At 70.9% G+C, this 57529-nt stretch carries 53 protein-coding genes and 1 tRNA gene (1 of these 54 cut by a window edge); 34 read left to right on the top strand and 20 right to left on the bottom strand.

Translation table 11 applies throughout. The features are described 5' to 3' along the window. The 12 genes from E7Z54_RS17090 to E7Z54_RS17035 all read left to right on the top strand — a co-directional run. Nucleotides 1-61, top strand: partial view of a histidinol-phosphate transaminase gene (locus tag E7Z54_RS17090; RefSeq protein ID WP_136435737.1) — the 3' end only. The gene continues 1079 nt to the left of window position 1, outside the view; 61 of the gene's 1140 nt are visible here — the last part of the coding sequence; the start codon falls outside the window, past its left edge; the stop codon is at nt 59-61. Next, complete coding sequence (hisB, locus tag E7Z54_RS17085; protein WP_136435735.1) at nt 58-675, top strand: imidazoleglycerol-phosphate dehydratase HisB; 618 nt, start codon at nt 58-60, stop codon at nt 673-675. Before E7Z54_RS17090 ends, hisB begins: the two co-directional genes overlap by 4 nt. A 3-nt stretch (nt 676-678) precedes the next feature. Continuing rightward, nucleotides 679-1335: an imidazole glycerol phosphate synthase subunit HisH gene (hisH, locus tag E7Z54_RS17080; RefSeq protein ID WP_136435733.1), complete on the top strand. Its 657-nt coding sequence runs from the start codon at nt 679-681 to the stop codon at nt 1333-1335. Nucleotides 1336-1357: 22 nt separating this feature from the next. Further along, entirely contained in the window at nt 1358-2095 is a 738-nt protein-coding gene (gene priA / locus E7Z54_RS17075; protein ID WP_136435731.1) for a bifunctional 1-(5-phosphoribosyl)-5-((5-phosphoribosylamino)methylideneamino)imidazole-4-carboxamide isomerase/phosphoribosylanthranilate isomerase PriA, read from the top strand. Beyond that, a complete protein-coding gene (gene hisF, locus E7Z54_RS17070) occupies nt 2092-2862 on the top strand; it encodes an imidazole glycerol phosphate synthase subunit HisF (protein ID WP_136435729.1) in 771 nt (256 codons plus the stop codon). Before priA ends, hisF begins: the two co-directional genes overlap by 4 nt. Beyond that, the gene (locus tag E7Z54_RS17065) at nt 2859-3191 is read left to right on the top strand and encodes a hypothetical protein (protein WP_136435727.1); all 333 of its coding nucleotides are present in this window, start codon (nt 2859-2861) and stop codon (nt 3189-3191) included. Before hisF ends, E7Z54_RS17065 begins: the two co-directional genes overlap by 4 nt. Before the next feature lie 192 nt (nt 3192-3383). After that, nucleotides 3384-5195, top strand: a complete 1812-nt coding sequence (locus E7Z54_RS17060) for an ABC transporter ATP-binding protein (protein WP_240769747.1) — start codon at nt 3384-3386, stop codon at nt 5193-5195. Next, nucleotides 5192-7012, top strand: coding sequence for an ABC transporter ATP-binding protein (locus E7Z54_RS17055; protein ID WP_136435726.1), 1821 nt, complete (start codon nt 5192-5194; stop codon nt 7010-7012). Before E7Z54_RS17060 ends, E7Z54_RS17055 begins: the two co-directional genes overlap by 4 nt. Nucleotides 7013-7019: 7 nt before the next feature. Next, nucleotides 7020-7364 (top strand): phosphoribosyl-AMP cyclohydrolase, encoded by a 345-nt coding sequence (gene hisI, locus E7Z54_RS17050; protein WP_136435724.1) that lies wholly within the window; start codon nt 7020-7022, stop codon nt 7362-7364. Further along, a complete protein-coding gene (locus tag E7Z54_RS17045; RefSeq protein ID WP_136435722.1) occupies nt 7357-7974 on the top strand; it encodes a Trp biosynthesis-associated membrane protein in 618 nt (205 codons plus the stop codon). The genes hisI and E7Z54_RS17045 overlap by 8 nt, the downstream gene beginning before the upstream one ends. Nucleotides 7975-8059: 85 nt before the next feature. After that, on the top strand, nt 8060-8260 hold the full coding sequence (locus tag E7Z54_RS17040; protein ID WP_136435720.1) for an HGxxPAAW family protein: 201 nt from the start codon (nt 8060-8062) through the stop codon (nt 8258-8260). Nucleotides 8261-8264: 4 nt separating this feature from the next. Further along, nucleotides 8265-8702: a DUF2752 domain-containing protein gene (locus E7Z54_RS17035; RefSeq protein WP_206056333.1), complete on the top strand. Its 438-nt coding sequence runs from the start codon at nt 8265-8267 to the stop codon at nt 8700-8702. Nucleotides 8703-8735: 33 nt separating this feature from the next. Here the strand turns inward: E7Z54_RS17035 and E7Z54_RS17030 are convergent, their stop codons facing one another. Beyond that, a complete protein-coding gene (locus E7Z54_RS17030) occupies nt 8736-9149 on the bottom strand; it encodes a DUF4190 domain-containing protein (RefSeq protein WP_136435718.1) in 414 nt (137 codons plus the stop codon). Nucleotides 9150-9286: 137 nt separating this feature from the next. Here E7Z54_RS17030 and trpC point away from each other — a divergent pair, with 137 nt between their 5' ends. The 8 genes from trpC to pyk all read left to right on the top strand — a co-directional run bounded on the left by trpC (nt 9287) and on the right by pyk (nt 21520). After that, the gene (gene trpC / locus E7Z54_RS17025) at nt 9287-10108 is read left to right on the top strand and encodes an indole-3-glycerol phosphate synthase TrpC (protein WP_136435716.1); all 822 of its coding nucleotides are present in this window, start codon (nt 9287-9289) and stop codon (nt 10106-10108) included. Then, entirely contained in the window at nt 10105-11346 is a 1242-nt protein-coding gene (gene trpB / locus E7Z54_RS17020) for a tryptophan synthase subunit beta (protein ID WP_136435714.1), read from the top strand. Before trpC ends, trpB begins: the two co-directional genes overlap by 4 nt. Beyond that, on the top strand, nt 11343-12167 hold the full coding sequence (gene trpA, locus E7Z54_RS17015; RefSeq protein WP_136435712.1) for a tryptophan synthase subunit alpha: 825 nt from the start codon (nt 11343-11345) through the stop codon (nt 12165-12167). The genes trpB and trpA overlap by 4 nt, the downstream gene beginning before the upstream one ends. Next, the gene (locus tag E7Z54_RS17010; protein ID WP_136435710.1) at nt 12160-12765 is read left to right on the top strand and encodes an SCO family protein; all 606 of its coding nucleotides are present in this window, start codon (nt 12160-12162) and stop codon (nt 12763-12765) included. The genes trpA and E7Z54_RS17010 overlap by 8 nt, the downstream gene beginning before the upstream one ends. Before the next feature lie 9 nt (nt 12766-12774). Then, nucleotides 12775-13782 (top strand): prolipoprotein diacylglyceryl transferase, encoded by a 1008-nt coding sequence (gene lgt, locus E7Z54_RS17005; protein ID WP_240769746.1) that lies wholly within the window; start codon nt 12775-12777, stop codon nt 13780-13782. 138 nt (nt 13783-13920) lie between these two features. After that, the gene (gene gltB, locus E7Z54_RS17000) at nt 13921-18495 is read left to right on the top strand and encodes a glutamate synthase large subunit (protein WP_136435708.1); all 4575 of its coding nucleotides are present in this window, start codon (nt 13921-13923) and stop codon (nt 18493-18495) included. Continuing rightward, nucleotides 18488-19957, top strand: coding sequence for a glutamate synthase subunit beta (locus tag E7Z54_RS16995; protein WP_136435706.1), 1470 nt, complete (start codon nt 18488-18490; stop codon nt 19955-19957). Before gltB ends, E7Z54_RS16995 begins: the two co-directional genes overlap by 8 nt. Before the next feature lie 90 nt (nt 19958-20047). Beyond that, nucleotides 20048-21520: a pyruvate kinase gene (pyk, locus tag E7Z54_RS16990; protein ID WP_136435704.1), complete on the top strand. Its 1473-nt coding sequence runs from the start codon at nt 20048-20050 to the stop codon at nt 21518-21520. A gap of 72 nt (nt 21521-21592) precedes the next feature. On the opposite strand, the gene E7Z54_RS16985 is transcribed toward pyk, so the two are convergent. Further along, nucleotides 21593-21665 (bottom strand) — tRNA-Leu (locus tag E7Z54_RS16985). A gap of 111 nt (nt 21666-21776) precedes the next feature. On the opposite strand from E7Z54_RS16985, the gene E7Z54_RS16980 reads away from it, so the two are divergent. Then, nucleotides 21777-22394 carry an ANTAR domain-containing response regulator gene (locus E7Z54_RS16980; RefSeq protein WP_276606240.1) on the top strand — a complete coding sequence of 206 codons (618 nt, stop codon included), beginning with the start codon at nt 21777-21779 and terminating at the stop codon, nt 22392-22394. A 189-nt stretch (nt 22395-22583) separates the two neighbouring features. Beyond that, entirely contained in the window at nt 22584-23873 is a 1290-nt protein-coding gene (locus E7Z54_RS16975) for an ABC transporter substrate-binding protein (RefSeq protein ID WP_136435702.1), read from the top strand. An 86-nt stretch (nt 23874-23959) separates the two neighbouring features. Here E7Z54_RS16975 and E7Z54_RS16970 read toward each other — a convergent pair whose 3' ends face one another. From E7Z54_RS16970 to E7Z54_RS16955, 4 genes are read right to left on the bottom strand one after another with little or no spacing between them, the layout of a single operon-like run. After that, nucleotides 23960-24736 carry an ABC transporter ATP-binding protein gene (locus E7Z54_RS16970; protein WP_136435700.1) on the bottom strand — a complete coding sequence of 259 codons (777 nt, stop codon included), beginning with the start codon at nt 24734-24736 and terminating at the stop codon, nt 23960-23962. Continuing rightward, entirely contained in the window at nt 24729-25727 is a 999-nt protein-coding gene (locus tag E7Z54_RS16965) for an ABC transporter ATP-binding protein (RefSeq protein ID WP_168798391.1), read from the bottom strand. Before E7Z54_RS16965 ends, E7Z54_RS16970 begins: the two co-directional genes overlap by 8 nt. Continuing rightward, the gene (locus E7Z54_RS16960) at nt 25717-26715 is read right to left on the bottom strand and encodes a branched-chain amino acid ABC transporter permease (RefSeq protein WP_136435698.1); all 999 of its coding nucleotides are present in this window, start codon (nt 26713-26715) and stop codon (nt 25717-25719) included. The genes E7Z54_RS16965 and E7Z54_RS16960 overlap by 11 nt, the downstream gene beginning before the upstream one ends. Nucleotides 26716-26727: 12 nt before the next feature. After that, nucleotides 26728-28098, bottom strand: a complete 1371-nt coding sequence (locus tag E7Z54_RS16955) for an ABC transporter permease subunit (protein WP_136435696.1) — start codon at nt 28096-28098, stop codon at nt 26728-26730. 304 nt (nt 28099-28402) lie between these two features. On the opposite strand from E7Z54_RS16955, the gene E7Z54_RS16950 reads away from it, so the two are divergent. After that, nucleotides 28403-29008: a GNAT family N-acetyltransferase gene (locus E7Z54_RS16950; RefSeq protein ID WP_136435695.1), complete on the top strand. Its 606-nt coding sequence runs from the start codon at nt 28403-28405 to the stop codon at nt 29006-29008. A gap of 8 nt (nt 29009-29016) precedes the next feature. Here the strand turns inward: E7Z54_RS16950 and E7Z54_RS16945 are convergent, their stop codons facing one another. Further along, nucleotides 29017-29442: a hotdog fold thioesterase gene (locus E7Z54_RS16945; protein WP_136435693.1), complete on the bottom strand. Its 426-nt coding sequence runs from the start codon at nt 29440-29442 to the stop codon at nt 29017-29019. Nucleotides 29443-29506: 64 nt separating this feature from the next. On the opposite strand from E7Z54_RS16945, the gene polA reads away from it, so the two are divergent. Further along, nucleotides 29507-32191 (top strand): DNA polymerase I, encoded by a 2685-nt coding sequence (gene polA, locus E7Z54_RS16940; protein ID WP_136435691.1) that lies wholly within the window; start codon nt 29507-29509, stop codon nt 32189-32191. Between the two features lie 17 nt (nt 32192-32208). Here polA and E7Z54_RS16935 read toward each other — a convergent pair whose 3' ends face one another. Together E7Z54_RS16935 and E7Z54_RS16930 are read right to left on the bottom strand one after the other, a co-directional pair. Next, nucleotides 32209-33462 carry a lipopolysaccharide biosynthesis protein gene (locus tag E7Z54_RS16935; protein ID WP_240769745.1) on the bottom strand — a complete coding sequence of 418 codons (1254 nt, stop codon included), beginning with the start codon at nt 33460-33462 and terminating at the stop codon, nt 32209-32211. Between the two features lie 149 nt (nt 33463-33611). After that, nucleotides 33612-34427: a class I SAM-dependent methyltransferase gene (locus E7Z54_RS16930; RefSeq protein ID WP_240769744.1), complete on the bottom strand. Its 816-nt coding sequence runs from the start codon at nt 34425-34427 to the stop codon at nt 33612-33614. 140 nt (nt 34428-34567) lie between these two features. Here E7Z54_RS16930 and rpsA point away from each other — a divergent pair, with 140 nt between their 5' ends. Further along, the gene (gene rpsA, locus E7Z54_RS16925; RefSeq protein ID WP_136435687.1) at nt 34568-36055 is read left to right on the top strand and encodes a 30S ribosomal protein S1; all 1488 of its coding nucleotides are present in this window, start codon (nt 34568-34570) and stop codon (nt 36053-36055) included. A 59-nt stretch (nt 36056-36114) separates the two neighbouring features. Here rpsA and E7Z54_RS23400 read toward each other — a convergent pair whose 3' ends face one another. Then, entirely contained in the window at nt 36115-36267 is a 153-nt protein-coding gene (locus tag E7Z54_RS23400) for a hypothetical protein (RefSeq protein WP_168798390.1), read from the bottom strand. A 93-nt stretch (nt 36268-36360) separates the two neighbouring features. Here E7Z54_RS23400 and E7Z54_RS16920 point away from each other — a divergent pair, with 93 nt between their 5' ends. After that, the gene (locus tag E7Z54_RS16920; RefSeq protein WP_136435686.1) at nt 36361-37308 is read left to right on the top strand and encodes a helix-turn-helix domain-containing protein; all 948 of its coding nucleotides are present in this window, start codon (nt 36361-36363) and stop codon (nt 37306-37308) included. Between the two features lie 53 nt (nt 37309-37361). Next, entirely contained in the window at nt 37362-37766 is a 405-nt protein-coding gene (locus E7Z54_RS16915) for a MarR family winged helix-turn-helix transcriptional regulator (protein ID WP_136435684.1), read from the top strand. Nucleotides 37767-37772: 6 nt separating this feature from the next. Here the strand turns inward: E7Z54_RS16915 and E7Z54_RS16910 are convergent, their stop codons facing one another. Further along, entirely contained in the window at nt 37773-39035 is a 1263-nt protein-coding gene (locus tag E7Z54_RS16910) for a class I adenylate-forming enzyme family protein (protein WP_240769743.1), read from the bottom strand. Between the two features lie 59 nt (nt 39036-39094). On the opposite strand from E7Z54_RS16910, the gene coaE reads away from it, so the two are divergent. After that, on the top strand, nt 39095-39691 hold the full coding sequence (gene coaE, locus E7Z54_RS16905; RefSeq protein ID WP_136435681.1) for a dephospho-CoA kinase: 597 nt from the start codon (nt 39095-39097) through the stop codon (nt 39689-39691). 25 nt (nt 39692-39716) lie between these two features. On the opposite strand, the gene E7Z54_RS16900 is transcribed toward coaE, so the two are convergent. The 3 genes from E7Z54_RS16900 to E7Z54_RS16890 form a co-directional block, all read right to left on the bottom strand. Further along, nucleotides 39717-40682, bottom strand: coding sequence for a sigma-70 family RNA polymerase sigma factor (locus tag E7Z54_RS16900; RefSeq protein ID WP_136435679.1), 966 nt, complete (start codon nt 40680-40682; stop codon nt 39717-39719). Nucleotides 40683-40871: 189 nt separating this feature from the next. Continuing rightward, nucleotides 40872-43019: a S9 family peptidase gene (locus tag E7Z54_RS16895; protein WP_136435677.1), complete on the bottom strand. Its 2148-nt coding sequence runs from the start codon at nt 43017-43019 to the stop codon at nt 40872-40874. An 89-nt stretch (nt 43020-43108) separates the two neighbouring features. Next, entirely contained in the window at nt 43109-44470 is a 1362-nt protein-coding gene (locus E7Z54_RS16890; protein WP_136435676.1) for a DNA polymerase IV, read from the bottom strand. Between the two features lie 133 nt (nt 44471-44603). Here E7Z54_RS16890 and E7Z54_RS16885 point away from each other — a divergent pair, with 133 nt between their 5' ends. Together E7Z54_RS16885 and E7Z54_RS16880 are read left to right on the top strand one after the other, a co-directional pair. Beyond that, nucleotides 44604-45635, top strand: a complete 1032-nt coding sequence (locus E7Z54_RS16885) for a DUF4192 domain-containing protein (protein WP_168798389.1) — start codon at nt 44604-44606, stop codon at nt 45633-45635. Between the two features lie 44 nt (nt 45636-45679). Continuing rightward, nucleotides 45680-47140 carry a glutamate-cysteine ligase family protein gene (locus E7Z54_RS16880; protein WP_136435672.1) on the top strand — a complete coding sequence of 487 codons (1461 nt, stop codon included), beginning with the start codon at nt 45680-45682 and terminating at the stop codon, nt 47138-47140. Between the two features lie 16 nt (nt 47141-47156). Here the strand turns inward: E7Z54_RS16880 and E7Z54_RS16875 are convergent, their stop codons facing one another. After that, nucleotides 47157-47597, bottom strand: a complete 441-nt coding sequence (locus E7Z54_RS16875; protein WP_168798388.1) for a hypothetical protein — start codon at nt 47595-47597, stop codon at nt 47157-47159. 72 nt (nt 47598-47669) lie between these two features. Between E7Z54_RS16875 and E7Z54_RS16870 the strand changes: the two genes are divergently transcribed. Together E7Z54_RS16870 and E7Z54_RS16865 are read left to right on the top strand one after the other, a co-directional pair. After that, nucleotides 47670-48731 (top strand): GNAT family N-acetyltransferase, encoded by a 1062-nt coding sequence (locus tag E7Z54_RS16870; protein WP_240769742.1) that lies wholly within the window; start codon nt 47670-47672, stop codon nt 48729-48731. Continuing rightward, complete coding sequence (locus E7Z54_RS16865) at nt 48728-49561, top strand: sulfurtransferase (protein WP_136435669.1); 834 nt, start codon at nt 48728-48730, stop codon at nt 49559-49561. The genes E7Z54_RS16870 and E7Z54_RS16865 overlap by 4 nt, the downstream gene beginning before the upstream one ends. Here E7Z54_RS16865 and E7Z54_RS16860 read toward each other — a convergent pair. The 3 genes from E7Z54_RS16860 to E7Z54_RS16850 all read right to left on the bottom strand — a co-directional run bounded on the left by E7Z54_RS16860 (nt 49542) and on the right by E7Z54_RS16850 (nt 53099). After that, nucleotides 49542-51581: an SDR family oxidoreductase gene (locus tag E7Z54_RS16860; protein ID WP_136435667.1), complete on the bottom strand. Its 2040-nt coding sequence runs from the start codon at nt 51579-51581 to the stop codon at nt 49542-49544. The genes E7Z54_RS16865 and E7Z54_RS16860 overlap by 20 nt on opposite strands. A gap of 57 nt (nt 51582-51638) precedes the next feature. Beyond that, complete coding sequence (sepH, locus tag E7Z54_RS16855; RefSeq protein ID WP_136435666.1) at nt 51639-52562, bottom strand: septation protein SepH; 924 nt, start codon at nt 52560-52562, stop codon at nt 51639-51641. Between the two features lie 150 nt (nt 52563-52712). Next, entirely contained in the window at nt 52713-53099 is a 387-nt protein-coding gene (locus E7Z54_RS16850) for a YchJ family protein (protein WP_136435664.1), read from the bottom strand. Nucleotides 53100-53133: 34 nt separating this feature from the next. Between E7Z54_RS16850 and E7Z54_RS16845 the strand changes: the two genes are divergently transcribed. Then, the gene (locus tag E7Z54_RS16845; RefSeq protein WP_136435662.1) at nt 53134-53934 is read left to right on the top strand and encodes an SDR family oxidoreductase; all 801 of its coding nucleotides are present in this window, start codon (nt 53134-53136) and stop codon (nt 53932-53934) included. On the opposite strand, the gene E7Z54_RS16840 is transcribed toward E7Z54_RS16845, so the two are convergent. Next, entirely contained in the window at nt 53931-55235 is a 1305-nt protein-coding gene (locus tag E7Z54_RS16840; RefSeq protein ID WP_206056331.1) for a D-arabinono-1,4-lactone oxidase, read from the bottom strand. The genes E7Z54_RS16845 and E7Z54_RS16840 overlap by 4 nt on opposite strands. Continuing rightward, the gene (locus E7Z54_RS16835; protein ID WP_136435658.1) at nt 55219-56466 is read right to left on the bottom strand and encodes an MFS transporter; all 1248 of its coding nucleotides are present in this window, start codon (nt 56464-56466) and stop codon (nt 55219-55221) included. Before E7Z54_RS16835 ends, E7Z54_RS16840 begins: the two co-directional genes overlap by 17 nt. Nucleotides 56467-56498: 32 nt before the next feature. Here E7Z54_RS16835 and E7Z54_RS16830 point away from each other — a divergent pair. Beyond that, a partial coding sequence (locus E7Z54_RS16830; RefSeq protein WP_136435657.1) for a ferrochelatase occupies nt 56499-57529 on the top strand: 1031 nt, incomplete at its 3' end.

The raw sequence follows: 57529 nt of genomic DNA, 5'->3' as shown, positions 1-57529 counted from the left end.
GATGGCGGCCTTCCGCACCGCCCTGAACGAAGTCACAGCAGTGAACGGAGAACGAGCATGACCGGTGCACCCCGCACTGCCCGCCTCGAGCGGCAGACGAGTGAGTCGAAGGTCGTCGTCGAGGTGAACCTCGACGGCTCCGGACGCCACGACATCTCGACCGGCGTCGGCTTCTACGACCACATGCTCACCGCCTTCGCCCGCCATGCGCTGCTGGACCTCACCGTCCAGACCGAGGGCGACACCCACATCGACGCCCACCACACCGTCGAGGACACCGCGATCGTGCTCGGCCAGGCGCTGCGGGAGGCACTCGGCGACAAGATCGGCATCCGTCGCTTCGGTGACGCCACGGTCCCGCTCGACGAGGCGCTGGTGCAGGCCGTCGTCGACGTGTCGGGCCGGCCGTACTGCGTGCACACCGGCGAGCCGGAGGGCCAGCAGTACGTCGCCCTCGGCGGCTCCGGGGTGTCCTACCTCGGCTCACTGACGAAGCACGTCTTCGAGACGATCGCGTTCCATGCCCACATCGCGCTCCACGTGCGGGTCCTGGCCGGCCGCGAGCCGCACCACATCGTGGAGACCCAGTTCAAGGCGTTCGCGCGCGCGTTCCGCGACGCCGTGGCGCTCGATCCGCGGGAGACAGGTATCCCGTCCACGAAGGGCGCGCTCTAGGCGATGGTCGAGAACAAGCCTGCCGTGGTCGTCCTCGACTACGGCTCCGGAAACCTGCGCTCCGCGGTGCGGGCGATGGAGCGTGCCGGGGCGGAGGTGACCCTGACCAGCGACCCGGACGACGCGATGGCGGCCGACGGCCTCCTCGTGCCCGGCGTCGGTGCCTTCGAGGCCTGCATGCGCGGTCTCCGGGCGATCCGTGGCGAGCGGATCATCGCGCGCCGGCTGTCCGGCGGCCGCCCGGTCCTCGGCATCTGCGTCGGCATGCAGATCCTCTTCGAGCGTGGCATCGAGCACGGGGTCGAGACCGAGGGCTGCGGCGAGTGGCCGGGTCGCGTGGAGCGGCTGCAGGCGCCGATCGTCCCGCACATGGGTTGGAACACCGTGGAGCCGCCCGCCGGCACCCGCCTGTTCGCGGGGATCGAGGAGGAGCGGTTCTACTTCGTGCACTCCTACGGAGTCCGCGACTGGGTCCTGGAGACGAACGACCGCACGCCGGACTCCCACCGGCCCTTGGTGACGTGGGCCGAGCACGGCGGCGACCGGTTCGTCGCCGCGGTCGAGAACGGCCCGCTGTGGGCCACCCAGTTCCACCCTGAGAAGTCGGGCGACGCCGGTGCGCAGCTGCTGCGCAACTGGGTGAGCTCGCTGGTCCAGTAGTCCGAGCCGGGAAGAGAGTGTTGTGAGCGAGTACCTCGAGCTGCTGCCTGCGGTCGACATCAAGGGCGGGCAGGCCGTCCAGCTCGTCCAGGGCGTCGACGGGTCGGAGAAGCGCTTCGGTGACCCGATCGAGGCGGCACTGCGCTGGCAGGAGGCCGGCGCGGAGTGGATCCACCTGGTCGACCTCGACGCGGCGTTCGGCCACGGCAACAACCGCGAGCTGCAGGCTGAGATCGTCGGCCGTCTCGACATCCAGGTGGAGATGAGCGGCGGCATCCGTGACGACGAGTCGCTGGAGGCCGCGATGGCGACGGGCTGCCGGCGGGTCAACATCGGGACCGCGGCGCTCGAGCAGCCGGAGTGGTGCGCCAGGGCGATCGCGACCTACGGCGACCGCGTGGCCGTCGGCCTCGACGTCCGGGACCGCACCCTGGCCGCGCGCGGCTGGACGCAGGAGGGCGGCGACCTCTACGAGACCCTGGCGCGGCTCGACTCCGAGGGCTGCGCCCGGTACGTCGTCACCGACGTCAACAAGGACGGCATGTTGCAGGGCCCGAACCTCCAGCTCCTGATGGACGTCTGCGCGGCCACCGACCGCCCGGTCGTCGCGTCCGGTGGCGTGACCACCCTCGACGACATCCGTGCCCTGATGAAGCTCGTCCCCACCGGTGTCGAGGGCGCCATCGCCGGCACGGCGCTCTACACCGGCCAGTTCACCCTCGAGGACGCGCTGGCGCTGACCAAGGGCACCTTCCGGTGACCCTCGCCGTCCGGGTGATCCCGTGCCTCGACGTGGACGCGGGGCGGGTGGTCAAGGGCGTCAACTTCCAGGAGCTCCGCGATGCCGGTGACCCGGTCGAGCTGGCGCGACTGTACGACGCCGAGGGGGCCGACGAGCTGACGTTCCTCGACATCTCCGCCTCCCACGAGGGCCGCGCGACGACGATGGAGATCGTCTCCGCGACGGCCGAGCAGGTCTTCATCCCACTCACCGTCGGTGGGGGCGTGTCCTCCGTCGAGGATGTCGACCGCCTGCTGCGGGCAGGCGCCGACAAGGTCGCGATCAACACCGCGGCCATCCAGCGCCCGGAGCTGATCGCCGAGATCGCCGGCCGGTTCGGCAACCAGGTGCTCGTGCTCTCGGTCGACGCGCGCCGCGCGCGCCAGGTCGTGCGCACCGACTCCGGGTTCGAGGTGACGACGCACGGGGGCCGGAAGTCCGCGGGGATGGACGCGATCGAGTGGGCCGTCCGGGCCGCCGAGCTGGGGGCGGGGGAGATCCTGCTCAACGCGATGGATGCCGACGGCACCACCGACGGCTTCGACCTGGAGCTGATCCGCGCCGTGCGTGCCGAGGTGAGCATCCCGGTGATCGCATCCGGTGGCGCGGGCGCCCTCGAGCACTTCCCGCCTGCGGTCGAGGCCGGCGCCGACGCCGTACTGGCGGCGACGGTGTTCCACTTCGGGACCCTGCGCATCGGGGACGTGAAGCGCACGCTGGGCGAGGCAGGAGTGCCGGTCCGGTGAGCGGCGAGTACGACGTCTACGAGCCCCCGGCGGCCGCGCAACCCGGAACGGGCGGCTCGTGGCAGGTGCTGGTGGAGTACTCCAACCGGGGCGAGGCCAAGCCGCCGACGATCGTGACCGTCCTGCCGCCGCTCTTCGGCAGCCGCGACGAGGCGCTCCGTGCCGCGGAGGAGGCAGCCTTCCGCTATCAGCCGCCGGACCCGATGGCCCCCCAGGGCCGCGACGTCTTCGACGACGGCCCCGACGGGTTCCTCACGATCGTCCAGGGCGCGATGAGCACGTTCCACTTCAGCACCAGGATCGTGCGGCACCGGGGCAGCGCTCCGTAGTCGGCCGACGAGGCAGCTGCCGAGAAGTGGCGGGGTGTGTCGGTGCGGCGACATGCTCGGTGCAGACGGGGAGCTGCGCCGTCGGTCGCTGACCGCGCCTGCTCGAAGGAATACGGCGTCACGCCCCCACCGTTACGACTGTTTGCGCCGGTGGCGACGGCATCATGGGGGACGACGAGAGGGCAGCAGCGGGTGGCGAAGCAGAACGTGGACGGCACGGCGAGAGGTACGACGTCCGCCGGGTTCGCCGTCCTGTGGGTCGCGATCAAGCGCGAGCCGTGGATCTTCGCCCTCTCCACCATCGGCAGCGTCCTCTTCGGAGCGCTCACCGTCGCCGACGCGTGGGTCCTCGGCTGGTCCACCGACCACGTCGTGCTGCCGGCGTTCCGTGACGGCGAGATCGGCGCCGGCCTGCTCTGGGCGGTCCTCGCGCTCTTCCTGGGGGTGGCCATCCTCCGTGCGGTCGGGATCGTGGCCCGCCGCCTGGGAGCCGGCGTCATGCAGTACCGCATGCAGGCCCACAGCCGCCGCGCCGTGACCCGGCAGTACCTGCGGCTCCCGCTCGCGTGGCACCAGAAGCACCCGACGGGCGAGCTGCTCTCCAACGCCAACTCCGACGTCGAGGCGGCGTGGGGTCCGATCGCACCACTGCCCATGGCGGTCGGAACGGTCGCCATGATGGTGATCGCGGTGATCCAGATGCTGCTGGTCGATCTGGTGCTCGCGGTGGTCGGACTGCTCGTGTTCCCACTCGTCATCGGCACCAACGTCGTCTACCAGCGACTCGCGCAGGGGTGGGCCACCCGCGCCCAGCAGCTCCGTGCCGAGCTGAGCGAGATCGCCCACGAGTCCTTCGACGGCGCCCTCGTGGTCAAGACCCTGGGTCGCGAGCCCGAGGAGACCGAGCGGTTCCGGGCCAAGGCGGCCGAGCTCCGCGAGGCCAACATCAGGGTGGGCCGGATCCGCGCCGCCTTCGACCCGACCCTTGCCGCGCTGCCCAACCTGGCGGTGCTCGTGGTCCTGGTCATCGGCGTGCACCGCGTCGTCAGTGGCGCCACCGTGGCTGGAGACGTGGTCACGGTCGCCTACCTGCTCACCGTCGTCTCGTTCCCGATCCGGTCGATCGGCTGGCTGCTCGGCGAGTTCCCGCGCAGCGTGGTGGGCTATCAACGGGTCGCTGCAGTGCTGCGCGCCAAGGGCTCCATGGAGTACGGCGACCAGTCGGCGCCGCCGGCCACCGACCGTGGTGGACGGCTGGACGTCAGCCATGCCGCGTTCGGCTACACCTCCGGCCGCCCGATCCTGCGTGACGTCACCTTCACCGTCGAGCCGGGCAGGACCGTCGCTGTGGTCGGTGCCACGGCCTCCGGCAAGAGCACCCTGACCACCCTGCTCGCCCGTCTGGTCGACCTCGAGGACGGTGCGATCCTCGTCGACGGCACCGACGTCCGCGACTTGCGCAGGGGCGGCCTCGCCGAGGTGCTCTCCCTCGTCCCGCAGAGCGCCTTCCTCTTCGACGACACCGTGCGTGGCAACGTCACCCTGGGCGCGGACGTCCCCGACGAGGACGTCTGGGCCGCCCTCCGGACCGCGCAGGCCGACGGCTTCGTGGCCGCGCTCCCGGACGGCCTCGACACCCGGCTGGGGGAGCGGGGCACGTCGCTCTCCGGCGGCCAGCGGCAGCGGATCTCGCTCGCCCGGGCGCTGGTCCGCCGGCCGCGGCTGCTCGTGCTCGACGACGCCACCTCGGCGGTCGACCCGGAGGTCGAGGCCCGGATCCTCGCGGGGCTCGGTGGCACGGACACGACGCTGGTCGTGGTGGCCTACCGCAAGGCCACGATCGGGCTCGCCGACGAGGTGATCTACCTCGTCGACGGCGTGATCGCCGACCGAGGGCCGCATCAGGAGCTGGTCGCCCGCAACCCCGACTACGCGCGCCTGGTCAACGCCTACGAGGCCGAGCACCCCGAGGTTGGCGCGACCGACGAGGTGGTGACCCGATGAGCACCACCCTCGACACTCCCGAGCAGACCCGGATGAGCACCGGCGAGGACATCGGCGCCTGGCGGACGATCAGGCACGGCATCCGCCACTCGCCCGAGCTGGTCGAGGGCATCGGCTGGACGCTCGTGCTCGCCGTCCTCGCCTCGGCCGGGCAGGTCGTCGTCCCGATCGCGGTCCAGCAGACGATCGACCACGGCCTCCGCGGGCCGGACGGGCCCGACCCGGCCTTCACCACGCTGATGGCGCTGCTCGCCGGTGCGGCGATCGTGGTGACCAGCTGGGCGTCGTACGCCATGGCGGCGCGGCTGTTCTCCACCGCCGAGCGCGGCCTCGCCACCCTCCGCGTCAAGGCGTTCCGGCACGTGCACGACCTACCGCTGCTCACCCAGAACACCGAGCGCCGCGGCGCCCTCGTCTCCCGGGTGACCAGCGACGTCGACCAGGTCAGCCAGTTCCTCGTCTTCGGCGGCCTGCTGTTCGTGGTGAGCATCGGCCAGATCCTGATCGCGACCATCGTGATGGTCGTCTACAGCTGGCAGCTCGCGCTCGTGGTGTGGATCTGCTTCGCACCGCTCTTCCTCAGCCTGCGGTACTTCCAGCGCAAGCTCTCCGCCGCCTACGGGACCGTACGGCGCCAGGTCGGCCACCTGCTCTCTGCGGTCTCCGAGCCGGTGGTCGGCGCGGCGGTCGTGAAGTCCTACGCGATCGAGGCGCGCACGCAGGAGCGGATCGACACGGCCGTCGAGCGCCACAAGTCGGCGAGCACCCGTGCCCAGGGGTTCACGGCCTTCTCGTTCAGCCTCGGCGGCATCTCGGCCGGGCTGGCGAACGCGGCGGTGCTGGTGGTCGGCATCTGGCTCGGTCAGGGCTACCTGTGGGGCGAGGGCATCACCGCCGGGGAGGTGCTGGCGTTCGCGTTCCTCGTCACCCTGTTCGTCGGCCCGGTCCAGATGGGCACCCAGATCCTCACCGACGCCCAGAACGCGATCGCCGGATGGCGCCGCGTGATCGGCATCCTCGACACCCCAGCAGACCTGGTCGACCCGGGCCCGGACGGGCGCACGCTGCCGAAGGGCGCGATCGACGTCCGCTTCGACGGTGTCTCGTTCTCCTATCCCGGTGGACCCGAGGTCCTCAGCGACATCGACCTGGTGATCCCGGCCGGCCAGCGCGTGGCCGTCGTCGGCGAGACCGGCTCCGGCAAGTCCACCATCGCCAAGCTGCTGACCCGGCTGATGGATCCCACCCGCGGCCGGGTGCTGCTCGACGGGATCGACCTGCGCGAGGTCTCCGAGTCGGCCCTGCGCAGCAGCGTCGTCCTCGTGCCGCAGGAGGGATTCCTCTTCGACGACACGCTCGCCGCCAACGTGCGCTACGGCCGGCTCGGCGCGACGGAGGAGGAGATCGTCGACGCGGCCGAGGCGATCGGCCTCGGCGACTGGCTCGCCGCCCTCCCGGACGGTCTGGCGACGAAGGTCGGGCAGCGCGGCGAGTCCCTCTCGGCGGGGGAGACGCAGCTCGTGGCGATGCTGCGGGCACAGCTCGCCGACCCCGACCTGCTGGTGCTCGACGAGGCGACCAGTGCGGTGGACCCGCAGCTGGAGACCAGGATCGGCCGCGCCCTCGAGCGGCTGATGAGCGGACGCACGTCGGTCACCATCGCGCACCGGCTCTCGACCGCCGAGGCCGCCGACGTCGTCGTGGTCGTCGACCGTGGCCGAATCGTCCAGCACGGCCCGCACGCCGAGCTCGTCGGGCAGCAGGGCACGTCCTACGCCAGGCTCCACGAGTCGTGGGTTGCCCAGCAGGGCCGATAATGGTCCGGTGACCAGCTCCCTCGACCCCGCCATCGCCGCCCGACTCGAGCGCAACCCCGATGGGCTGCTGCCCGCGATCGTGCAGCAGCACGACACCGGCGAGGTGCTGATGATGGCGTGGATGGACGACGAGGCGCTGCACCGGACCCTGACCAGTGGGCGCGCGACCTACTGGAGCCGCTCGCGCCGGGAGTACTGGGTCAAGGGCGAGACCTCCGGGAATCCCCAGCACGTCAAGGAGGTGCGCCTCGACTGCGACGGCGACACCCTCCTGCTCAAGGTCGACCAGGTCGGGGTCGCCTGCCACACCGGCAGCAGGACCTGCTTCGACGAGGGGCTGCTCGGTGGCTGAGGCACCCCGCGGTCGCCGCACCTTCGGACCGGTCGTGCTGCTCGGCCTCGCGGCCAGCGGGTTCGCCGCGGTGGCCGGGCACCGCGCGATGCTGCGCATCCCTGAGGATCACCTCCAGGCGATCGGTGCCTCGGCCTACGCCGGCGACGAGTTCAACCGCGTCGAGTTCCCGCTCGCCGGAGCGCTTGCCCTCGTCGCCCTCGCCTGCTGGGGTGTCCTGCTCGTCACCCGCGGCGTCGTACGGCGGGTCGTGGCGGGCCTGGCAACCTTGGCCGCGACCGGCATGCTCGTCGTGATCGTCCTCGGCGGATTCGTCCAGCACGACGATGCCGCCGCCGACCTGGGCTCCCGCCTCGGACTGGGCGGCGCGACCGTCCCGATCGAGCGCACCGGGTGGCTCTGGGTGGCTCTCGTCACCTCGGTCCTCGCCCTCGCGGCCGGCGCGGCCGCACTCCGGCTCGTCGGGTCCTGGCCGGAGATGGGGACCCGCTACGACGCCCCGACCGGGGGCGCGACCGCCGCGGCAGCATCCGAGACTGAGCCTGAGGAGCAGTCCAACCTCGACCTCTGGAGGTCGCTGGACGAGGGCACCGACCCGACCGAACGGTGATGCGAAGCAGCCGGGGAGCGAAGCGACCGACGGCAGGCCCTAGAATCGTCGCCGATCCACCCGCCTGAACGAGGAGCACACACACATGGCCGACAACCACGGCAACACCCCTGCTGCCTGGACCGCCGTCCTGGTCGCACTGGTCGGCTTCGTCGTTGGTGGGATCGGCATGTCGGTGTCGCCGCTGAACTGGCCGCTCTTCTGGGTCGGCTGCGTCCTGGTCGTCGGCGCCGCCGTCGTCTTCATGGTCCTCGCCAAGCTCGGGCTGCACGAGTCCGGCCACTGAGCCGATGACCCTCACGGCCCCGCCCGTCGAACGCAGCGAGACTCCTCGCTGGCGGCGGATGGTGCCACCCGCTCTGGTCGGCGGTGGCCTCGCTGCGGCGACGCTGGCGCTGCACCTGCGCGATCCGCACGAGCAGGGGAGCTGGGGCCTGTGCCCCCTCGCGGCGGTCGGCATCCAGTGCCCGGGGTGCGGCGGCCTGCGCGCGGTCAACGACCTCACCAACCTGCGCATCGGCGACGCCGCGTCGAGCAATCTGCTCTTCGTCGCCTCGATCCCGGTCGTGGCCTGGATCCTGTGGCGGTGGGGGAGCGGCCGCTGGAGGGGCCGCCCCTGGCAGCCGTCCGACCGCTCGCTCACGATGGGTGCCGTCGCGCTCGTCGTGGCGATGGTCGTCTTCACCGTCCTGAGAAACACGGCGGCGGGGTCCTGGCTCGCGCCCTGACCCCGCCGACGTCGGCTTGCTAGCGACCCGCGATCACAGGTCTCCGTAGTAGTTGAAGCTCCCGGTGGTGAACACCAGGATCAGCCACAGCACGCCGAGCACCACGCCGACGCCACCGAGGATCAGGCCGGCCAGTGCCAGGCCGCCGCCGGTCTTCTGGCCGGAGTCGACCTCCTTCTTGCCGAGGTAGCCCAGGATGATGGCCGCGATGCTGAAGATCAGCGATCCGCAGCACAGCACACCGAGGATGCCGGTGACGAGGGAGATGATCGCCATCACCGAGGTCTGCGTGGGCGGCTGGCCGCCGTAGCCGCCCTGGCCCGGACCGCCGGCTCCGTAGCCGCCGTAGCCGCCCTGTCCGCCGTATCCGCCCTGGCCCCCGCCGCCGTAGCCGCCCGGTGGGGGCGGCGGCGGGGCTCCGTAGTTGGGTGGCTCGTTGTAGCTCACGTGACTGCCTTCCGTGTCAGAACTGGTCACCCGGCCAAGTCGCGGGCGGTGTGTGGCACCCTAACCGGCCCGTGCCACACTCGACACCAACGATCGGCGAGAGTCGCCATCGGATTCACAGACGTTACGGAGGCGACATGTCGGCCCCCCAGGCTTCCCGGCCCACGGTGCTCGACGGGATCGTCGCCGGAGTGCTGGAGGACCTCGCGGCCCGGCAGACCCGGCTCTCCGAGTCCGACCTGCGGGCGGCGCTCGCCGACGTGCCGCCGGCACGGGACCCGATGCCGCACTTCCGCGGCCCCGGCTCGAGTGTGATCGCCGAGGTCAAGCGCAAGAGCCCGAGCAAGGGTGACCTCGCCGACATCCCCGACCCCGCGGCGCTCGCGAAGGAGTACGCCGCCGGCGGTGCCGCCGCGATCAGCGTGCTGACCGAGCAGCGTCGCTTCAACGGCAGCCTCGACGACCTTCGCGCCGTCCGGGCGGCCGTCGACACCCCGCTGCTGCGCAAGGACTTCATCGTCACCGAGTACCAGCTGCTCGAGGCTCGTGCGGCCGGTGCCGACCTGGCCCTGCTGATCGTGGCGTCGCTTCCCGGTGACGAGCTGCGCCGGCTGCACGACTCCGCGCGGGAGCTCGGGCTCACCGTCCTGGTCGAGGTGCACGACGAGGCCGAGACCGAGCGCGCCGTCGACCTCGGCGCGGAGCTGATCGGCGTCAATGCCCGCAACCTCAAGACGCTCGCCGTGGACGCCGACACCTTCGGGCGCCTCGCGCCGCTGGTCCCGGCGGACCGCGTGCTGGTGGCCGAGTCCGGCATCACCGGGCCGACCGACGTGCAGCGCTTCGTCGACCAGGGCGCGCGTGCCGTGCTGGTCGGGGAGGCGCTGGTCAAGCACGGCGCTCCGCGCGATGCGGTGGCCGCGATGACCGGCCTCAAGGCAGGAAAGGCAGAGATGTGAGCGCGTACGACGCCGACGAGTTCGGCTGGTTCGGCGGGCCGGGCGCCTTCGGCGGCCGGTTCATGCCCGAGGCACTGATCGCCGCCCTCGACGAGCTCGACGCCGCGTGGCAGAAGGCGATGGTCGACCCGACCTTCGTCCACCAGTTCGAGCAGCTGCTGCAGAACTACGCCGGCGTCCCCAGCATGCTGTACGACGCCCACCGGCTCTCCGAGCACGCCGGTGCCCGGATCCTGCTCAAGCGCGAGGACCTCAACCACACCGGCGCCCACAAGATCCGCAACGTCCTCGGTCAGGCGCTGCTCACCAAGCGGATGGGCAAGACCCGCGTGATCGCCGAGACCGGGGCCGGTCAGCACGGCGTCGCCTCCGCGACGGCGGCGGCCTACCTCGGCCTCGACTGCACGGTCTACATGGGAGAGGTCGACACCGAGCGCCAGGCACTCAACGTGGCCCGCATGCAGCTGCTCGGCGCCGAGGTGATCCCGGTGCGGAGCGGCTCGCGAACCCTCAAGGACGCCATCAACGAGGCGCTCCGCGACTGGGTCGCCACCGTCGACCACACCGCCTACCTCTTCGGCACCGCCGCGGGTCCCCACCCGTTCCCGAGCCTGGTCCTGTCGTTCGTCCGCGGCATCGGCGACGAGGCTCGGCGGCAGTGCCTCGACCAGACCGGGCGGCTGCCCGACGCCATCGCTGCCTGCGTCGGCGGCGGGTCCAACGCCATCGGCCTGTTCGCCGGCTTCCTCGACGACCCGGAGGTCGCCATCTACGGCTTCGAGCCGGGCGGCGACGGCGTCGAGACGGGCCGCCACGCGGCCACGATCTTCGCCGGAAGCATCGGCGTGCTGCACGGCGCCCGCACCTACGTGCTCCAGGACGAGGACGGGCAGACGATCGAGTCGCACTCGATCTCGGCGGGCCTGGACTACCCGGGAGTGGGCCCGCAGCACGCGCACCTGTCGGCGGCCGGCCGGGCGTCGTACCGCCCGGTGACGGACGCGCAGGCGATGGACGCGATGGCGCTGCTCGCGAGGACCGAGGGCATCATCCCTGCGATCGAGTCGGCGCACGCCGTCGCCGGCGCGCTCGACGTCGCGAAGGAGCGCCCCGGCGAGACGATCCTCGTCAACCTCTCCGGCCGCGGTGACAAGGACATGGACACGGCGTTGGCGTACTTCGGGCTCGGCAAGGCCGGGCCTGCCGACCCGCCGGCGGGCGAGGGGGTCGAAGGATGAGCGCGGGCGCGAGCACCACGACGGGCAGGGCCTTCGAGAAGGCCCGCGCGCAGGGGCGCGCCGCGCTCGTCGGCTACCTGCCGGCCGGCTTCCCCGATGTCGACGGCGGGATCGCGGCGCTGCGCGCCATGGTGGACGCCGGCTGCGACGTGATCGAGGTCGGCCTGCCCTACAGCGATCCGGTGATGGACGGCCCCACCATTCAGGACGCCGCGCAGCGGGCGCTCGAGGGCGGCGTACGCACCGCTGACGTGCTCCGCACCGTCGAGGCGGTCGCAGCGACCGGCACCCCCACGCTGGTGATGACCTACTGGAACCCCGTCGAGCGGTACGGCGTCGAGCGCTTCGCGCAGGACCTGTACGACGCCGGCGGGGCCGGGCTGATCACCCCGGACCTGACGCCGGACTTCGCCCCCGAGTGGATCGCGGCGGCCGATGCGCGGGGGCTCGACAAGGTCTTCCTCGTGGCGCCGTCGTCCACCGACGAGCGGATCGCGATGACGACGGCCGCCTGCCGCGGGTTCGTGTACGCCACGGCGGTGATGGGCGTGACGGGCGCCAGAACGACCACCAGCGACCTCGCGGGCCCGCTGGTCGCGCGGACCCGCGCGACCACGACGCTGCCCGTGGGGGTCGGCCTCGGCGTCAGCAACGGCGTGCAGGCGGCCGAGGTGGCGTCGTACGCCGACGGCGTGATCGTCGGCTCGGCGTTCGTCCGCGTCCTGCTCGACAACGCCGATGACCGCGCCGCCGGCCTCGCGGCGATCTCGGCGCTGACCGCGGATCTCGCCCAGGGCGTTGCCGGGGGAGTGCGTGCGTAACAGCCTCCGCGCAGCCGTGCTCGTCGTCCTGGTGGGTCTGCTGGGGTCGGCGTGCACGACCAGCGACCCCGAGACCTTCACCGGCACCCGGCTCAAGCAGCCCTACCAGGCGCCCGACATCGCGCTCACCGACACCGATGGCGCGCCGTACTCGCTGGCGGCGGACACCGACAAGCCGCTCACCCTGGTGTTCTTCGGCTATACCGCGTGCCCGGACTACTGCCCGTTGGTCATGAACAACATCGCCGCCGCGATGAACCGGCTGGAGGCGGACGAGCGCGAGCAGGTGGACGTGGTCTTCGTGACCACCGACCCCGCCCGTGACAACCCGGCCGTTCTGCGTCGGTACCTCGACCGCCTCGACTCCGACTTCGTCGGCCTCACCGGCGACCTGGAGCGGATCATCGAGGTGGGGGACCCGCTGGCGATCTACGTCAACGACGGCAAGAGGCTGCCGACCGGTGGCTACGACCTCGGGGGCCACTCGACCTTCACGCTCGGGATCGACGAGAACGACGAGGCCGTGGTGCTCTGGAACCAGGAGACGTCCAGTACCGAGTTCGCCGCCGACATCCGCACCCTGCTGAACGACGACTAGGACGCCACCGTGCTGACTGACCAGATCGGGCTGATCGCCGCGACCATCCCCAGCCCCTCCGACGCGGTCTGGGAGATCGGTCCGTTCCCGCTGCGCGGCTACGCGCTGTGCATCATCCTCGGCATCGTCGTCGCCATCTGGATCGGTGAGAAGCGCTGGCATGCCCGCGGCGGCCGGATCGGTGACGTCCAGGACATCGCGGTCTGGGCCGTTCCGTTCGGTCTCGTCGGCGCACGGGCCTACCACGTGGCCACGGACTGGAAGCGCTACTTCGGCGAGGGCGGCGACCCCATCGAGGCGCTGTACGTCTGGCAGGGCGGGCTCGGCATCTGGGGTGGCGTCGCGCTCGGCGTGCTGGGCGTCTGGCTCGGCTGCCGCCGCAAGGGCATCAAGCTCCTCCCGTTCCTCGACGCGCTGGCGCCGGGCGTGCTGGTCGCCCAGGCCATCGGCCGCTGGGGCAACTGGTTCAACCAGGAGCTCTACGGCAGGCCGACCGGCCTGCCGTGGGGCCTGGAGATCGATCGCGCACACTTCAGCGACCACTATCTGGCGACCCACCCCGATGTGCCGAGCGAGTTCGCGTGCGCCGAGAATCCCGACCTCGCCGGCTGCGTGGCGACGTTCCACCCGACGTTCCTGTACGAGTGCCTGTGGAACCTCGCTGCCTTCGCCCTGATCATCTGGCTGGACCGCCGCTTCCGCCTCGGCCACGGCCGAGTGATGGCCGCCTACGTCATGGCCTACACCCTGGGCCGTGGCTGGATCGAGTACCTCCGGATCGACGACGTACAGCTCGACAACGTGCTCGGACTGCGTTTCAACGTGTGGACCTCGATCGTGCTCTTCGTGGCCGCCGCCGCGTTCTTCCTGTGGTCCTGGCGCAGGCACCCCGGGCGTGAGGAGGCGGCGTACCTGGAGGGGCGGGAGCCTGATCCTGTGACTGGCGAGACCGCTGAGCCTGAAGTGACCCGAGATGGTGCTGCTGATGTGACGGACGAGGCGTCCACGTCTGATTGACGATGGGCAGAGCCGGTTCACGCGGTGGTAACCTGATGCTTCCGCCGCGTGGGCCAGTGCTGTCCCTTGCGCCCCACCTTCTGTGGGCCACCGTCAGTTGATGGAACGGCCACAGACGTAGTCGACGGGAGAACCCTGGTGCCCTACACGCACGCGTTCCCGCCGCCGGAGGGTCTCTACGACCCGCGTCACGAGCACGACGCCTGTGGCGTCGCCTTCGTCGCGACGCTGACCGGTGAGGCCAGCCACGACATCGTGGTGAAGGCCCTGACGGCCCTTCGCAACCTGGACCACCGCGGCGCCGCCGGCGCCGAGGCGAACTCCGGAGACGGCGCCGGCATCCTGATGCAGGTTCCCGACGCGTTCCTGCGCGAGGTCGCGGCCGACGCGGGCTTCCAGCTGCCCGCGGCCGGCAGCTACGCGGTCGGCACCGCCTTCATGCCCGGAGACGAGGAGCAGGTCGCCAAGACCCGTGGTCGGATCGAGGAGCTCGCGGCCGAGGAGGGCCTTGCGGTCCTCGGCTGGCGCGAGGTTCCGGTCAACCCCGACATCCTCGGCACGATGGCGCTCAGCGTCATGCCGACCTTCGCCCAGGTCTTCGTGCAGGCGAACCCGTTCGGCGCCGAGCCGGTGACCGACATGGCGCTCGAGCGACTGGCCTTCTGCCTGCGCAAGCGGGCCGAGCGCGAGACCGACGTGTACTTCCCGTCGCTGTCGTCGCGCACCCTCGCCTACAAGGGCATGCTGACGACCGACCAGCTCGACACGTTCTTCCCCGACCTGGTCGACGAGCGGATGGCGTCGGCGCTCGCCGTCGTGCACTCGCGGTTCTCCACCAACACGTTCCCGAGCTGGCCGCTGTCCCACCCGTTCCGGTACATCGCCCACAACGGCGAGATCAACACGGTGATGGGCAACCGCAACTGGATGCGGGCCCGTGAGGCGCTGCTCGACTCCGAGGCGATCCCCGGCGACCTCGACCGACTCTTCCCGATCTGCACGCCCGGCGCGTCGGACTCGGCGTCGTTCGACGAGGTCCTCGAGCTGCTCCACATGGGCGGCCGGAGTCTCCCGCATGCCGTGCTGATGATGATCCCGGAGGCGTGGGAGAACCACACCGAGATGGATGAGAAGCGGCGCGACTTCTACCGCTTCCACTCCACGATGATGGAGCCGTGGGACGGTCCCGCCTGCGTGGTGTTCACCGACGGTACGCAGATCGGGGCCGTGCTCGACCGCAACGGCCTGCGACCCTCGCGCTTCTGGGTCACCGACGACGGCCTCGTCGTCCTGGCCTCCGAGGTCGGCGTGCTGGACATCGACCCCGCCACGGTGGTCCGCAAGGGCCGGCTGCAGCCGGGCCGCATGTTCCTCGTCGACACCGAGGAGCACCGGATCATCGAGGACGAGGAGGTCAAGGAGCAGCTCGCCGCCGAGCACCCGTACGGCGAGTGGCTGCACGCCGGGATGATCCACCTGGATGACATCCCGGAGCGGGAGCACATCGTGCACACGCACGCCTCGGTCACCCGCCGCCAGCAGGTCTTCGGCTACACCGAGGAGGAGCTGCGCATCCTGCTGACGCCGATGGCGAACACAGGCGCGGAGGCGATCGGGTCGATGGGCACCGACACTCCGATCGCGGCCCTCAGCGAGAAGCCCCGGCTGCTCTTCGACTACTTCAGCCAGCTCTTCGCCCAGGTCACCAACCCGCCCTTGGACGCCATCCGCGAGGAGCTGGTCACCTCGCTGAACGGCAGCATTGGCCCGGAGGCCAACCTGCTGGAGCCGACCCCGGCCTCATGCCGCCAGGTCGTCCTGCCGTTCCCGGTCATCTCCAACGACGACCTCGCCAAGATCCGTCACATCAACCGCGACGGCGACCACCCGGGCTTCGTCACCCATGTGTCGCGCGGCCTCTACCACGTCGAGGGTGGCGGTGCGGCCATGGCGGCGCGGATCGACGAGATCTGCGCCGAGGTCAGCCGGGCGATCTCCGAGGGCGCCCGCATCATCGTGCTCTCCGACCGCCACTCCACGGCGGAGCTGGCGCCGATCCCCTCGCTGCTGCTCACCGGCGCCGTGCACCACCACCTGGTGCGGGAGAAGACGCGGACCCAGGTCGGCCTTCTGGTCGAGGCGGGCGACGTCCGGGAGGTCCACCACGTGGCCCTCCTCGTCGGCTACGGCGCGGCCGCGGTCAACCCGTACCTCGCCATGGAGACCGTCGAGGACCTCGCTCGTGAGGGCTACTACGTCAAGAGCGACCCCAGCGCCGCGGTGAACAACCTGATCAAGGCGCTCGGCAAGGGCGTGGTCAAGGTGATGAGCAAGATCGGCGTCTCGACGGTGGCCTCCTACACCGGCGCCCAGATCTTCGAGTGCATCGGCCTCTCCCAGGCGGTCGTCGACAGGTACTTCACGGGTACGACGTCGAAGCTGGGCGGAGTCGATCTCGACACGATCGCCCAGGAGGTGGCGGCCCGCCACGCCAAGGCCTACCCGCCCGTCGGCATCGCCCCTGCGCACCGCGAGCTCGAGATCGGCGGCGAGTACCAGTGGCGTCGCGAGGGTGAGCCGCACCTGTTCAACCCCGAGACCGTCTTCCGGCTGCAGCACTCCACCCGCACCGGTCGCTACGACATCTTCAAGCAGTACACCCAGGCGGTGGACGAGCAGTCCGAGAAGCTGATGACGCTCCGCGGCCTGTTCCGGTTCAAGGACCCCGAGCAGGTCGGCCGCCAGCCGATCCCCGTCGACGAGGTCGAGCCGGTGTCGGAGATCGTCAAGCGGTTCTCGACCGGCGCGATGTCCTACGGCTCCATCTCGCAGGAGGCACACGAGACCCTCGCGATCGCCATGAACCGGCTGGGCGCGAAGTCCAACACCGGTGAGGGCGGCGAGGACCCCGAGCGCCTCTACGACCCCGAGCGCCGCAGCTCGATCAAGCAGGTCGCGTCGGGCCGGTTCGGTGTGACGAGCGAGTACCTCACCAACGCCGACGACATCCAGATCAAGATGGCGCAGGGCGCGAAGCCGGGTGAGGGCGGTCAGCTGCCGGGCAACAAGGTGTACCCGTGGGTGGCGAAGACCCGACACTCCACGCCGGGTGTCGGTCTGATCAGCCCGCCGCCACACCACGACATCTACTCGATCGAGGACCTGGCCCAGCTGATCCACGACCTCAAGAACGCCAACCCCGTGGCGCGCGTCCACGTGAAGCTGGTGTCCGAGGTCGGAGTCGGGACCGTCGCCGCGGGCGTGTCCAAGGCGCACGCGGACGTGGTGCTCATCTCCGGCCACGACGGCGGCACGGGCGCATCCCCGCTGACGTCGCTGAAGCACGCCGGCGGCCCGTGGGAGCTCGGCCTCGCCGAGGCCCAGCAGACCCTGCTCCTCAACGGCCTGCGCGACCGCATCGTCGTGCAGACCGACGGCCAGCTGAAGACGGGTCGCGACGTGGTGATCGCGGCGCTGCTCGGCGCCGAGGAGTTCGGCTTCGCGACCGCCCCGCTGGTGGTCTCGGGCTGCATCCTGATGCGGGTCTGCCACCTCGACACCTGCCCGGTGGGCGTGGCCACGCAGAACCCCGTCCTGCGCTCGCGCTACAACGGCAAGGCCGAGTACGTCGTGAACTTCTTCGAGTTCATCGCACAGGAGGTCCGCGAGCTGCTCGCCGAGCTCGGCTTCCGCAGCATCGACGAGGCCGTGGGCCAGGTCGACGTGCTAGACACGGTCGAGGCGATCGACCACTGGAAGGCCGCGGGCCTGGACCTGGCGCCGATCCTGCACAAGGTGGACGTCGCCGGGACCCACTTCCCCGACCAGGACGTCCGCAACACCAGGACACAGGACCACGCGCTGGAGAAGTCACTCGACGTCACCGAGATCCTTCCGCTGGCGAAGCCGGCGCTGGAGTCGGGGGAGCCGGTGCGCGCACAGCTGCCGATCCGCAACGTCAACCGCACCGTCGGCACGATCCTCGGTCACGAGGTGACCAAGAGGTACGGCGGCGAGGGGCTCCCCGACGGGACGATCGACCTGACGTTCCTCGGCTCGGCGGGCCAGTCGTTCGGCGCGTTCCTCCCGCCTGGCATCACGCTGCGGCTCGAGGGCGACGCCAACGACTACGTCGGCAAGGGCCTCTCCGGTGGGCGGATCGCGATCCGGCCCGACCGGAACGCTCCGTTCCGCCCCGACCAGCACATCATCGCCGGCAACACGATCGCCTACGGCGCGACCTCCGGTGAGATCTTCATCCGCGGTGGTGTCGGCGAGCGGTGCTGCGTCCGCAACTCGGGTGCCACCGTGGTCACCGAGGGCGTCGGCGACCACGGGTGCGAGTACATGACCGGCGGTCGTGTCGTCGTGCTCGGGAAGACGGGCCGCAACTTCGCCGCAGGCATGTCCGGCGGCACGGCCTGGGTCCTGGACCTGAAGGACTTCCGGGTCAACGCCGAGCTCGTCGAGCTCGGTCCGGTGTCGGGCGCCCATGCCGAGGAGCTCGAGCAGATCGTCCGCCGCCACCACGAGGAGACCGGTTCGGACGTGGCAGCTGAGCTGCTCGCCGACTGGGCGACGGCGCTCACCCGGTTCACCGAAGTCATGCCACGCGACTACCGCATCGTGCTCGAGGCCAAGGCGAAGGCCGAGGCGGAGGGTCTCGACGAGGACGGCGTGGCCAACGCGATGATGGAGAGTCTCCATGGCTGACCCCAAGGGATTCCTGAAGAAGACCCGCGAGGTCGCCGGGCGGCGACCGGTGGAGGAGCGGGTCAACGACTGGAAAGAGGTCTACCCGGGCGGGATGGGGCGTGCGCTCCTCCCGATCATCACCGAGCAGGCCGGACGCTGCATGGACTGCGGCATCCCGTTCTGCCACCAGGGATGTCCGCTGGGGAACATCATCCCCGAGTGGAACGACCTGGTCTGGCGTGACGACTGGGAGGGCGCCATCGAGCGCCTCCACGCGACCAACAACTTCCCGGAGTTCACCGGTCGCCTGTGCCCGGCCCCGTGCGAGACCGCCTGCGTCCTGGGCATCAACCAGCCGGCCGTGACGATCAAGAACGTCGAGGTGTCGATCATCGACAAGGCGTGGGAGTCCGGCTACGTCCGTCCGCAGCCGCCGGAGTGGCTCTCGGGCAAGACCGTGGCCGTCGTCGGCTCGGGCCCCGCGGGTCTCGCCGCCGCCCAGCAGCTCACCCGGGCCGGTCACACCGTGGCCGTGTACGAACGGGCCGACCGGCCCGGTGGACTGCTGCGCTACGGCATCCCCGAGTTCAAGATGGAGAAGATCCAGCTCGACCGCCGCATCGAGCAGATGAAGCGCGAGGGCACGGTCTTCCGCTCCGGGGTGGAGGTCGGGTCCGGTGCCCTCACCGGGGACGCCCTCCGCGACCGGTACGACGCGGTGGTCATCGCGATCGGTTCGACCGTGCCGCGCGACCTGCCGGTGCCGGGCCGGGAGCTCAAGGGCATCCACCAGGCGATGGAGTTCCTGCCGCAGGCCAACCGGGTCGCGCTGGGGGAGACCGTCGACGGTCAGATCCGTGCCGACGGCAAGCACGTCGTCATCATCGGTGGCGGCGACACCGGGGCCGACTGCCTCGGCACGTCGGTGCGCCAGGGCGCCGCGTCGATCACGCAGCTCGAGATCATGCCCGAGCCGCCGTCCGACCGTCCCGAGGGCCAGCCGTGGCCGACGTACCCGATGATCTTCAGGGTGTCCTCCGCGCACGAGGAGGCCGGTGACCGGGTCTACTCGGTGTCGACCAAGGAGTTCCTGGGCGACGACGAGGGCAACGTCCGTGCGCTGCGGATCGTCGAGGTGAGGTTCGAGGGTGGCAAGCTGGTCGAGCTGGAGGGCACCGAGCGGGAGATCCCGGCGGACCTCGTGCTCTTCGCGATGGGCTTCGTCGGCCCCGAGCAGGGTGGCCTGGTCGAGCAGCTCGGCGTCGAGCTCGACGAGCGCGGCAACATCAAGCGGGCGAACAGCTACGTCACCAACGTGGACGGCGTCTTCGTCGCCGGTGACGCCGGCCGCGGCCAGTCGCTGATCGTCTGGGCGATCGCGGAGGGCCGAGCGGCCGCCGCTGGCGTGGACGAGTACCTCTCCGGCACGACCCAGCTGCCCGCACCGATTCCGCCGACCGCGCGTCCGCTGGTCGTCTGATCGACTCCATTTCGCATCGGCGCAGACTTCACACGAAGTTTGCGCCGATGCGACGTTCTGCGCCGATGGCGGCTCGCTAGGGTGAACCCCGTGCGAAGAGCAAAGATCGTGTGCACCCTGGGTCCGGCCACCAGTTCCGAGCGCCGTATCCGGGAGTTGGTCTACGCCGGGATGGATGTCGCCCGGCTCAACATGAGCCACGGCACCCACGAGCAGCATGCCGAGGTCTACCGCCTGGTTCGTGAGGCCTCCGACGCCAGTGGGCACGGCGTCGGCATCTTCGCCGACCTCCAGGGTCCGAAGATCCGCCTCGAGACCTTCTCCGGCGGACCGGTTGCCCTCAAGCGTGGCCAGCGGTGGACCATCACCACCCGCGACGTCGACGGCAACGCCGAGATCAGTGGGACGACGTACAAGGGACTTCCGGGCGACGTCGCACCCGGCGACCCGATCCTGATCGACGACGGCAAGGTTCGTCTGCGTGTCGTCGAGGTGACCGATACCGACGTCGTCACCGAGGTTCTCGTCGCCGGCAAGGTGAGCAACAACAAGGGCATCAACCTTCCGGGGGTCGCGGTCTCCGTGCCCGCCCTCTCGGACAAGGACGCCGAGGACCTGCGGTTCGCCCTGCGCCTGGGCGTCGACTTCATCGCCCTGAGCTTCGTGCGGCACGCCGGCGACGCCGAGGACGTCCGCAAGATCATGCGCGAGGTGGGCGTGATGCTGCCGGTGATCGCGAAGATCGAGAAGCCGCAGGCGATCGACAACCTCGACGAGGTCATCCAGGCGTTCGACGGGTTCATGGTGGCTCGCGGCGACCTGGGCGTGGAGTGTCCGCTGGAGGAGGTGCCCTTCCTGCAGAAGCAGGTCATCGTCGCCGCGCGCCGGAACGCCAAGCCGGTCATCGTGGCGACCCAGATGCTGGAGTCGATGGTCACCAGCCCCGCGCCGACCCGCGCCGAGGCCAGTGACGTCGCGAACGCCGTCCTCGACGGCGCCGACGCGGTCATGCTGTCGGGTGAGACGAGCGTGGGGGAGCACCCGATCCACACGGTCGAGACCATGGCGCGGATCATCGCGGCGACCGAGGAGCACGCGCTGGCCGACGAGACCTTCAGCCGGTTCGGCCGGATCGAGTGGGACCCGCACACCCGTGCCGGCGTCATCACCAAGGCTGCCGAGGAGGTCGCGCAGCGGGTCGGCGCGAAGTACGTCGTGGCGTTCACCCAGTCCGGCGACTCCGCTCGCAGGCTGGCGCGACTGCGCAGCCCGATCCCGGTGCTCGCGTTCACTCCCGAGGCGCGCGCACGCTCGCAGCTCGCCCTCACCTGGGGCGTCGAGGCCTTCAAGACCTCCACGGTCGAGCACACCGACGAGATGGTCCGCCAGGTCGACGAGGAGCTGCTGCGCATCGGGCGGGTCAAGGAGGGCGACCTCGTCGTCATCGTGGCCGGCAGCCCGCCGGGCATCCCCGGATCCACCAACGCGCTGCGCGTGCACCGGATGGGCGATGCGATCAACGAGGTCGCGCCCGCCTACAAGCGGCTCGGCCACGCGCGCTGACGTCGATCAGCGGGCCACCGGGCCCACTGGGCCGAAAGGACCGAGTGACGTCAGGCCCTCCCTGACATCTCGTGCCCCGGGTGAGATTCGAACTCACACTGGATGTGGTTTGAGCACATTGCCTCTGCCGTTGGGCTACCGGGGCGGGAGCCGCACAAAAGGTAGCCGAAACCCGTCGCGCTCGGGGCATCGGCCTCCACCCGCGGACGCCCCTCCTGGCCGGAACCAAGCCGGTCCGCCCCGATAGTCTTGCCCCGTGACCGAGACCGCCCCGACCCCGCTGATCGCGCCACGCACCGTGGTCATCGCAGAGGACGAGACCCTGATCCGGATGGACCTCGCCGAGATGCTGGCCGAGGAGGGGTACGACGTCGTGGGGCAGGCCGGCGACGGCCAGCAGGCGATCGAGCTCGCGGAGCGGCTCCGGCCCGACCTGGTGATCCTCGACGTGAAGATGCCTGTGCTCGACGGCATCTCGGCCGCCGAGGCGATCGCCGGCAGGCGGATCGCACCCGTCGTGATGCTCACGGCCTTCTCTCAGCGCGAGCTGGTGGAGCGGGCACGGGAGGCGGGGGCCATGTCCTACCTGGTCAAGCCGTTCACCCAATCCGACCTGGTGCCTGCGATCGAGATGGCGGTCAGCCGGTTCGCCGAGATCGCCCAGCTGGAGGAGGAGATCACCGACCTCAAGGAGCGGCTGGAGACCCGCAAGGCGATCGACCGGGCGAAGGGGATCCTCCAGGAGCAGCTGTCACTGACCGAGCCGGAGGCCTTCCGGTGGATCCAGAAGACGGCGATGGACCTGCGGATGTCGATGCGTCAGGTCGCCGAGGGCGTCGTCGCGCACGGCGTGCCCGGGGCGCCTGGCGCCTGAGCCGCCCGACGCGGGCGCTCCCACAGCCGCGAGACGCCGGTTCTCCGCCTGCAGCCTGCCCGAACCGATGGTCACAAGTTGACAACGAGCCGCGAAGCCTGGTCGCGGGGGGCCGCCCACGCACTACGTTGGGTCGCAGCGCGGTACGCCGTACTGCGCCGAACCCGACCTGATGAACCGGAGGGCCTGATGTACCGACCGAAGAAGCTGATGCGACTCGGAGTCGTCGGACTGGCAGCCGCACTCGTGCTCGGCGCATGCGGCGAGGACGGAGGCGACAACGGAGACACCGGCACCCAAGAATCGCCCACGGCAGAGCCCAAGGGCGACGGCGTCTTGACCTTCGGCACACTGCTCCCGGCGACCGGGGACCTCGCGTTCCTCGGCCCCCCGGAGTTTGCCGGCGTGACCCTGGCCGTCCAGGACATCAACGCCGCCGGTGGTGTGCTCGGCAAGGACGTCGTGCAGGTGAAGGGCGACTCGGGTGACGGCACGCCGGACATCGCGGGTGCTCAGGTCGACAAGCTGCTGGCCGCCGACTCCGACGTGATCGTCGGCGCGGCCTCGTCGGGCGTGTCGATCACTGTCATCGACAAGATCACCGGTGCCGGCGTCGTGCAGTTCTCGCCGGCCAACACCGCGGCAGGCTTCGACACCGACCAGATCGACCCGAACCGTCTGTACTTCCGCACGGCGCCGTCTGACTACCTCCAGGGCGAGATCCTGGCCAACGAGGTCATCGAAGACGGTTTCGATAACGTCGCGATCATGGGCCGTCAGGACTTCTACGGCGAGGGTCTGGCCGAGCGGACGCGAGACGTGCTCGAGGAGAAGGGCGGGACGGTAGGGGAGTTCATCCTGTACAACAAGGATGCGACGACGTTCACCGCCGAAATCAACAAGATCGCCGCGGCCAAGCCCGAGGCCATCGTGCTGGTGTCATTCGCCGAGACCACAACGATCATTCCGCAGTTGATCGCCAAGGGCCTGGGGCCCGACGACGTGCAGCTGTACTTCGTGGACGGCAACCTCTCCAACTACCCGGACGAGAACTTCAACCTCGAGGGTGTCAAGGGTACGGCTCCGGCCTCGGCGACGCCTGACCCTGACTTCGAGGCTCTCCTCAAGAAGACCCCTCCGATGAAGAAGAACGACGCCCTGACCTACGGTCCGGAGAGCTACGACGCCGTCATCATCAGTGCGCTCGCCGCGATCGCGGCCGGCGACGACTCGGGTGAGGCCGTCGGCGCCAACATCGTGGACGTCACTCGCGAGGGCACGAAGTGCACCACGTTCGAGGAGTGCAAGACCCTGCTCGAGGACGGCGAGGACATCGACTACGACGGCAAGAGCGGGCCTGCGGACATGACCGACACCGGCAGCCTGGCGGCCGGCACCTACGGCGTGTACGAGTACGGCGCGAACAACACCTACGAGCAGATCGACACGGTCTCCGGCCTGGTGCCGCCGAGCGAGTGATCTGACCACTGGTACATGGAAGGGCCCGGCTTCGGCCGGGCCCTTCCGCATGTGTGTGGAGGGCGGTCGCGACAGACCGCCAGGGATCACTGCTTTCCGAGCGTTCCCAGGTACAGCTCGATCACCTTGGGGTCCCGCGCCAGGTCGTGACCGGTCCCCGTGTAGGCGTTGTGGCCCTGGTCGAGCACGTATCCGCGGTCGCAGATCTGCAGACAGCGGCGTGCGTTCTGCTCCACCATCACGACGGAGACACCGGCCCGGTTGATCCGTCGCGTCTGCACGAACACCTCATCCTGCAGGACCGGCGAGAGTCCCGCCGAGGGCTCGTCGAGGAGCAGGACCGACGGCTCCATCATCAGAGCACGCCCCATCGCGACCATCTGGCGCTCGCCACCGGACAGAGAGCCCGCCCGCTGGTTGCGCCGATCCAGGAGCGCCGGGAACAGCTCGCCGACGAAGTCGAAGCGCTGCTGGAAGCTACCGGGACGCTGGTAGCACCCCATCTCCAGGTTCTCTTGGATGGTCAGTGAGGCGAACACGTTGTTCGTCTGCGGCACGAATCCGATGCCGGCGGAGACCAGCTTGTCCGCACGCTGGTTGGTGACGTCCTTGCCGTGCAGCTGAACGGTGCCCTCGCTGACCGTGACCAGCCCGAAGAGGGCTTTGAGCAGCGTGGACTTCCCGGCGCCGTTCGGCCCGATGATGCCGACCAGCTCACCCTCCTGGCAGTAGAGGTCGGCTCCGTTGAGGATGTTGACCCCCGGCAGGTAGCCGGCAACCAGGCCGTCGGCGCGGAGCACCGCACCTTCGGCCGCAGCGAGGTGGGCTTTGCGCTCCGGACTGATCGTGGCTTCGTCAGTCATTGGTCTGAGCCTCCTGCTCGATCTCGGCCTCCGCCTCGGCGTGGATCTGCTCCTCCGCCTCGAACGTGAGCTCGACGTCGTGATGCGCTCCCAGGTAGGCGTCGATCACTGCCGGGTCGGCCATCACCGCGTCGGGTGGTCCCTCGGCGACGATCCTGCCCTGGGCCATCACGACGACCCAGTCGGAGATGTCGCGGACCATGTCCATGTCGTGCTCGACGAAGAGCACCGTCCGGCCCTCCTCCCGCAACGACTTCACGTGCCCGAGGAGCGTCTGCTTGAGCGCAGGGTTCACGCCCGCCATCGGCTCGTCGAGCATGACGAGCTCCGGGTCGGTCATCAGCGACCGCGCCATCTCGAGGAGCTTGCGCTGTCCACCGGAGAGTGACCCGGCGAAGTCCTCGCGCTTCTTGTCGAGGAGGAACCGCTCGAGCAGGCTGTCCGCGCGCTCAGTGTTGTCGTCCTCCTGGGAGCGCCACAGCGGTGCGAGCATGGCGGCGAGCAGGCGCTCGCCCCGCTGGCCGGTGGCTCCGACCCGCATGTTCTCGATCACGGTCAGCTTCGACAGCACCTTGGTCAGCTGGAAGGTGCGCACCATGCCCATCCGGGCGACCTTGTACGCCGGTACTCGGTTCAGCGATCGGCCGTTGAAGGACCAGGCGCCGCTGTCCGGGCGGTCGAAGCCGGTGAGAAGGTTGAAGAGTGTCGTCTTCCCGGCGCCGTTGGGGCCGATCAGTGCGGTGATCACCCCCCGCTGTACCTCGAGGTGGTCGACGTCGACCGCCGTGAGCCCGCCGAAGCTGCGGACGACGTTGTCCGCGGTGAGGATCGGGTCGGGCTTGGCGACGCCGGGGGTGCGGTCGACATCCGCCAGCGCGCGCCTGGATGCCTCGACATCGACGTCGAACCCGCGTCGAGCCGACGCGGGACGCACCGGTCCGAGGGTCATCTCGGTCCCACCACTGTCGAGGGTTCCCTTCTCATCGGGCATCGATCGCCAACTCCCTTCGGTCGCCGAAGAGTCCTTGTGGTCGGAAGACCATCAGCAGCATCAGGCCGAGTCCCATGAAGATGAGACGCATCAGGCTGGCCTGGGTGTCGTTCATGATGGAGGCGGGGATGATCGGGTTGGCGCCCGCGGTGGCCTGCCCGAAGAAGAGGTCGAGCACGGTGATCAGGAACCAGAAGATCACCGCGCCGGCCACGGGGCCGAGCACCCGCGCCGCTCCACCGATCAGCAGCACGGTGTAGGCGAAGAAGGTCACGTCCGTGGCGAAGAAGGACGGCCCGACTGTCGCCGATCGCAACGCGACGACGAACCCGGCGAGTGCACCGAAGAGCCCGCCGATGATCAAGGACTGCATCTTGTAGGCGTACACGTTCTTCCCGAGCGAGCGAACAGCGTCCTCGTCCTCGCGGATCGACTTGAGCACGCGACCCCACGGGCTCCGCATCAGCAGCCAGACCACGAGGCAGGAGACGGCGACCAACGACCAGCCCACCGTCATCACCCAGAAGTCGTTCGGACCCCATCTGACCAGACCGTCGATGCCGACGGGCTCCGAGAACGGGTTCACCTCGCGGAAGGGCTTGATGAACCCGGTCAGTCCGTCCTGGCCGCCGAGCTTGTCGGAGAACTTCGCGGCACTGATCACCTGACGGATGATCTCGGCCGCCGCGATGGTCACGATCGCGAGGTAGTCGGCACGCAGCCGCAGGGTGGGCACTCCCAGGAGGAGCGCGAGGATGACGGTGAGGACGATCCCGACGAGGACACCGAGCCACAGGCTCCCTCCCCAGATCGTCGACATGGTGACCATGGCGTAGCCGGCGACCATCATGAAGCCGGCCTGTCCGAAGTTCAGCAAGCCGGTGTATCCGAAGTGGATGTTGAGTCCGATGGCGGCCAGGCAGTAGACGACGGCTGTCGGGCCTAGCGCCTGCTGCAGTGAACCGGTCAGCAGATCGTTGAAGTCCATCCGATTGTCCCCTCAGCCGATTCTCTGCGCTCTGCCCAACAGGCCCTGCGGCCTGATCAGCAGGATGACGATGAGCAGGAGCAGCGCGCCCACGAACTTGAACTCAGGATCCACGAACAGCGTCGAGAGCTCGGTGAAGAGCCCGATGACGAAGGCGCCGACGATAGCGCCCCAGATGGTGCCCAACCCGCCGAGCACCACCGCGGCGAAGGTCAGCAGCAGGATCCGGAAGCCGATCTGGAAGTCGAAGCCCTGGGTCACGCCCAGGAGCGCCCCGGCGAGCCCCGCCAGCGCCGCGCCTCCGACCCAGACGATGCGGATCACCCGTTCGACGTTGATGCCGGTCGCGGAGGCCAGCCCTGGGTTGTCCGACACGGCCCGCGTCGCCTTTCCCAGGCGGGTGAACTGCAGCAGGCTCGTGGTCATGACCAGGACCGCGAGCCCCAGCAGGATCACGACCAGCTCCTTGGGCGTCAGCAGGATGTCACCGATCTGCCAAGGCGCCACTGCGCCGTACTGCGAGTAGTTGCGGCTCTGGGCGCCGGCGAAGTACTGGTAGATGTTGCGCAGGAAGAGTGACAGGCCGATGCTCACGATCATCATCGCGACCAGGCCGGTTCCTCGGCTGCGCAACGGTCGCCACAGCGCGGCGTCGTTCAGCCAGCCGAACACGCCGCCCACAACGAAGGCCGCGATGACGCCCACGATGACGGTGATCTCGGCTCCGCCGATCTCGATCCGGCCGGGCAGTCGGTCGATGAAGAACGCGACCAGAGCCCCGAAGGTGACGAGCTCGCCGTGCGAGAAGTTGGTGAGCCCGGTGGTGCCGAAGATCATGGAGAGCCCGAGCGCCGCCATCGCGAGGACGACCGAGAAAACGAGGCCGCCCACCATCAGCTGCATCGCCTCGGTGAACTTGCCCGGCTTGACCGGTCCAGCGTCGCCGATCGGGAACAGTACCGTCTGGTCGTTGTCGATGTTGATCGTGAGGGTGCGGCTCGAGATCTCGGGCTTGGTGTCCTCCGGCAGGGTCGACTCGTCCAGGGTCACCGTGTAGGACTTGCCCAGGTGTTCGATGGCGGTCCCCGGGAGGTCGATGACGAAGGTCCCGTCCTCCGCCGAGGTGGCTTCGCCGATCTGATTGCCGTCGGCGTCCTCGACGCTCACGGTGACCCCAGGCACCGCGAGCGGAGGTCGCTGGCGACGGTCGCAGATCCGGCCGAGGATGGAGATCGTGTCGTCATCGGTCGGCTTGACGAGCGCGCACCGGGTCGCGGCGTCCTGGCCGGTCGCGACATCGGCGTGCGCCGGTGGTGCCAGGCCGAGGAGGGCCAACATCATGAGCGCCAGGGCGATGAGGCGCATGGTCCTGGTCCAGGGCAAGTCGGGCTCCTGTCGCTTCGTGTCCGGGATTCTCCCGGGTCCCAAGCAGCGGACCCTAGCGTGACCCGAATCACGCCGGTCTGGCCCCCCGCAGCAGACACCCTAGGCCCCCTCTGGGCGGCATCGACCCGAAAAGTCACAACGGTCCTGCAACAAATTGGCTCAGAATTGGCTCTCGCAGAACGGCACCCCCACAGCGGATACTTGGGACGGCCTCGCATCCGATCGCAAACGACCACCGCGGTGTCGCGCCGAGGGGGTGCGAGCGTAGGGTGACTGACCCACGACCATGAGGGAGGACGCGATGAGCCGGCCAAGCCTCACACCGAGGATCGCCTGCCTGGAGGACGCGCCCGTCCTGGCAGAGCTCTGGAGCGACGTCCTGCGGCGGGCGGACCGCTCCGAGCAGGTCTCCGACATCGAGCTGGTCATCAAGGACGCCGCCGCATCGCCCGAGAAGCGGGTCGTCGTCGTGGAGTACAACGGCCAGCTCGCCGGCGCGGTCTTCCTGCGCATGACGACGCTGTCGCCGCTGAACCTGGAGGCGGCGGTGCAGGCGATCCATCCCAGGGTCTTCGATCACTACCGGCGCCACGGCGTGGGCCGCACCCTCATGGAGGCCGCTGCGTCCTTCGCCGAGGAGTGCGCCGTTCTGCACGTGTCGACCGCGATTCCGCAGGCCGCGCGTGACGCCAACCGCTTCATGGCGCGACTCGGGCTCGCCCCGGCCGCGATCTACCGTGTCGCCCCGACGTCGCTGCTGCGGAGCCGGGTCTCGACCCAGGGCCCCCAGCGCCGCGGTGACGTCGGCCGGAGCAGGGTTCTCGCAGCGCGTCGCTCGCTGCGGCGCACGCGCGGTGCGGAGCAGATCCCGCTGCCGGAACACGAGGATCCGATCGCGCCCCAGTGAGCCAGGCTTCAGGCCTTCGGTGCCGGGTCGCGCTCCAGGAGGGCGCAGGTGATCCGCGACGTGCAGAGTCTGCGGTCGGTCTCGTCGGTGATCGTGATCTCGAAGCTGGCCATCGTCCGGCCGAGGTGGAGCGGTGTGGCCACGCCGGTGACCCGACCCTTCGTCGCAGCGCGGTGGTGCGTGGCGTTGATCTCGATGCCGACCGGGAACCGGCCCGGGCCGGCGTTCAGGGCGGCCGCGATCGAGCCGAGGGTCTCGGCGAGGACCACGGACGCTCCGCCGTGGAGCAGCCCGTAGGGCTGGGTGTTGCCTTCGACCGGCATCGTCGCGACCACCCGCTCGGGCCTCATCTCGACGATCTCGACGCCCATCTTCTCGTTGAGCGCGCCCGCGTTGCTGGTCAGGAACTGGGCCACGTCCTCGGTGCTCGTCATGGCTCCGACCCTAGCCGTGGTGGCGCCGAGGGAGGCTGTCGGTCGCCCTCGATAGAGTCAGGACGTGCCTGAGCCCGCCCGACCGCCGCGCCTGCTCCTCCTCGACGGCCACTCGCTGGCCTACCGCGCCTTCTTCGCCCTGCCGGTGGAGAACTTCTCCACCGCCTCGGGGCAGCACACCAACGCGGTCTACGGGTTCACCTCGATGCTGGTCAACGTGCTCCGCGACGAGCAGCCGACCCATGCGGCCGTCGCGTTCGACGTCTCGCGTGCGACGTTCCGCAGCGAGGAGTACGCCGAGTACAAGGCGAAGCGCAACAAGACTCCCGACGAGTTCCGCAGCCAGCTCCCGCTCATCGAGCGGGTGCTCGACGCGTTCTCGATCCCGTTCCTCAAGCTCGAGGGCTACGAGGCCGACGACATCATCGGCACGCTGGTCACCCAGGCCCTGGCCGACGAGACCGTCGGCATGGAGGTGCTGATCCTCACCGGCGACCGCGACTCGTTCCAGCTGGTCACCGACCGTTCGACGGTGCTCTACCCGATGCGGGGCGTCTCGGACCTCGGCCGGTTCACCCCGGCCGCCGTCCAGGAGAAGTACGGCGTGCCGCCGCGCCGCTATCCGGAGATCGCGGCGATCGTGGGGGAGACCTCCGACAACCTGCCGGGGGTCCCCGGGGTCGGCGTCGGGTTCGCCGCCAAGTGGATCAACCAGTACGACGGCCTCGACAACGTGATCGCCCACGCCGACGAGATCACGGGCAAGAAGGGCGAGGCGCTGCGCGCGCACCTCGGCGACGTGATCCGCAACCGCCGGCTCAACGCGCTGGTGTGCGACCTGGACCTGGGGGTCACCCCGAACGACCTCCTGCTGAAGCCCTGGGACCGCCAGGCGGCGCTCACCCTCTTCGACGAGCTGGAGTTCCGCGGTGAGCTCCGCACCCGGACCATCGAGACCCTCGCCGACGAGGAGCCGGTCGAGGAGGGCGGCTTCGAGCTCGACGGGCGCGTGCTCGGCGAGGGAGAGGTCCGGGTCTTCCTCGACGCGCTGGGCGAGGAGGCCGTCGGCGTCCACGTCCGTGGCACATGGGGTGCCGGCACGGGCAACGTGGACGGGCTCGCCGTGGCCGACGCCGGCGGCAGCGCGGCCTACCTCGACGTCGCGGCGCTCTCGCCCGACGACGAGCAGGCGCTCGCCGACTGGCTCGCCGACCCCAAGCGGCAGAAGGTGTTCCACGACGCCAAGGGACCGACGCTGGCCTTCGCCGCCCACGGCTGGCGGCTCGAGGGCGTGTGCAGCGACACTGCGCTGACCGCCTACCTCGCCCAGCCCGACCAGCGGTCCTACGACCTGGCCGACCTCACGCTGCGCTACCTCCGTCGCGAGCTGAAGGACGAGGGCGAGCACGAGCAGGCCGCGTTGTTCGACGACGGCGTGGAGGTCGGCTCCACCGCGATGCTGCACGCCCGGGCGGTGATCGACCTCGCCCAGGCCCTCGAGAGCGAGGTGGAGCGCGCCGGGGGCGCACGCCTGCTCACCGAGGTCGAGCTGCCGCTCGTGCAGGTGCTCGCGAAGCTCGAGCAGACCGGCATCGCGGTCGACCTCGACCAGCTGACCGCCCTCGAGCAGCACTTCGCCGACGAGGTGCGCAAGGAGGCCGAGGAGGCCTACGCCGTGATCGGCAAGGAGATCAACCTCGGCTCGCCCAAGCAGCTGCAGGTGGTGCTGTTCGACGAGCTGGGCATGCCGAAGACCAAGCGGACCAAGACCGGTTACACCACTGACGCGGACGCGCTCCAGAGCCTGTTCGTGAAGACCGAGCACCCGTTCCTGCTCCATCTCCTCCGCCACCGTGAGGTGGCCCGGCTGCGGCAGACGATCGAAGGGCTGCTGAAGACGGTCCAGCCCGACGGTCGGATCCACACCACCTTCAACCAGATGATCGCCGCGACCGGGCGGCTCTCGAGCACCGACCCGAACCTGCAGAACATCCCGATCCGCACCGAGGAGGGTCGCCGGATCCGGGAGGGCTTCGTGGTCGGGGCCGGGTTCGAGTGCCTGATGACGGCCGACTACAGCCAGATCGAGATGCGGATCATGGCGCACCTGTCCGAGGACGAGCTGCTGATCGAGGCGTTCCGGTCCGGCCGTGACTTCCACGCGGCCACCGCCTCGCGCGTCTTCGACGTCGCACCGGAGCAGGTCACCTCCGAGATGCGCGCCAAGATCAAGGCGATGAACTACGGCCTCGCCTACGGCTTGTCGGCCTTCGGGCTCTCGCAACAGCTCGGCATCGAGCCCGGCGAGGCGCGCGGCCTGATGGACGAGTACTTCGAGACCTTCGGCGGGATCCGCGACTACCTCGGCGGTGTCGTCGAGGAGGCTCGGCGCAGCGGCTTCACCGAGACGATCATGGGCCGTCGCCGCTACCTCCCCGACCTGACCAGCGACAACCGGATGCGGCGCGAGACCGCGGAGCGGATGGCGCTGAACGCGCCCATCCAGGGCTCCGCGGCCGACCTGATCAAGGTGGCCATGCTGCGCACCCAGAAGGCGATCGACGGCGCCGGCCTACGGTCCAGGATGCTGCTGCAGGTCCACGACGAGCTCGTGTTCGAGGTCGCCGAGGGCGAGCGGGAGGCCCTGGACGCGCTGGTGCGTGAGCAGATGGCCGGCGCGGCCGACCTGACGGTCCCGCTCGACGTCTCGGTCGGCACCGGCCGCAGCTGGCACGAGGCCGCGCACTAGGTCCCCGCGCTGCCGCGCTAGCTCGCGGTGACCTGCTCGAGCTTCCGGTGGCGCAGCATCTGGAGCACCAGGAGCACCGCGACCATGATCGCGTCGACGACCGCCACCCGCACGGCGAGCCCGGTGACGGAGGACGCCGTGGCGCCGGCCAGCACCATCACGAGCACGCCGGCGGCGATCAGGTACTTCGTCGTCCGTCCGCGCTTGGCGAGGCCGGCGTAGACGAGCAGCTGCAGCACGGCGAGAAGTCCCCCGAGCACGGCGAACAGCCAGAGGCGGTCCTGCACCTCGGCGTACTCGTCCCCGCCGATGAAGACGAGGGCGAGACCGGAGAGGAAGTAGGTCGCCAGGGCGCAGGCGGCGCCGAGGAGGGACAGGAACGCCAGGCCGCGCAGCACCGCGCCTCGGCTCTCGTCGTCGGCCGACATCGAGGGGAACAGGACGACCACCGCGAACTGCGGGAGGAAGAGCACCGCCTTGGTGACGATCAGGCCACCGGCGTAGAGACCGGCCAGGTGGTCGTCCAGCACGGTCCGCGCGACGACGACGTCGAGGTTGGAGAGCGCGACGAAGGCGAGCAGCGCGAGGGAGCTGCCGACCGTCTCCTTGAGCACGTCGCGCCGGACCTCGTGCTCATGCGGGTCGGCGGTGGCGGCCCGCCGCGCACGCAGCGCGTAGGAGCCGACCAGGACCGGCGTCCAGGCGCCGAGCAGCACGCCCAGCATCGCGCTGGTCTCGGTCTGCCACACCAGGAGGAACCCCCCGCCGAGGAGTACCCGCGGCACCCCGACGGCGAGGTAGACCACGCTGAGCGGGAGCCACCGGCGCTCGCCCTGCAGCACGCCGGCCTGGCCGCCCATCACGGTGACCGGCACGACGCACAGCCCGAGCAGCACCGCGGGAAGGACGCCGTCGAGCCGCAGCAGCTGCCAGACGGCGGGCGCCGCGGCGACCGACAGCGCACCGAGCAGGATCGCAGCGCGCCAGGTCGTGTGGAGGATCGTGCGCTCGATCGAGGCGACGTCGTGGGGAGCGGCGGAGACTCGCCTGGCCGCGGTGGCCTGGAGGCCGAGCTGGACGACCGAGAGGACCATCAGCAACGCCATCATGCTCGCCACCGCGCCGTACTGGCTGGGGCCGAGCATCCGGGCGCAGACGATCTGGAAGGCGTAGGTGCCGACATTGGTGACGGCCATTGCGATCGCTATGCCGGCGCTGCTGCGAAGGAGCCGGAGCAGGCGGGAACCCGAGACGTCGGCGGCGGTCGTCACGTCAGCAGGGTAGGGGGCAGGCGGCGGGGTCCGGCATCCGAGCCTGCTCGACGCCGGCGGCTGACCGGCCGAGCGCACCGCGACGGTCCGGCGTACCCACCTCCTGGTCGTCCACGACGAGCAGCCTAGGCGCCGCAGGTCCCCGGCGGTCAGAGCAGGTCGGCGCCGAAGATCGCGGTACCCGGCGTCAGCGTCCCGCGGACCCGGGACCAGCCTCCCCACGGCCGGTCGTTGCCCTCCGGCCACTGCGGCTCGAGCAGTGTGGTGAGCCGGAACCCTGCGCCCGCGAGCAGGTGCACCCAGTCGCCCAGGGTTCGGTGGTGCTCGACGTACGCCGTCTCGCCGGTCACGTCGTCCACCTCGACGTAGGGCGTGCGGTCCCAGTAGGACTGGGCGGCGGTCAGCCCTTCCTCGGTCGGGTCGTCGGGGAACATCCAGCGCGTCGGGTGCGTGATCGAGAAGGCGAACCGTCCGCCCGGTCGCAGCACCCGCGCGGTCTCGTTCACCGCGGCCTCGATGTCCGCGACGAACTGCAGAGCGCCGAAGGAGGAGAACACCACGTCGAAGGAGCCGTCGGCGAACGGCAGCGCGGTCGCCGTGCCCCTCACGCTCGGGACCGTGACGCCCGTGACCTCGTCGATCCGGCGCGAGTGCTGGAGCTGGCGGTGGGACAGGTCGAGACCGAATGCCCGGCCACCACGGCTGCGGATCCAGCGTGAGCACTGGCCGGCACCGGACCCGACCTCGAGGACGTCACGGCCGGCGACCTCGCCGAGGATGCCTGCGTCGGCCTCGGTCAGCCCCTCCGGACCCCAGAGGAAGCCCACGTCGCCGAGGTACTCGCCGTGGGTGGCCTGGTACTCGTCGGCGTAGCGATCCCAGTCCGCGCCGTTGGCTCGTCTGGACTCCTGCTCGTCCGCGGGGCGACGATGGGCCGTCACGGGCGGATGCGGCCATACCTGCACGCTTCCGAGGATACGGGTCCTCGGTGCGGCGCCGGTTGGACGTGCGCGCGCGGCGGCGCGTACCCTTGATCGTCTGCGTCCACAGGGACGCAGAAGTTTCATCCCGACTACATCTGCCCACCCAAGGACTGTCCCTACACATGACGAGCACCCTCTCGACCCCGCTGCCGAGCTCCTACGATGACAACGCGCCCCAGGTCGCGATCAACGACATCGGCTCGGAGGCGGACTTCCTGGCCGCCATCGACCTGACCATCAAGTACTTCAACGACGGCGACATCGTCGACGGCATCATCGTGAAGGTCGACCGGGACGAGGTCCTGCTCGACATCGGCTACAAGACCGAGGGCGTCATCCCCTCGCGCGAGCTGTCGATCAAGCACGACGTCGACCCGTCCGAGGTCGTCTCCGTCGGCGACAAGGTCGAGGCCCTGGTCCTCCAGAAGGAGGACAAGGAAGGCCGCCTGATCCTGTCCAAGAAGCGCGCCCAGTACGAGCGCGCCTGGGGCACGATCGAGGAGATCAAGGAGGCCGACGGCGTCGTCGAGGGCACCGTGATCGAGGTCGTCAAGGGCGGCCTGATCATCGACATCGGGCTCCGCGGCTTCCTCCCGGCCTCGCTGGTGGAGATGCGCCGGGTGCGCGACCTGCAGCCGTACGTCGGCCAGACGCTCGAGGCGAAGATCATCGAGCTCGACAAGAACCGCAACAACGTGGTCCTGTCCCGCCGCGCCTGGCTCGAGCAGACCCAGTCCGAGGTCCGCCACGGCTTCCTCACCCAGCTCCAGAAGGGCCAGATCCGCAAGGGCGTCGTGTCCTCGATCGTCAACTTCGGTGCCTTCGTGGACCTCGGCGGCGTCGACGGCCTCGTCCACGTCTCGGAGCTGTCCTGGAAGCACATCGACCACCCCTCCGAGGTCGTCACCGTCGGCGACGAGGTCACGGTCGAGGTGCTCGACGTCGACATGGACCGCGAGCGCGTCTCGCTGTCGCTGAAGGCGACCCAGGAGGACCCCTGGCAGCACTTCGCCCGCACCCACCAGATCGGCCAGATCGTGCCGGGCAAGGTCACCAAGCTCGTTCCGTTCGGCAGCTTCGTCCGGGTCGAGGAGGGCATCGAGGGCCTGGTGCACATCTCCGAGCTGGCCGAGCGCCACGTGGAGATCCCCGAGCAGGTCGTTCAGGTCAACGACGACGTCATGGTCAAGATCATCGACATCGACCTCGAGCGTCGCCGGATCTCGCTGTCGCTCAAGCAGGCCAACGAGACCACCGCCGCGGTGGACGTCGAGGAGTTCGACCCGACCCTCTACGGCATGCCCGCGACCTACGACGAGGCCGGCAACTACATCTACCCCGAGGGCTTCGACCCGGAGACGGGCGAGTGGCTCGAGGGCTACGACGAGCAGCGCGCCACGTGGGAGGAGCAGTACGCCAAGGCCCACGCCCGCTGGGAGGCGCACGTCAAGCAGCAGGCCGACGCCAAGCAGGCCGAGGTCGAGGCCGGCGAGGCCACGTCGTACTCCTCCGGCGGTGCCGGTGCGGACCAGGTCGAGGAGACCGGCGGCTCGCTCGCCTCGGACGAGGCGCTCCAGGCGCTGCGCGAGAAGCTGACCGGCGGCAACTGATCCAACGCACGAACGCCCCGACCACGCGGTCGGGGCGTTCGACGTTTTTGCAGACGATGTCAGCGGCGCTCGAGCAGCATCGCGGGCGGGATCCAGGCGCTGTCGACCGGGTGGGAGGCCGGGGGAGCGCCCCGGCCACGTTCGTCGCGCACGACCACGCGGAGGGTGCCGGCGACGGCGGCAGCGACCACGATGAGGAGCAGAAAGATCATGGCAGAAAGTCTGCTCTTATCGAAAACCTGCCACCAGTGGCAGAAATGTCATTTCACATTGAAATCCTGCCACGGACCTGCGAAGGTGGGTGGGTGCTGACCAATGTTGCCGTGCTCGCGTTCGACGGCGTGGCACCGTTCGAGCTCGGTGTGCTGTGCGAGGCGTTCGGGCTGGATCGCTCCGATCACGGGGTTCCGAAGCTCGACTTCGCCGTGTGCGCGGAGCACCCGGGACGGTCGATGGCCACCTCCATGGGCTTCTCGATCCAGGTCCACGAAGGCCTCGACCGGGTGGCAGAGGCGGACCTGGTCGCGGTCCCGGCGGTCCCGCGCGGCGGGACTGCTCCCATCGCCGTGGTCGAGGTCGTCCGGGCGGCCTACGAGCGGGGCGCTCGGATCCTGTCGGTGTGCAGCGGCGCGTTCGCCCTCGGTGCCGCGGGCCTGCTCGACGGCCGGGAGTGCACGACCCATTGGATGTACACCGACGAGCTTCAACGCCGGTTCCCCCTCGCGAAGGTCGTCCCGGAGGTTCTCTACGTCGACACCGGCCAGGTGGTGACCAGCGCGGGCACAGCAGCCGGCCTGGACGCCTGCCTGCACATCTGGCGCCAGGAGTACGGCGCAGCGGTCGCCTCGATGATCGCTCGCCGGGCCGTGGTGCCCCCGCACCGCGACGGGGGACAGGCGCAGTACATCGCACGGGCAGTGCCCGACTGCGACGCCGACACCCTGCGACCGCTGCTGACCTGGGTGCTGGAGAACCTCCGTGAGGACCACAGCGTCGAGTCGCTCGCGAAGCGCGCGCTGATGTCGCCACGGACCTTCGCCCGGCGCTTCCGCGAGGAGACCGGCACCACCCCTCATCACTGGGTGACCCGGCAGCGGGTGGCGGCCGCCGAGGAGCTGCTCGAGCGCACCGAGCAGCCCGTCGAGTGGGTTGCCGACGAGGTCGGCTTCGGGAACGCCGCGACCCTGCGCCACCATTTCGTCCGGGTGCGCGGCGTCAGTCCGCAGGTCTACCGCCGCCAGTTCGCCTGCTGAGGCAACCTCGTCTGACCCCGGCTGCGCTTCGTCGATCGGGTTAACGTGGACTCATGGAGGAGTCGACGGCGGACGTGCTGATGGGGGCCGCCCGCGCGTTGCGTCGCAGGTTCGCCGCCGCGCTCGAGAAGTACGACGTCACACCGGCCCAGTCGCGCGCCCTGCGCGTGGTCGGCGAGCATCCGGAGGCCCGACTCTCGCAGTTGGCCGACGCCTTACGGATCGCTCCGCGGTCGGCGACCGAGGTGGTGGACGCGCTCGAGGACCGGGGCCTCGTCCGCCGCATCCCCGATCCCTCGGACCGGCGGGCGACCTGTGTCGGCCTGACCCCGGACGGGCAGCGGGTGCTCCGGGTCATCGACCGCACCCGCCACGCCGCCTCCGAGCAGTTCCTCGCCGAGCTTCCCCAACAGGACCGCGTCGAGCTCGACCGGATCCTGCGCCGGCTCGTCAGCTGACGCCCGCTAGGAGCCGGACCCGTCCAGCAGGCTCCGTCGGACCTTGCCGGTGAGGGTCCGCGGCAGCTCGCTGCGGAACACCCACGTCTTGGGGCGCTTGGGCGGGGCGAGGTGCTCGCGTGCGAACCGCCGGACCGCGTCCTCGTCAGGGCCGTTCGGGCCAGCGACCACCGCGGCGCAGACCCGCTGTCCCCAATCCGGGTCGTCGGCGCCGTAGACGGCGACGTCGACCACCCCGGGACAGGCACTGAGCACCTGCTCCACCTCGGTGGGGTAGACGTTCACACCGCCGCTGATGATCAGGTCCTCGCGACGGCCCTCGAGGTAGAGGTAGCCGTCCTCGTCCAGCCGGCCGAGATCTCCGACCGTGAACGCAGGCCCGCCCGGGGTCTCCCGCCAGGCGGCCGCCGTCTTCTCCGGATCGCCGTAGTAGCTGAACCGCGCGTGCTCCGGCACCACGCACCAGATGGTGCCGTCGTCGTCGGTGCTGAGGCTCCGTCCCGGCCGCGCGCGACCCACGGTGCCGGGCCGCTCCACCCACTCCTCGCTCGGGCAGGCGGTGAACTGCCCCTCGGTCGACCCGTAGAACTCCCAGGTCGTGCCCGGCGGGAACGCCTCGACCAGCCGGCGCTTGAGGTCCGGCGGGCACGGCGCGCCGGCGTGGGCGACCAGCCGGAAGCAGGAAAGGTCCGGCACGCCCACCGCATCCCAGTGGCCGAACAGGCGCTGCAGATGCGTCGGCACGCAGAACATCGTGGTCGGTCGCTCGGCCTCGATCGCGGCGGTGACGGCCTCCGGGTCGAACGCGCCCGGAACGACGATCCGGCCGCCGGCGAGGATCGTGCCGGTCGCGAACCGCAGCGGTGCCGAGTGGTAGAGCGGGCTCAGCACGAGGTTCACGTCGGCGGCGCAGAAGCCCCACAGGTCGCGCTCCTCGGCCAACAGCGCCGCGGCCGCCTCCTCGTCCAGGAGCCCGGAGTAGACGCCCTTCGGGACGCCGGTGGTGCCGCTCGTGCAGTGGATCGGCCGTCCGCGCGGCAGGCCGGGCGCTGGAAACCGGGCGATCAGGTCCGTCAGCTCCCCGGTCGTCCGCACGACCAGGGCGGGCGCCAGGGTGGCCAGGATCCGCTGCTGCTCGACGTCGGTCAGGCGCGGATCGAGCGGAACCGGGAAGACCCCTGCCGTGAGCAGGCGCAGCACCGCGTCGACGTACTGGTGGGAGCCCGGGACGAGGAGCGCGACCCGGTCCCCGGGTCGCAGGGACTTCATCGGGTCGATCATCGCAGCCGGTAGGGTCGGGGCGATCGAGACTCCCCGGGAGGCGACAGGTGCGGGTAGGGCTGACGGGTGGCGTCGCCTCCGGGAAGAGCACGGTGGCGGCCATCCTGGCCGAGCTGGGCGCCGTGGTGATCGACGCGGACCTGCTCGCCCGGGAGGTGGTCGAGCAGGGCACCCCCGGCCTCGCCGCGGTGGTGGAGGCATTCGGCCCGACGGTGCTCACCGCCGACGGGGACCTGGACCGCCCGAAGATGGGGGCCATCGTCTTCAACGACACCGAGAAGCGACGGCTGCTCGAGAGCATCGTGCACCCGCTGGTCTTCGCGAGGTACGCCGAGCTGGAGGCGTCCGCCCCGAAGACCGGGATCGTGGTCCACGACATCCCCCTGCTGGTGGAGTCCGGCCGCGCGGCGGAGTTCGACGCGGTGATCGTCGTCGACGTGCCGCACCAGACCCAGGTCGAGCGGATGCTCCGCGACCGGGGCTGGACAGAGGAGGACGCCCGCGCGCGGATCGCCGCCCAGGCGAGCGCTGCGGAGCGGCGTGCGGTGGCGACCTTCGTCATCGAGAACACCGGAACGCTCGAAGACCTCCGTCACCGGGTGACAGAGGTCTTCGAGGAGCTACGACGGCGGGCCGAGGCCTAGAGCGCGTCGCAGCCGCGCTCCCAGATCAGGCGGCCAGGTCCGGGTCGCCCAGGCGGCGGAGCTTCTGCAGTGCCTCACGCTCGAGCTGGCGCACCCGCTCGGCCGAGATGCCGTGCTTGGCGCCGATGTCGGCGAGCTTGTGCTGACGCCCGTCGACCAGGCCGTAGCGCGAGCGGATGATGTCCGCCGCGCGCTCGTCGAGCTGGTCGACCAGGGTGTTGAGACGGTCCCGTGCCTCGGTGTCGAGCACCGTCATGTCCGGTCCGGGCGCGGTCTCCTGGGCCATCAGGTCGCCCAGCGAGGTGTCGCCGTCCTCGTCCACGGGAGTGTCGAGGCTGACGTGCTCACGGCCCCACGAGAGCAGGTCCAGGACCCGCTCGACCTCCATGCCGAGCTCGACGGCGATCTCCTCGGGCTCCGGGTCCCGGCCGAGCTGGCGCTCCAGGGTGCGCCGCGCGCCGCCGACCTGGTTGAGCTCCTCGACCACGTGCACGGGCAGTCGCACGACGCGCGCCTGCTGGGCGATGCCCCGGGTGATCGCCTGACGCACCCACCAGGTGGCGTAGGTGGAGAACTTGTAGCCCTTGGCGTAGTCGAACTTCTCGACCGCGCGGATCAGGCCGGTGTTGCCCTCCTGGATCAGGTCCAGCATGGGCATCTGCGCGCGGCCGTACTTCCGCGCGATCGAGACAACCAGCCGCAGGTTCGCGTTGATGAACTCGGTGACCGCCTTGCGGCCCTCCTCGGCGAGCCACTCCAGCTCCTCCTTCGTGGCGTAGCCGGGTGCACCGCCCTTCCGGCGGCCCACACGTCCCTCGGCCAGGAGGTGCTCGGCGTACAGGCCGGCCTCGATGGTCTTGGCGAGGTCGACCTCGCGGGCGGCGTCGAGCAGGGGCGTCCGGGCGATCTCGTCGAGGTAGAGGCCGACGCTGTCGCGCCCCTCGATCTCTCGCCCGATGCTCCGCTTCGCTTTCGCAGTTGCCGTGGCCATCGCGACCCTCCTTCGCTGTGCGTGATGTCCGACATCCGCACATCTGTTCCCAACACGCCCGAGTCGGCCGGGATTCCCAACTGATGTGGCTCTACCCGCTCAGACGACCGGTAGCCGGGGGAAGTTGCGCAGCGGGAGTAATCTCAGGCAGTTCTCAACTTTCCCCTCCTCGACGGGCCGAGGACGGGCTCACGCCAAGCCCATCCGGTCCAGGATCCAGGCGAGGGTGAACGCCCGGTCCTCCCAGGCCCGGTAGCGGCCGGAGACGCCGCCATGGCCGGCGGCCATCTCGGTGCGGAGCAGCGCGTCGGCCCGAGGTGCCCGCTCGCGGAGCCGGGCCACCCACTTGGCGGGCTCCACGTAGAGCACCCGGGTGTCGTTGAGGGAGGTCTCGGCGAGGATCGGCGGGTAGGGGCGGTCGGCGATGTTCTCGTACGGCGCGTAGCCGGCGATCCGGTCGTAGGCCTCCGGGTCCTCGGACGGATTGCCCCACTCGTCGTACTCGGGCACCGTCAGGGGGAGCGAGGGATCGAGCATGGTGGTCAGGGTGTCCACGAAGGGCACCCCTGCCACCAGGGCGCCGAACGCCTCCGGCGCCTGGTTGGCGACCGCACCGATCAGGAGTCCGCCGGCGCTCGCGCCCTCCGCCACGATCCGGTCGCTGGTGGTCCAGCCGGCCTCGACGAGGTGCCGGGCGCAGGCGACGAAGTCGTCGAAGGTGTGCTGCTTGTGCTCGAGCTTGCCGTCGTCGTACCAGCGGCGTCCCATCTCCCCGCCGCCCCGGACGTGTGCGATCGCGAACGCCGCGCCGCGGTCGAGCAGGGAGAGGCGGCTGACGGCGAAGTACGGGTCGATCGACGTCTCGTAGGCCCCGTAGCCGTACAGGTGGACCGGCACCGGTTCGGTGCCGTCGGCGCCTCGGGCATCGCGACGCACGACCAGCGAGATCGGTACCTCGACGCCGTCGACGGAGGTGGCCCACAGCCGGTGCTCCTCGTAGTCGTCGGGGTCGTAGTCGCCGAGCACCGGCGCCTGCTTGCGGAGTACCAGCCCGCGGGTGCGCAGGTCGTGGTCGTAGACCGCCGAGGGGCGGCTGAGGCTGGTCATCCCCACCCGGATCGTGGGCTGCTCGAAGGCCGGGTTGCCACCGACGCCGACCGTCGCGAGCTCGCCTGGGAACTCCACGAACCGGTCGGCCGCGACCGGAGCGTCCGGATCGGGGCCGAGCTCGATCACGCGGACCTGGGTGCGGCCCTCGCTGCGCTGCTGGACGACCAGGTGGTCGGCGAAGGCGTCGACGTCCTCGAGGCGGACCGAGAGGTCATGGGGGAGCAGTGGCTGCCAGTCGGCCGGCGCGGTGGGGGAGGCGGGGGCGATGGCGAGCTCGAACTCGGGACCACCGGCGTTGTGCAGGACCAGGAAGCGGTCCTCGCCGCCGATGACCGCGTGCTCGAGGGAGTACTCCACCCCGTCGGTCCGCACGGCGAAGCAGGTGGGCTGTGCCGTGGGGTCCGTCGCATCCAGCACGTGGAACTCGGAGGTGGTCTTGGAGCTGGCGGCGATCATCACGTAGCGCCGGCTCCGGGTGCGGCCGACACCGACGAAGTAGCGGCCGTCGGGCTCGTGGAAGACCAGCTCGTCGTCGGCCTGGGTGGTGCCGAGGCGGTGCCGCCAGACCTTGTCGGGGCGCCAGGCGTCGTCCACGGTGGTGTAGTAGAAGTGGTCGGGTGAGTCACCCCAGGTGACGCCGCCGAGAACGCCCGTCAGCTCGTCGGGGAGCAGGTCGCGGGTGGAGAGGTCCAGGACGCGGACGGTGTAGCGCTCGTCGCCGACCACGTCGGTGGCGTAGGCGAGCAGCCGGTCGTCGGTGCTGATCGAGGACCCCCCGAGGGAGAAGAACTCGTGGCCCTCAGCCATCGCGTCGAGGTCGAGCATCACCTCCTCGCCGGGAAGGGCGGGCTGGTCCGGCTTCGCGTCCTCCGCCGGCCGCGGGGGTGTCCAGTCGTCGGGGTCGGTGACGGGGACCCGGCAGCTGGCGCCGTACTGCCGGCCCTCGAAGGAGCGTCCGTAGTACCAGTAGCCGCGGACCCGGGTCGGCACCGAGAGGTCGGTCTCGAGGGTCCGTGCCTTGATCTCGGAGAAGACCTGGGCCCGGAGGTCGGCGAGGTGCGCCGTCCGGGCCTGGGTGTGAACGTTCTCCGCCTCGAGGTAGGCGATCACGTCCGGGTCGTCCTTGCGGCGCAGCCAGTCGTACTCGTCGGTGCGGGTCCGGCCGTGGTGGGTCGTGGTGACCGGACGGCGCTCGGCTCGCGGCGGCTCGGGCTGCTCAGCGGACATGTGGGCACGCTACTGGCCGGCGGGGGCGCATCCCGAAGCAGGCCCGTACACCGCTGCGGTGCGGGCACCCACCGGACGCGACGTGGCTCTCAGGCATCGTCCCTGTCCGCGACCTCCTCCTGGACCGCAGGAGCTCGCCAGTGGGAGAGCGCCGGGTCGTCCGCACGGAACGAGCGGACCGGTCCCGGCGGAGTGTCCGCGGTCTCGAACCGGACGGTGACCACCTGTCGACCCGCGCCCCAGACCCAGCCGCGGCCGTGCTCCGCGTGGATCACGTCGACGCCGGGCGCCCAGGTCGGGCCGGCCGGGCGAGCACCGGACTGCTCGGGCTCGGGGCGGTCGTCGAGTGGCTCGGCCTCCTGCTCGTCCTGGTCGGCCTGGTCGGCGAACAGGTCCTCCTGCACCCAGTCCGCCAGCCCCGAGACGCCGACGCCCAGCAGACGGACGCCGGCGGAGGTGTCCAGGTCCGCGAGCAGTGACCGCGCGAGGCGGGCGATGGTCACGGCGTCCTCGGTCGGCGCCGGGAGGGTGGCCGATCGGCTGAGGGTCGTGAAGTCGTAGAGCCGGACCTTGAGGGTCACCGTGCGGCCTGACAGCCCGCTTGCCTTCAGGCGGCGGCCCACGTCTCCGGCCTGCCGGGTCAGGATCGACTCCATCTGTCGGCGGTCGGTGAGATCGTGCTCGTAGGTGCCCTCCACGCTGACCGACTTGGCTTCGCGCTCGGCCACGACCGGGCGGTCGTCCTCGGCCCGCGCGAGGTGGTAGAGGCTGTGACCGTGGGCCTGGCCGACCAGGCGGACCAGCTCGTCCCTGCTGAGGCCCTCGAGGTCGACGACCTTGTGGACGCCCACGCGTCGCAGCCGCTCGACGGTGGCGGGACCGACGCCGGGAATGACCGACACGTGCATCGGGCGGAGTGTCTCGAGCTCGGTTCCCGGCGCGATCACGACCAGCCCGTCCGGCTTGCGGAGGTCGCTGGCGACCTTGGCGAGGAACTTGGAGCTGGCGATGCCCACCGAGGCGGTCAGCCCGCCCGTCACCTCCCGCACCCGCACGCGGAGGTCCTCGGCGAAGGCCGTGACCGTCGCGACCTCCAGGTCCGGCAGCCCGGCCTGCTCGAGGTCGACGAACGCCTCGTCGAGGGAGAGCGGCTCGACCAGCGGCGAGCACGAGCGCAGCAGGCCCATCACCGCGCCGCTCGCGCCGCGGTAGGCCTCGAACCGGCCGGTCAGGAAGGCCGCGTGCGGACACCGGGCGCGTGCCTCGCGGGTGGACATCGCCGATCGGACGCCGTACGCGCGAGCCTCGTAGGAGGCGGTGGCGACCACCCCGCGCCCGCCGACGCCTCCGACGACCACCGGCTTGCCCCGCAGCGACGGCTTGTCGCGCTGCTCGACGGCCGCGAAGAAGGCGTCGAGGTCCAGGTGGAGGACCGAAGCCTGCGGGCGCACGCCCGTCACGGTAGTCCTCTCCCGTCACCGATCGGGCCACGTGCTGTCCCCCTGGACCGTCGCGTCACCGACGCTCCACAGGCACCGCGCGGCGCTGGTGTCGATGTCTGCGTCGGAGGCGAGGGTCCTCGGCATGGCGATCCCAGACCCCACCCCCGGACCGTCCGCCGCCGACGGCGTGACGACCCTGACCGCACGGACCCCCGAGGACCTGCTGGCGCTCGCGCCCGTCCTGCTCGGGTTCTGGCCAGAGGAGTCGATCGTGATGCTCACGGTCGGCGCTCAGCGCCCGTTCCACGCCCGCCTCGGGCTGCCGCCGAGCGCCGAGCAGACCCCGGCCACGCTGCGCGAGGTCGAGGAGGTGCTGCTCACGCCCGCCCGTGACCACGGGGCGCGGCGACTGGTTCTGCTCTACTTCACCGCCGACCGGCGGGCCGCCGAGGGCGTGCACCGGGTCCTGCGACGTGGCTGTCGGAGGGCACGGGTCGGCCTGGTGACGGCCCTCCACGCCGACGGCCGGTGCTGGTCCGAGCTGAGCCATCCCGACCCCGCGGCCCGCGCGCACACCCGGTCGTACGACGTGTCCTGCCACCCCTTCGTGGTCCAGGCCCTGGTCGACGGCCGGCTCGCGCACCGCACGCGGGAGGAGATGGTGGCCTCCCTCGAGCCCGACCCGGCCGCCGTCGACGCGGTGTGCGCGGCGCTGGCCGCCGCGCAGCACGTCGACGCCGGGATCCCCTCGGACGCCCGGGCGATCCGCGAAGCCGGCCGATGGGTGACGTCGTTGGTCAGCAGCATGGTGACCGCAGGTGGCACGCCCAGCGACGACGAGGTCGCCCGGCTGATCTGGGTGATGCAGTGCCGGCGGGTGCGCGACGCCGCGTGGTCGCTGATCCGGCGTGAGGACGCGACCGCGCACCTGCGGTTCTGGCAGGGCGTGGTGCAACGCACGCCCGACCGGCTCGCGGCGCCTCCGGCGGCGCTGCTCGGATGGGCCGCCTGGCAGGCCGGCGACGGTGCCCGGGCCTGGGCGGCGGTCGACCGCTGTCACCGTGCCGAGCCGTCCTACCCGCTGGCGGGCTACCTGGGCACGCTCCTCCAGCACGCCGTACCTCCCGACCACTGGCAGGGCGGGTTCGACTGGGAGTCCGGGCTTTCCGACTGAGACCGGTGGGGGTTGCGATCGCGAATGCTGGCTAGTGTCGAGTCATGGGTGATGACGTCGCCGCGCAGGAGTTCACCCCTGCCGACCGCACGCGCTACCGGGAGAAGGTCCGCCGCTGCCTCGACGTCTTCGAGCGGATGCTGCGGGAGTCGGCGTTCGAGGCGGAGGACCCCTGGACCGGGCTCGAGGTGGAGCTCAACCTCGTGGACGACGCGGGCGATCCCGCGCTCCGCAACGAGGAGGTGCTCGGCGCGATCGGGGACCCCGACTTCCAGACCGAGCTCGGCCAGTTCAACGTCGAGATGAACGTGCCGCCCGGCCCGCTGGCCGACGGCGGCCTGAAGAGCTACGAGAAGCACCTGCGCGACAGTCTCAACGAGGCGGAGCGTCGCGCGTCCTCGGTCGGGGCGCACCTGGTGATGATCGGGATCCTCCCGACCCTCGCCCCCGAGCACCTGACCGCGAAGGTGATCAGCTCGAACCCGCGCTACGCCCTGCTGAGCGACCAGATCCTGCAGGCACGCGGCGAGGACATCAGCATCGACATCCCCGGCACCGAACGGCTGCGGACCGTCGTCGACACGATCATGCCCGAAGCGGCCTGCACCAGCACCCAGTTCCACGTCCAGGTGAGTCCCGAGCGGTTCGCCTCGTACTGGAACGCCTCCCAGGCGATCGCGGGCGTGCAGGTCGCGGTCGCGGCGAACTCGCCGTACCTCCTCGGCAAGGAGCTGTGGGCGGAGACCCGGATCCCGTTGTTCGAGCAGGCCACCGACACCCGCAGCGAAGAGCTAAAGGCGCAGGGCGTCCGGCCGCGGGTGTGGTTCGGCGAGCGATGGATCACCTCGGTGTTCGACCTGTTCGAGGAGAACGTCCGCTACTACCCGGCACTTCTACCGGTCATCGAGGAGGAGGATCCGCTCACGGTGCTGGAGGCGGGCGGCACGCCCAACCTCCAAGAGCTCCGGCTCCACAACGGCACGATCTACCGCTGGAACCGGCCGATCTACGACATCAGCGCCGGCCGGCCCCACCTGCGCGTGGAGAACCGCATCCTCGCGGCCGGCCCGTCCGTGGTCGACACCGTCGCCAACGCGGCGTTCTACTTCGGACTGGTCCGGGCGTTCGCCGACAGCGAGCGTCCGCTGTGGTCGCAGATGTCGTTCAGCGCCGCCGAGGAGAACTTCTACACCGCGGCCCGGCACGGCATCGACGCCGAGCTCTACTGGCCCGGGGTCGGCCGGGTGCGCGCGACGGAGCTGGTGCTGCGTCGCCTGCTGCCGATGGCACACGAGGGACTCGCCGCCTGGGGGGTCGGCGCCGAGGAGGCGCACCGCTACCTCGACCTGATCGAGCAGCGCTGCCTGATCGGCATCAACGGGGCGGCATGGTTCACCAGGCGGATGGCCCAGCAGCAGACCGACGACCGGTACGACGCGCTGCGGGCCGTGCTCGCCGAGTACCGCGCCAACATGTCGGCGAACCGTCCGATCCACACCTGGTGACCCTCCGGGCACCGGTTCAGTCCGGTGGCCGCGGTGGACGCAGCCGGCGCCAGGACCGGCCCACGCCGGTCCGGGGGTCGCGCCACCACCGGCGGGTGACGACGACCAGGTCGAGGGAGACCCCGAGCTCGAAGCCGGCGGCTCCGACGGCGGCGGCCCATGCCAGGTCCTCGACGTCGTGGCCCTCCTCCTCGCGGGTCAGCCAGACCAGCGGCACGAAGTCCCGGGCCAGGCTCGCGCGGCACATGGCCTCCACGACCTCGACCCGCAGCGCGTGATCGAGCCGGTCCTCGGTTCGCACCTCGAAGCAGCGCGCGGCCCGCGCCGGCACCCCGACGTGCAGCACCGGTGGGTGGGTGCGCCGCCGTTCGGCGGACAGATGCTCGAGCACGGCGGCCCGCAGCACCCGCTGCAGTGCCCGCGGCACCGGCTCGTGGATCCCTGGGACGCTCGGCATGGGGCGAGCCTGCCCGATCCCGGGCGGCCCCGCAGCCGCCCTCCACAGGTGCGCGTCGTGCAGGATGGGTGGGTGACCGATGCGAAGCAACGGACCGAGAACGACGCCGTACCCGGGCACGAGGCGCCGGTCGAGGGCCTCCCTCCGGGCTGGTCCACCCGGCCGCCCGACCTGACGGACCTCGACGCACTCGTGGCGCTCCGCAGTGCCGACAAGCGGCCCTTCACCGGGTCCTCGGTCGACCGCGAGGCGATCGAGTCCGAGCTGGTGGGCACCGCGTCGTGGACCCGACGTCACCTGCTCGCCGTGGACCCCGCCGGTGTCCCGCGAGCCTGGATCGTGGTGCACGACCGCGCCGCCGGACGCACCATGGTCTTCCTCTACCTCGACCGGTCGGTGGCCGACCAGGACGTGGTGGCCGCCCGGATGTACGCGTGGGGCGAGGACCGGGGACGCGACATCTGCGTGATGCGCGGCATCGACGGCACGCGCCTGGACGCCAGCCCGTTCGCCGACGACGACCTGCAGCGCGAGTGGCTCGCCGCAGCGGGCTACGAGATGCGACGCACCTGGCCGCAGATGACCCGGCCGGTGCTGCCTGAGGAGGCCACGTCCCTCCCGCCGCCGCGCGAAGGGGTCACCGTCCGCCGGGTCGCGGCGCACGAGAACGGCCTGCCCGTGGCGGCCGACCTGCACCTGGTGCACGAGATCCTCGAGTCCTCGTTCGAGGACCACTTCAACTCCTACCGTGAGAGCTTCCCCGAGTTCGTGCAGCGGTTGCGTGAGGACCCCGGCCACCGCTGGGACCACTGGTGGCTCGCGTTCGTCGACACCGACAGCCGCCCGCTGGCGGCGGGCACGGTGGTGAGCTCGGTGCTGTCGGCGAACGAGGACGGCAAGGAGGGCAGCTACATCGACTACATCGGCGTGCACCGGCACGCCCGCGGTCGCGGCGTCGCGAAGGCGCTCCTGCACACCGTCATCGCCGATGCGGCCGAGCGCGGCCGGGACCGGGTCGGGCTGGAGGTCGACGCCGACTCACCGACGGGCGCCGACGAGCTCTACCGATCGATGGGCTGGACCACGAAGTACGTCATCGAGTCCTGGTTCAAGGAGATCGGAGCCGGCCGGTGAGGTCCCCGTTGGTCGACGTCGCCGGGCTCGCGGCGGCCCTCGAGCACGTCACGGTGCTCGACGTGCGCTACCGGATGGGAGGACCGTCCGGTCCGCAGGAGTTCGCCACAGGCCACGTCCCCGGGGCGTCGTACGTCGACCTGGAGAGTGACCTCGCGGCGCCGCCGGGGGAGCGCGGTCGCCACCCGCTGCCCGACGATGCGGCCTTCGAGGCGGCGATGCGCAGGGTCGGCGTGAGCGAAGCCCGGCCCGTGGTCGTGTACGACGACTGGGCCGGGCACGCCGCGGCCCGGTGCTGGTGGCTGCTGCGCTACCACGGCCACACGGACGTCCGCGTGCTCGACGGCGGCTGGTCCGCGTGGGTCGCGGGCGGGATGCCGACCGAGACGGGTGCCGTGATCCCGGCACCGGGCGACTTCCGTGCCCGGCCCGGGCGGGCTCCGGTCGTCGACGCCGCCACCGTCCAGCACAGGGCGGTCGTCATCGACGCCCGCGCCCCGGAGCGCTATCGCGGCGAGGTCGAGCCGATCGACCCCGTGGCCGGCCACATCCCCGGAGCCGTCAACGTCCCCAGCGCCCGCAACCTCCGCGAGGACGGTCGGTTCCGCGCCCCGGAGGAGCTGGCGGCGACCTACGCCGAGGTCGGTGCGGTGCCGGGCGCCGACATCGCGGCCTACTGCGGGTCCGGGGTGACCGCAGCCCACGACGTGCTCGCCATGGAGGTCGCCGGCGTACGCGCCGCGCTCTACCCGGGGAGCTGGAGCGAGTGGGTGAGCGACCCGTCGCGTCCGGTCGAGACCGGCGACGGCGCTACCAGTGGACGCCCCTGAACAGCTGCGCGAGCAGCATCTGCTCGGTCTCGCGGTGACTCGAGGCCGGCGCCTCGACGGCTGCGGCGGCGGCTTCCGAGGTCGGCTTCTGGCCCTTCGCGGCAGCCGAGTCGGGGAACACCTGGTAGGCCAGGTTGAGCACCCGGAACGCCGCCCGCGGCGCGATCGTGTGAGCCAGCGCTCCGGCGGTCCCGAGCGCGGTGTTGATCTCGTGCGGCTTGTCCACCATCGCGCGGATCACCACGTCGGCCGCCTGAGCGGGGGAGATGGTGGGGAACTTGTCGTAGATCCTGGTCGGCGCGATCATCGGCGTCCGCACCAGGGGCATGTGCACGTTGGTGAACGTGATGCCGTGGCCGACGACCTCCGAGGAGACCACGTTGCTCCACGAGTCGAGCGCCGCCTTCGACGCGACGTAGGCGGAGAAGCGGGGAGGGTTGGTCTGCACGCCGATCGAGGAGATGTTGACGATGTGCCCGGACCGCTGCCGGTGCAGCTGCGGCATCAGGCCCATCACCAGTCGGATCGCGCCGAAGTAGTTCAGCTGCATCGTGCGCTCGAAGTCGTGGAACCGGTCCTGCGACAGCTTCAGTGACCGGCGGATCGACCGGCCGGCGTTGTTGACGACGAAGTCGACGCTCGGCAGCTCCTCCACCATCCGCTCGCACAGGCTGTCGATCGCCTCGAGATCGGAGAGGTCGCAGGCGAAGACGTGTGCCTGCCCGCCGCGCATCTCGATGGTGGCCTTGGTGTCCTCGAGCTTCTCCTTGCCGCGGGCGACCAGCACCGGGATGCCGCCGGCCTGGGCGACCTTGAGGGCGGTCACCTTGCCGATGCCCGACGAGGCGCCGGTGATCACCACGAGCTTGCCCTTGAGCGCGGCGCGCGCCTTCGGGTCGCGTGCCACGGAGTCGTCGAGGTTCTCCTCCCAGTACGACCAGAGGGCACGGGCGTAGGTCTCCAGCGGAGGCACCGAGATCCCGGACCCGGCGAGGGCCCTCTCGGTCACCCTGGAGTCGAAGACGGAGGGGAAGGACGTGTGCGAGAGCACCTCGGCGGGGATGCCGAGACGCCCGACCGTCTGGTCGAGCATCAGCTGCGCCGGCGCCGAGCGGACCATGGCGTTGACCAGCGTGGAGGGTCGCAGTGCGCGGGGGATCAGCCCACCCGCCGTGGTGATGCTGCGGTCCACCGGGGTGGCGAAGCGCGGGGCGCCCGCGGCGGCGCAGAACGCGTTGATCATGTCCACGACCGGCTGCGGCTCGGGGTTGACGAGGTGGAACGCCTCGCCGTCCCGCCCGGGCAGGTGTGCGAGGTGGTCCATCGCCTTGGCGACGTAGTCCACCGGCACCACGTTGGTGTCGCCGAGGTCGACGCCGAGCAGGGGCAGCCGCGCCGGGAAGAGGTCGCGCAACCGCTTGATCACGGGGAAGAAGTAGTAGGGGCCGTCGACCTTGTCCATGGTGCCGGTCCCGGAGTCACCGACCACGATGGCCGGCCGGTAGACCCGCCACGGCACGGTCGCTTCGTACCGGACGATCTTCTCCGACTCGTACTTCGTCCGGTGGTACGGCGACGGCAGCGGCTGGCCCTCGTCGAACATCGACTCGTCGAACCGGCCGTGGTAGTCCCCGGCCGCGGCGACGGACGAGACCTGGTGGAAGCAGCCCGCCTGCAGGCTCTCCGCGAGGGCGAGCGCGTGGCGGGTGCCACCGACGTTCATCGCCTCGTTCGTCGCGTCGTCGGCGGTCATGTCGTAGATGGCCGCGAGATGGAAGAAGTGGTCGATCTTTCCGGCGTGCTCCTCGACCCAGGCGGGGTCGACGCCGAGGCCCGGCTCAGCGAGATCGCCGACGACGGGCTGTACCCGCGTCGACCCCCACTGGCGGACGAACGCCTCCATGCGCGGGAGCGACGACGCGCGCACCAGGACGAAGACCGGACCCTGCCGGTGGTCGACGAGCTCGGCAACGAGATGGCGCCCGATGAACCCCGTGGCGCCGGTGACGAAGTAGGCCATGCGCGCAGGTTACGCCTGGCGAGGCCTTCGTGGCGCGCGTCCGCGAACTGGACCTACCTACTGGTCGCCGCCGCCGAACATGATCTCGTCCCAGCTCGGAACCGAGGCGCGGCCGCGCTTCTTCTGGACCGGGCGGCGGTGGCGGGCCTGCTCGGCCTCCGCCTCGGCCTGCGCCGAATCGGCGACCAGCGCCTGGTCCGCCGTCGCGCGGATCGGCTCGTCGTACCGCGGCTCGGGGATGTCGACCAGCGCCTCGGCGGCTTCACCGCTGACCAGGTCGAGCGCGTCGTCGCCCAGCGGCAGCTCGTCGGCAGGCACGGCGGCCAGCCGGCGCTGGCGGACCTGCTGCAGGTCGTCCCGGGTCATCGTGGGGGTCTCGGAGCGGAGATCGCCGACCAGCCAGCGGGCGTCGTCGTTGTCGGCGAGCGCGTAGTTGCCGGGGGCGTCGAAGGTGAACCGCGCGGTGCCGCTGCGCTCGCCAATCCCGAACGTGCCGGAGAGCACCCAGCGTCCGGTCTCGCGGCGGTAGGCGTCCCAGGTGACGGCGGTCGCCGGGTCGGCTCCGATGCCGCGGAGGTGGGCGGCGACGGCGTCGCCCAGGGCACGGGTCTGGGTGTGGGCAGGCGCGGACTCCCCGGGGGCGCGGCGCAGCGAGGCCTTCTGGGCGCGTGCCGCGACGTGCTCGCGCTCGGCGAGGACGGGCGCGACGTAGGACATGATCGCGTCCACCGTGGTGCCGGCCGCCTGCGCGACCGCCTCCGCGGACTCGCCGGCACGGATGCGGGTCTGGATCTCGCGGGGACGGATGCTGCTGCTCATCTGGATCTCCAACTGGCCGAGACGGGTGGTCTCACCGCGCACCGCCGCGCGGAGGTCGGACGTGATGTCGAGGGTGAACTCGACGCCGTTGTCGTCCACCAGCAGCAGGCGGCGACGGTCGGGACTGACGCCGGCGAGGGCGAGGTGTGCCTTGTCCGCCATGTGTCGTCCTTGGTCGTCTGCCTGGGGGTACGTCTGCCTGGTGCCGGGGTGCTGCTCCGGTGGCGCCGAGCCTACGCCGGGAGCACCGCCGGATCCGGTTGCGCGCTCGGCGTGTGGCGATGTGTCGACATTTGTGTCGTGCGAGCCGGTCTAGACGTGCCGTCCGCGGACGTAGAGCCACGCGCCTCCCTGCCGGCGGAACCGGCTGACCTCGTGGAGGCTGCCGGGCACACCGGCCACGACGTGGTGCGCGCGGAACTCCACCAGGCCCCTCTCGTCCGCCGGACCTCCGGCCTCGGTCGCCAGCACGTCCAGCCCGGTCCACCGGACGCGGTCGTCGAGGTCCAGCGACTCCGGGCGGGTCGCCGGGTGCCAGGTGCGGAGGAGGTACGACGCGTCGTGCACCACGAAGGCGGAGTACCGCGAGCGCATCAGCTCCTCGGCCGTGCGCGCCGCGTCCTGGCCGCGGTGAAGGGGGCGGCAGCACTCGTCGTACCGCCTCCCGGAGCCGCACGGGCACGCAGGTGTCCTCGCCATGGATCGATTGTGACGGCACGGGTACCCGGATCTCATGAGCGACAGATTCCCGCGCAAGGCGATCGTCACCGGCAGTGACTCCGGCATCGGCAAGGCCACTGCGGAGCTGCTGGCGACCGAGGGGTTCGACGTCGGGCTGACCTGCCACCGGGACGTGGCGGGGCTGCGTGACACCGTCGCCGCCGTGGAGGCGCGCGGCCGGCACGCGTTCACGGAGCCGTTCGAGGCGTCTCGTCCCGACGCGGGCGAGGTGGTCGACCGCCTCGCCGAGAAGCTCGGCGGCCTCGGGGTGCTGGTCAACGTCGCCGGCACGGGCCACACCGACCGGATCACCGACCTGTCGCTCGAGACCTGGCGGCACGTGCTCGCCACCGATCTCGACGGACCGTTCCTGTGCGCCCAGCGAGCCGCGCGGATCATGATCGCCGGCGGGCACGGCGGCCGGATCGTCAACATCACCAGCGTCCACGAGCACCTGCCGCGGTACGGCGCGGCGGCGTACTGCACCGCCAAGGCCGGCCTGGGCATGCTGACGAAGGTGCTCGCCCTGGAGCTCGCCGAGCACGACATCACCGTCAACGCCGTCGCCCCGGGTGAGATCTCCACGCCGATGACCGGGCAGGAGGAGGCCCAGGCCTTCCACGAGAGTCGGCCGGGCAACCCGGCGGGGCGACCCGGTCACGTCAACGAGGTCGCATCGGTGATCGAGTTCCTGGTGTCCCCGCGCTCGTCGTACGTGACCGGGTCGTCGTACGTCGTCGACGGCGGCCTGTCGCTGATGGCCGCGCACGGCCACGACGGGCTCGACACGGGCTGGCGGGACGCCGGTGGCTAGGGCCCGAGCACCCGCTCGAGGTAGGGGTTGGTGAATACCCGGTCCGGGTCCAGGCGGTCCCGCAGGCGGAGGAACGCGTCGAACCGGGGGTACCGTCCGGCGAGGTCGTCGGCGGCCAGGGTGTGCAGCTTGCCCCAGTGCGGCCGGCCGCCGTGGTCGCGCACGATCGGCTCCATCGCCGCGAAGTACGCAGCGTGGTCGGCCCGCCGGTGGGTGTGGAACGCCAGGTAGAGCGAGTCCCGTCCGTAGGCCGTCGACAACGGGACGTCGTCGGCCGGCGCCAGCCGGATCTCCACCGGGAACGACACGGTCAGGCCGGATCTCTCCAGGGCCCGCCGGCACTCGCGAAGCGCCTCGATCCCGAGCTCGCGCGGGACGGCGTACTCCATCTCCCGGAAGACCACCTTCCGCTCGGTGGTGAAGACCCGGTGCGCGACGTCGGTGTAGGTGCGCGCCCCGAGCAGACGTGCCGCCGCGCGGTTGGCGGCCGGGATCGCCCGTGGTGCCAAGTTGAGCGCCGCGGTCTGGGCTCCGAACAGGGTGTTGGAGAGCAGGTCGTCGTCCAGCCACGCACGCCAGCGGGGGAGCGGCTCGGCAGCCGAGAGGTCGGTTCCGACCCGTCGGTTGCGCTTGGTGAGCATCCGCTCGGAGTGCGGGAACCAGTACATGTCGACGTGGTCGTTGGCCGAGGTCAGCTCGTCGAACGAGGCCAGGGCCTCGTCCCACGACATGGGCTGCTCCTCCGCACGCAGCAGGAAGAGCGGCTCGACGGCGAAGGTGATCGAGACCAGGATGCCCAGGGCGCCGAGCCCGACGCGGGCGAGGTCGAACACGTCGGAGTTCTCCTCCGGCGTCGCCCGGAGGAGCTGGCCGGTGCCCGTCACCAGCTCCAGCCCGACCACCTGGGCGGCCAGACCGGCCGCCCGGCCGCCGGTGCCGTGGGTGCCCGTCGCGATCGCCCCGGCGAGCGTCTGCTCGGCGATGTCGCCCATGTTGTGCAGGCTCAGGCCGAGCCGCCCGAGCTCGGCGTTGAGGACCTTCAGCTGCGTGCCGGCCAGCGCGGTGACCGTCATCGCCTCGCGGTCCACGGCGAGGATCCCGCGCATGCGGTCGGGGAGCAGATGGACGTGCTCGGGCTTCGCGATCGCGGTGAAGCTGTGCCCGGTGCCGGCCGCCTTCACGGTCTGCCCGGACTCCCGGGCCTGCAGCACCTCGGACCTCACCTCCTCCGCCGACGCCGGCGTCACCGCCCGCACGCCCGAGGCGGACTCGAGGCCGGCCCAGTTACGCCACGTGCTCATCGGTCCGCTCATGGGTCCGCACCGTAGCGGGGACCCGGGTGAGCAGGGCGCCCGTCAGCGCGAGCACGCCGCCGACCGCGCAGACCAGGTAGGAGGGCGAGGCGCCTGCGCGGTCGATGATCACGCCGGCGACCGCGGCGCCCGGCGCGAGGCCCGCCGCGATCCCGGTCTGGATGAACGCCATGCCCTCGGTCAGCCGAGCCGGTGGCAGCACCTGCTCGGCCAGAGACATCGCGGCGATCAGGGTGGGCGAGATGGCGAACCCGCCGATCAGGAGCACCGCGCCCATCACCGGCAGGGACGGGACGAAGGGAAGGGGAAGCGTGGCGAGCGCCATCCCGAACGCACCCCAGCGCAGCCTCGTCAGCGGCCCGCGGCGCCAGGTGATCGCCCCGGAGATCAGGCCGGCGGCAAGGCTCCCCAGGGCCCAGATCGCCAGCAGGAACCCGGCCGCGGACTTGCGGCCCTCCTCCTCCGAGAACGCGACGGTCACCACCTCGGCTGCCCCGAACAGCACGCCGAGCGCCACGGCCACCATGGTCAGCGGACCGATCGCTCCCCACGGCATCGGTGCCTTGACACCACCCGCAGCGACAGGCGGATGGGCCGGCGGCTCGGTGCGGCGTTGCGCAGCGAAGGCATAGGTGCCGAGCAGCCCGCTCAGCAGGGCGGCGGCGAGTCCCGCGACGGGGTGCACGCCGGTCGCGAGCATCGTCACCGCGATCGGGCCGACCAGGAACACCGCCTCATCCGCCACCGCCTCGAAGGAGAAGGCCGTGTGGAGGCGGTCGGGGCGATCGGCGAGCACGTGCGACCACCGGGCACGCACGCAGGTGCCGACGGACGGCAGCGCTGCGCCGGCCACCCCGGCGAGGACGTACACCGACCAGATGGGCCAGTCCCACGAGAGCGCCGCCATCGCGCCGGCCAGGCCCACGCCCCAGAGCGTCACCGCCACGGGCAGGACCCGGCCCTGTCCCAGCCGGTCCAGCAGGCGACCCTGCACGACGGCGAAGAGCGCGTTCGCGATGAGGGCGACCGCCGACACGGAGCCGGCGAAGCCGTAGGACCCCGTCTCGTGCTCGGCCAGCAGCACGATGCCCAGGCCGACCATGGAGATGGGGAGACGCGCCACCAGCCCCGTCGCGCTGAACAGCGCGGTGGGGGGCGTGAAGATCAGTCGGTACGGCGCCAGCGCGCCGCCGCTGCGCTCCGGGGGAGAGTGCGACATGGCGGGGACATCGTCCTCCCTACGATGGGCACGTGCCCAATCCGGATCCCTATGACGCCCTCCTGCTCCTCTCCTTCGGCGGTCCGGAGAAGCCCGAGGACGTCGTGCCCTTCCTCGAGAACGTCACGCGGGGTCGCGGGATCCCGCGCGAGCGGCTCGAGGAGGTCGGCCAGCACTATTACCTGTTCGGCGGCAAGTCGCCGATCAACGACCAGAATGAGGCCCTGATCGCCGCGATCGAGGCCGACTTCGCGGCGAACGGCGTCGACCTCCCCGTCTACTGGGGCAACCGCAACTGGGAGCCGTACCTGACCGACACGGTCGCGCGGATGGCCGCCGACGGGGTGCGGCGTGCGGTGTGCGTCGTCACGTCGGCCTACTCGTCCTGGTCGAGCTGCCGGCAGTACCTCGACAACCTCGCGGCGGCCACCGACGCGGTGCCGGAGGGCCACCTGGCTCCCCGGCTCGACAAGGTCCGGCCGTACTACAACCACCCGGGGTTCGTGGACGCGGTCGTCGACGGTGCTGCCGCCGCCCTCGACGACCTGCCCGACGAGGTCCGCGACGCCGCGCGACTGGTCTTCGTCACCCACTCGATCCCCGACGCGATGAACGACGACAGCGGGCCCGATGGAGGGGCCTACCTGGCGCAGCACCTCGACGTCGCCGACGCGGTGGCCGCCCGGCTGCGCGAGACGACGCAGGTGGCCCGCCCGCACGAGCTGGTCTTCTGCTCCCGGTCCGGCTCGCCGCGCACGCCGTGGCTCGAGCCGGACGTCAACGACCGGCTCGAGGAGCTGGCCCGGGAGGGCGTGGCCGCCGTCGTGCTGATCCCCGTCGGCTTCGTCTCCGACCACATGGAGGTGGTCTACGACCTCGACACCGAGGCGCTCGCCACTGCCGATCGGCTCGGCATCCCCGCGCGGCGCGCGGCCTCGGCCGGCACCCACCCCCGCTTCGTCGAGGCGATCCGCGACCTGGTGCTCGAGCGAGCCGCTGCCGAGCGTGGTGAGCCGGTCGAGCGTGCCGCCGTCGGCTCCCGCGGCCCCGTGCACGACTGCTG

It is taken from the genome of Nocardioides sp. (assembly GCF_004803405.1).
GTDB classification, from domain to species: Bacteria; Actinomycetota; Actinomycetes; order Propionibacteriales; family Nocardioidaceae; genus Nocardioides; species Nocardioides vastitatis.
The sequence above is the reverse complement of the archived record's forward strand: the minus strand, read 5'-3'. Positions and strand labels throughout refer to the sequence as shown.

Coding starts and splice junctions, on each gene's coding strand:
- hisB (WP_136435735.1), top strand. CDS start 58: ATGACCGGTGCACCCCGCACTGCCCGCCTCGAGCGGCAGACGAGTGAG.
- hisH (WP_136435733.1), top strand. CDS start 679: ATGGTCGAGAACAAGCCTGCCGTGGTCGTCCTCGACTACGGCTCCGGA.
- E7Z54_RS17055 (WP_136435726.1), top strand. CDS start 5,192: ATGAGCACCACCCTCGACACTCCCGAGCAGACCCGGATGAGCACCGGC.
- E7Z54_RS17040 (WP_136435720.1), top strand. CDS start 8,060: ATGGCCGACAACCACGGCAACACCCCTGCTGCCTGGACCGCCGTCCTG.
- E7Z54_RS17035 (WP_206056333.1), top strand. CDS start 8,265: ATGACCCTCACGGCCCCGCCCGTCGAACGCAGCGAGACTCCTCGCTGG.
- trpC (WP_136435716.1), top strand. CDS start 9,287: ATGTCGGCCCCCCAGGCTTCCCGGCCCACGGTGCTCGACGGGATCGTC.
- trpA (WP_136435712.1), top strand. CDS start 11,343: ATGAGCGCGGGCGCGAGCACCACGACGGGCAGGGCCTTCGAGAAGGCC.
- E7Z54_RS16995 (WP_136435706.1), top strand. CDS start 18,488: ATGGCTGACCCCAAGGGATTCCTGAAGAAGACCCGCGAGGTCGCCGGG.
- E7Z54_RS16975 (WP_136435702.1), top strand. CDS start 22,584: ATGTACCGACCGAAGAAGCTGATGCGACTCGGAGTCGTCGGACTGGCA.
- E7Z54_RS16970 (WP_136435700.1), bottom strand. CDS start 24,736: ATGACTGACGAAGCCACGATCAGTCCGGAGCGCAAAGCCCACCTCGCT.
- E7Z54_RS16965 (WP_168798391.1), bottom strand. CDS start 25,727: ATGCCCGATGAGAAGGGAACCCTCGACAGTGGTGGGACCGAGATGACC.
- E7Z54_RS16960 (WP_136435698.1), bottom strand. CDS start 26,715: ATGGACTTCAACGATCTGCTGACCGGTTCACTGCAGCAGGCGCTAGGC.
- E7Z54_RS16950 (WP_136435695.1), top strand. CDS start 28,403: ATGAGCCGGCCAAGCCTCACACCGAGGATCGCCTGCCTGGAGGACGCG.
- E7Z54_RS16945 (WP_136435693.1), bottom strand. CDS start 29,442: ATGACGAGCACCGAGGACGTGGCCCAGTTCCTGACCAGCAACGCGGGC.
- rpsA (WP_136435687.1), top strand. CDS start 34,568: ATGACGAGCACCCTCTCGACCCCGCTGCCGAGCTCCTACGATGACAAC.
- E7Z54_RS23400 (WP_168798390.1), bottom strand. CDS start 36,267: ATGATCTTTCTGCTCCTCATCGTGGTCGCTGCCGCCGTCGCCGGCACC.
- E7Z54_RS16915 (WP_136435684.1), top strand. CDS start 37,362: ATGGAGGAGTCGACGGCGGACGTGCTGATGGGGGCCGCCCGCGCGTTG.
- E7Z54_RS16910 (WP_240769743.1), bottom strand. CDS start 39,035: ATGAAGTCCCTGCGACCCGGGGACCGGGTCGCGCTCCTCGTCCCGGGC.
- E7Z54_RS16900 (WP_136435679.1), bottom strand. CDS start 40,682: ATGGCCACGGCAACTGCGAAAGCGAAGCGGAGCATCGGGCGAGAGATC.
- E7Z54_RS16895 (WP_136435677.1), bottom strand. CDS start 43,019: ATGTCCGCTGAGCAGCCCGAGCCGCCGCGAGCCGAGCGCCGTCCGGTC.
- E7Z54_RS16885 (WP_168798389.1), top strand. CDS start 44,604: ATGGCGATCCCAGACCCCACCCCCGGACCGTCCGCCGCCGACGGCGTG.
- E7Z54_RS16880 (WP_136435672.1), top strand. CDS start 45,680: ATGGGTGATGACGTCGCCGCGCAGGAGTTCACCCCTGCCGACCGCACG.
- E7Z54_RS16875 (WP_168798388.1), bottom strand. CDS start 47,597: ATGCCGAGCGTCCCAGGGATCCACGAGCCGGTGCCGCGGGCACTGCAG.
- E7Z54_RS16860 (WP_136435667.1), bottom strand. CDS start 51,581: ATGGCCTACTTCGTCACCGGCGCCACGGGGTTCATCGGGCGCCATCTC.
- sepH (WP_136435666.1), bottom strand. CDS start 52,562: ATGGCGGACAAGGCACACCTCGCCCTCGCCGGCGTCAGTCCCGACCGT.
- E7Z54_RS16850 (WP_136435664.1), bottom strand. CDS start 53,099: ATGGCGAGGACACCTGCGTGCCCGTGCGGCTCCGGGAGGCGGTACGAC.
- E7Z54_RS16845 (WP_136435662.1), top strand. CDS start 53,134: ATGAGCGACAGATTCCCGCGCAAGGCGATCGTCACCGGCAGTGACTCC.
- E7Z54_RS16840 (WP_206056331.1), bottom strand. CDS start 55,235: ATGAGCACGTGGCGTAACTGGGCCGGCCTCGAGTCCGCCTCGGGCGTG.
- E7Z54_RS16835 (WP_136435658.1), bottom strand. CDS start 56,466: ATGTCGCACTCTCCCCCGGAGCGCAGCGGCGGCGCGCTGGCGCCGTAC.